Consider the following 55880-nt stretch of genomic DNA (forward strand, 5'->3'; position numbering starts at 1 on the left):
CGCAGACGCCCCTCCCCCGGACTTGAAGCGGAGGGCGGGCGACTTGCCGTGGCGTTCGGCCGCCCACTCGGTGAGGACGGCCAGGGTCTCGGGGCGCTCCGTCGGCTGCATGCGTACGACGCTAGGGACAGTGCGGCCCTTCGCGGGATGACGGGAAGCGTCAGTGGGGTTGGCCGGTGAGCTCAGCGGGGCCGGTCGGTGAGCTCACCGGGGTCGGCCGGTGAACTCAGCAGGTTCGGCCGGTGAGCTCGCCGTCGGCGGGGGCGTTCGAAATGGGGCCGTCGAGTTCGAGAGAGCGCCGGACGGGGGAAGGTCACCCCATGCCCAGCCGGACCATCACCGTTCACCACGTCCGCGCCATGCTGCACGGCGCCGAACGCCACGCTATCGACACCGTTCCGCTGCTCCGCACCGCCCAGATCCCCCCGCTCCTCCTCGGCGACGACCGGGCCCGCATCACCGAGGTCCAGTTCGCCCGCCTCTTCCGGGAGCTGTACCGCGCGACCGGCGACGAGTTCCTCGGCCTGGGCTCGGCGGTCAGCAGGCCCGGCACCTTCGCGATGATGTGCCACGCGTCCATCGGCTGCCGTGATCTCGGCGCCGCCCTGGAGCGGGGCGTGACCTTCTACGGGCTGTTTCCCGGCGGCCCCGACCTCACCCTTGAGCACCGCGACACGGGAAGCGCCGTCTTCGCCGTACGCAACGACCTCGAACACGACTACTTCCTCGCCGAGTGTCTCGTCATCATCTGGCACCGGCTGTGCAGCTGGCTCATCGGGCGCCGAATCCCGCTCAACTGGGCCGAGTTCGGGCATCCTCCGCCCCCGCACAAGGAAGAGTACGGCCTCCTCTTCGGCTGCCCGGTCCGCTTCGGCGCGGCGCGCACCGGGGCCGGGTTCGACGAGCACTGGCTGTCGGCCCCGCTGATCCGGGACGAGACAGCGCTCGACGGAATGCTGAACCGGGCGCCGTTCGATCTGCTCTCACGGCGCGAGTACGGGACGACGGTCGCCGAACAGGTGCGCCGCGCGCTCGCCCGCGCGCTACGGACCTCCCCCCGCCTCCCCTCCCTCGGTGAGATCGCCGCCCGTCTGGCGGTGAGCCCCGCGACGCTGCGTCGCCGCCTCGCCCAGGAGGGCACCTCCTACCAGCGGCTGAAGGACGCCGTACGGCGCGACGCGGCGATAGCGGGGCTCGCCGAGGGCGCGGAACCGATCGCCGAACTCGCCGCGCGGCTCGGGTTCTCCGAGGACACCGCCTTCCACCGGGCGTTCCGTCGGTGGACGGGGACGACGCCGGGTGCGTACCGCTACGAGAACAGGGAGCACCCGGAGGCACGCGAGATTCGCGGGACCCGGGAGAGCCGGGAGAGCCGGGAGAGCCGGAAGACCTGGGACACCCGGGCGAGCCGGGAGATCCGGGGTCAACAAAGCTGAGCGCTCCCGCCAGCGCCCGACCTACTCACCAGTCACTACGGTCGTCGCCTGCACACCCCAGCCGCTGAGCCACTCAGCCACTGAGCCACTCAGCCACTGAGCCGCTGAGGACAGCAGCGAGGACGCAGCGAGGACAGCACTGAGGACAGTTGGGAGAGCCGCATGCACGTACGTACCAGCGCAAGAGCCCTGGCCGTGGTGGCCGCGCTCGGCCTGTCGGTCGTCACCCCGGTGACCATGGCGACGGCGCGAGCCGCACCGGCGGAAACCGAAACCACAGCCGGAACCGCAGCCGGAACCGCAGCCCCCGGAGACGTCGTCGACTCCGCACCGAGCAGCTTCCACCCCCTGCCGGGCCAGCCGACCAACACCAAGGCCTGGAAGATCAACTACCGCTCGACGACGGCGAAGGGCGAACCGAACACCGTCTCCGGCACGGTCATCGTGCCGCAGGACGGCAGGAAGGGACCCCGCCCCCTCATCACGTACGCCGTCGGAACGATCGGCATGGGCGACCACTGTGCCCCGAGCGCGGGCTTCCCCAGAGGCACCACCATGGAAGCCAACCTCATCCAGCAACTGACCCTGCGCGGCTGGGCGGTGGCGGTGACGGACTACGAGGGTCTCGGCACCCCCGGCGACCACACCTACACCGTCGGCAAGGCCGAGGGACAGGCCATGCTCGACGCCGCCCGCGCCGCGATCCGCCTCCCGGCCGCGGGGCTCGGCCAGGACACGCCGGTCGGCATCATGGGCTACTCGCAGGGCGGCCAGGCAGCAGCCTTCGCGGCCGAGCTGCACGGTTCGTACGCCCCCGACCTGAAGGTGAAGGGCACGGCGGCCGGCGGGATCCCCGGCGACCTGATGAAGGTGGCGGACTTCAACGACGGCTCGTACGGTTCCGGCCTGGTCTTCATGGCGGCGATCGGCCAGAACGCGGCCTTCCCCGAACTGAACCTGGAGTCGTATCTCAACCCGGCGGGCAAGAAGCTGATCGGCACGCTGCGCGACAGCTGCGTAGCGGACGGCGCGGTGCTCGGCTCCTTCAAGAAGATCACCGACATGACGGTCAAGAACCCCCTCGACCAGCCGGACTGGCGGCAGCGCCTGCGCGAGTCGACCGTCGGCACCCGGGCTCCGGACGCGCCGGTGTACCAGTACCACGTGATCACCGATGAGCTGATCCCGTACGGCGTGGGCAAGCAGGTCCGCAAGGACTGGTGCGCGGAGGGCGCGAACGTGGAGTGGCACACGGTTCCGCTGGGCGAGCACGTCTCCGGGGTGATCACACAGTCACCACTGGCGGCGAACTGGCTCGCGGACCGCTTCGCGGGCAAACCGGCGAAGGACAACTGCTAGACCCCGAACGGACATTGACCACCCGCCTACCCTCCCTTGCCCGCCTGCCCGCCTGCCCGTCGTCCGATGGGCCCCGGAAGGGGGCAGGCGGGCAGGGCCCATCGGGTCAACCACCCCCATCCCCCCCATCCCTCCCATCCCTCCCCATCCGCTCCACCGGGATCCACAACTCCGCGTCCGCGTGTGTCCCGTCATCGGAGAGGCGGGTCCGCAGGATCTCGGGGCCCGGCCTGCTCCGGTACGGATTCGACGGGAACCACTGCGTGAACACGTCCCGCCACAGGTACTGAAGCGTCAGCGGAAACGGCCCCGCGCTCTCGAAGACGGCCCAGGCCCCGGCAGCGACCGGAAGCGCGACCATGTCATCAGGCACATCGTCCGCACGGGTCACCACCCCCTGGTAGTAGTCGAGTTCGGTCCCCTCGGCGCGGCTCTCGTCCAGCTGGTCACTCACCGAGACAAGCCCGTCCGGCTCCTGCCCATGCTCCGACAGGCTCTCGATGCGCCGCAGCGTCTGCCGTCCGATCCCCCGGATGAACTCGGCGATGTGCGGGTTCGCGCCCTCGTGGACGAGCGGGACGCGCGCCTTCCTGCCGACGACACGGAACGCGCCCTTCTCTACGATCTTGTACGTCATGCTGCTGCTCCCCTCGACGACGAGGCGGAAGGACATCCGTGGCTGGGACTGGAGCGTCGCGCCGCCCCGTCTGGCCTCGCCGGGACCGACCCCGTGCAGGCCTCGGAACGCCCGCGCGAACGCCTCACCGGAGGAGTAGCCGTAGCGCACGGCGATATCGAGCAGCGTCCGCTCGCCGCTGAGGACCTCGGCCCCCGCGACGGTCAGCCGCCTGCGCCGGATGTACTCCGACAGCGGGATCCCCGCCAGCCCGGAGAACATCCGCCGGAAGTGGTACTCCGACGTCACCGCGGTCCGCGCCAGCTCAGCCACGTCGATCCGCTGATCGAGATGCCCCTCGATGTGCTCCATGGCCTGGTTCAACCGCTCAAGCACCCCAGCCCCCCCTTCTCTCGCTCTCCCTCCCGCCCCCTCACGCTCCCTCACGCCAGGAAATCAGCACGGAGCCAGGGTGAGCAGCTCGGCCCGGGCCGTCGTGCCGATCCGGCGCTCCGTGACGCTCCGCGTCCGTCAGCCGCGAGGCTCCCCGTGCCACCGCCACGACGTGAGCCGGGCCCGCCCCGACCCCGGCAGCTCCCCGCGCCCGGTGGCCCAGAGCAGCGTCGGCCACGGCTCCTCGTCCGACTCCGGCGGGGCGTCCGGGAAGAGGCGGTGGAGGACGCGGGCGCACACGTCGGCGGGCGGGGTCCACTCCAACCCCAGCCCCTCGGCCAAGTCGTACGTGTGGACCAGGGTCTCCACGATCCCCATCGCCGCGAAGCCCTCCGGGTCCGAGGCGCCGAAGCCGTGGTGGGCGCGGATCGTCGGCGGTGTCGTACGCACCATGGCGATCAGCAGCGCGCCGCTCGCCTCCAGGACCTGGAGCAGTCCGGCGGGGCCCGCCGTTCGGTCCGCGTGGATGGCGTTCGAGGGGCCGCCGGGCCTGCGCGGCTCCCAGACGAAAGGCACCTCGGCGTCCAGGGGCGGTTGGCGCGGGCCGAGTTGGGCGGCGTACGCGAAGAGGTCGTCGCTGAGGTGTTCCACCGTCTCCCAGCAGTCCCACTCAAGACCTCCCGCCTTGCCCTCCCACGCCGTGGCAGGCGCCTCGCGGAGGGCGGTGAGGGCGAGTTGGACCGAGCGGTCGAGATCGTCGGCGGTGACGGGGCCCGGGGTGGCGGGGTCTTGTTCGGCTTGTCGGCGCATGCCGGGAACGGTAACGGCGCGAAGCCCGCGAACCCAACGGAACTCCGGCCGGGGTTCCGGCCGGTGGTTGGGGGGATGCAGAAAAGTCCCGCGCAAAAGGGGCATTACGCCCCCCTGGGTGGGACTTTTCTGCAATCGGGGCCCGTGGCTCAGGTGCGGACGGCGTCCCTTGGGAGCAGCCAGGCCGCCAGGGCCGTCGTCGCGCACAGGAGCAGGCCGACCGTGAGGAGCGCCGTCCGCATCCCGGGGACGGAGAAGCCCGTACCGCCGCCGTCTGCTGCCAGGAGCGCCCCGAACAGCGCCACCGCCATCGCGCCGCCCGTCTGCCGCAGCGCGTTGAGCAGGCCGGAGGCCGTGCCGGCGCGGTGGGCGGGGACGGCGTCCATCAGGAGGGCGGTCAGCGCGGGTACCGCGAACGCGCCGCCCATGCCGGTCGGGATGAGCAGGACGAGCACCAGCCAGTACGGGGTGTTCGCGGCGAGGGGCAGGAGTACGAACATGGCGAGGGCGAGTACCGCCTGGCCCGCCACGATGACCCGGCGGCGGCCGATCCGCTCCGCCATGCGGGGCGAGACGAGGTTCGTCGACGTGATGATGACGGCCAGGGGCACGAACATCAGGCCTGCCGCGATCGCGGACATCCCGCGCAGCTGCTGGAAGTAGAGGCCGAGCAGGAAGACAATCCCGTAGAAGCCCGCGTTGACGGCGAAGCCGATGGCGAGGGAGACGCTGACCTTACGCTCGCGCAGCAGGCCGAGCGGGACCATGGGCGCGCTGTGCCGCTTCTCGGCGGTGCGGAAGCCGAGGCCCGCCACGACGGCGAGGGCGGCGGCGCCGAGCACCGGCGCGCTCGTCCAGCCCAGATGCCCGCCCTCGATGACGGCGAACGCGAGGCCCGCGAGGGTGAGTACGGCGGTGACCTGGCCTGCGATGTCGATGGGCGCGGGGCGGCGGGGGGACGGGGCCGTGCGGGCGAGGAGGGCGAGGATCACGGCGCCGATGGGCAGGTTGAGGAGGAAGACGGCACGCCAGCCCGCCCCCTCGGTGAGTACGCCGCCGAGTACGGGCCCTGCGGCCATGGCGACGGAGCCGCCCACCGTCCACATCGCGATGGCGCGCGCCCGGCGGCGCGGGTCGTCGTACGCCTGCCGGATCAGCGCGAGCGAGGCGGGCATGACGATGGCCGCGGCCCCGCCCTGTGCCACGCGGGCGGCGATGAGCGTGCCGATGCCGGGGGCCAGGGCGCAGGCGAGCGAGGCGAGGGTGAAGAGTCCGACGCCCCACGCGTAGGCGCGCCGCGCTCCCGCCCGGTCGGCGAGGGCTCCCGCGGAGAGCATGAGGGCGGCGAACATCAACGTGTACGCGTCCACGACCCACTGCAGGCCCGCCATGCCGCCGTGCAGGGAGGTGCGGATGGCGGGCAGCGCGATGTTCACGGCCGACACGTCGACGGTGATGACGGTGAAGCCGAGGAGGGAGGCGAGGAGAGCGAGGGTGGGGGTGGGGGTGGGAGTGGGGGTGAGGGTGGGGGTGGGAGTGGGGGTGAGGGTGGGGGCAGGCGCGGGGGTCGGGGTGGGGGCCGGGGCAGAGGTGTGGCGGGTGGGGGGTTCGGGGCTGAGGGGGGCGGAGGCGGCGGGGGCGGTGTGGGTGGTGGCGGGGGCGACGACCGAGGGCGGCATGGGCGGTGGCTCCTGTGGGCGATCGGGTGGGTGGGCGGGCGGGTGGCCGGTCGATCCGTGGGCCGGTGGCCGGTCGTTTGGTCGCTCGGCCGGTGAGTCGGTGGGGCGATCAGTGGGGCGGTCGTTCGCCCTGTCGGTGGGCGGCGGCGCAGTCGGTCGGTCGGCCAGTGGTGCAGTCGGCCATTGGTGCAGTCGGCGGCGGGCGGTATGAGTGGGCCGGTGGGCGGGAGGAGAGGGCCGGTGGGCGGGAAGGCGGCGCACCTAGGACAGAAGGGCCGGTGCCCCGCCGGGAGGCCCACGGGAGGCCCCCCGGAATCAGAATCCGGCAAAGCCCGTCGCCCTGGCAGACCGCAGCGTTCCAGGCCCTGACACGGCCCCCCACGGAAGGCCGACGCCGGGGACAATGGAGAGATGGCAGCACCAGAGGGAACAGAGCTGGGCCGGTATCTCCGTGCCAGGCGCGCGCAGATCAGCCCCACCGACGCGGGCCTGCCGGTAGGGACCGGCCTGCGCCGCACCCCCGGCCTGCGCCGCGAGGAACTCGCCACCCTCGCCGGAGTCAGCGTCGACTACTACACGCGTATGGAGCGGGGCCGCGAGACGAACCCCTCCCCCTCGGTCATCGACGCCCTGGCCCGCGCCCTGCGCCTCTACGGCGACGCCCACGAGCGCCTGCACGAGCTGGCCGAGCTGGCCTCCGGCCGCCTCACGGAGCCGCACCCCACCGCCGGGGACACGGTCCGCCCGAGCGTGCAGCACATGCTGGACAACCTGAGCCCGCTGCCCGCGTACGTGGTCAGCCGCTACAGCTACATGCTGGCCGCGAATCCGGCCGGGCGCCGCCTCATGCCGGGCCTGTGGGACTGGCCCGCCGAGCAGCGCAACGTCACGCGCTATCTGTTCCTCCACCCCGTGGGGCGCGTGCTCTACCAGCCCTGGGAGGAGACCGTCGCCAAGTCCGTCGCGCATCTGCGCGCGGTCGCCGGCGCCGACGTGGACTCGCCCCGCCTTGCCGCGCTGGTCGGCGAACTCCTCCTCAAGTCACCCGACTTCGCCCGCCTCTGGGAGCGCTACGAAGTCAGCGAGCGCGGTGGCGGCATCAAGTCCTTCGACCATCCGAAGGTCGGCGCGATGACGTTGACGTACGAGGTGATGAAGCTGGCGCGGACGGACGGCCAGCGGCTCGTGGTCTACCAGGCCGAGCCGGGCAGCGCGGACGAGGACGCGATGCTGCGTCTCGGCCCGGCCTCCCGCACCGACCGCGCTAGCCGACCACTAGCCGACCGCTAGCCGACAGCAGCCGGAAGCGGGAAGCCGGAAGCCGGAAGCGGTAGCCGCTAGTCCTCCTCCGCCGAACCGCAGGAACTCCCGTCCTTCGGCATCTCCCCGTACAGCAGGAACCCGTCCACCTTGTCCCGCACGCACTTCGATCCGGAGTAACCGGTGTGCCCGTCACCCCTGTTGTCCAGGACGACGGCCGATGAGCCGAGCCGCTTCGCGGTCTCCTCGGTCCAGCGGTACGGCGTGGCCGGGTCGCCCCGCGTGCCGACGAGCAGGAGATCGGGGCTCTTCACGTCCCGTACCGTCTCGCGGATGTAGTCCGTACCGGCGGGCCGCCCGAAGCAGAAGAGCACCGGCATCAGCATCGACTTCCCGAAGATCGCGGACGTCGACTCGAACTCCTCCTGGAGCTTGGCGACTTCCTTCTCGATGCTGCCCTCGTCGGGCCGGTCCGGATCGTCCTGGCAGTTCACGGCCATGAGCGCGGCGGCCATGTTGTCGGCGGGAACGTCCCCGGGCGAGCGCGGAGCCTGCTCGGCCAGCGCCCCGCCCATCCTCAGCAGGGCCCTGGGGTCCCCGTCCGCGAGCAGCGCGCCGAGCGCCTGCGAAAGGGCGGGCCACGACTGCCTGCTGTAGAGCGCCTGCCCGAGTACGTCCACGACGTCCTGGCCGGTGAACTCCCCGCCGTCGGAGGACTGGAGGGGATACGCGTCCAGCCCCTTGATCAGCTCGGCCATGTGCTCACGCGCCGCGCGCGAGTCGGTGCCCAGAACGCAACCCGCGTTCTCCGTGCACCACTTGGTGAAGTTGTCGAGGGCGGTCTGCCGCCCCTCCGCGCTGACCAGGGCCTGCTCGGCGACGTCCTCGGTCAGCGTGTCCACGCCGTCGAGGACCATCCGCCCGACCTTCTTGGGGAACTGGGCGCTGTACACGGCGCCGAGCCGTGTCCCGTACGAGAAGCCCAGGTAGTTGAGCTTCTTGTCGCCGAGCACCTGCCGCATGACGTCCATGTCGCGGGAGACGTCGACGGTCCCGACGTGCGGAAGGATCGGCCCGGACTTCTTCTCGCACGCCTCGGATATCTTGCGCATCCGGTCGAGTACGGCGCCGGGGTCCTCGGAGTCCCCCTCCATCCCCTGCTCGTCGGCACCGGCGTCACCGCAGCTGACGGGCGAACTCTCGCCCACTCCACGGGGGTCGAAGGAGACCACGTCGTACCCCTTGCCGAGATACTCGAACTCCTTCTGCGCACTGAGCAGTCCGGAGACCCCGGCGCCGCCGGGCCCGCCGAAGTTCAGCAGGAGCGAGCCCCGGGGCTTGCCACTGGACTTGACGCGGACCATGGCCACCTTGACCGTGTCGCCCTTCGGCTTCCCGTAGTCGAGCGGAACAGTGATCCTGCCGCACTGGATGCTCTTGTCCTTGGGGACGGGAGTCGCGTCGGACTCGGATTCGAGGAGGCTCGCCCCGTCTCCTTCGCAGGCACTCCACTTGATCTTCTGCGTGTAGAAGCGCGAAAGGTCGGGCGAGGGGGAAGGAGAAGCCGCCGCGCTCGCGCCCGGCAGCCATATCCCTGTCCCCATGACGGCCAGCGTGGTCACGCCGGCGAGCGCACCAGCTCTGCGCACGGCAACCTCCCAGGATTCCCAGGGTCGGGTCTGCCCCTCGATCACCCTAAGCGCGGGGCAGCGGCCCCGCCCGTTCAGGTGACAGTGAGTGACAGTCGCTACCGTGCGTGGCCGTAAAGGTCCTCGATCTCCTGCGCGAAGTCCCGCTCGATGGCGTCCCGCTTCAGCTTCAGAGACGGGGTCAGATGGCCGCTCTCCTCCGTGAACTCCACGGGGAGGATGGCGAACCGCCGGATGGACTCGGCCCGCGACACGAGCTTGTTGGCCTCGTCCACGGCGCGCTGGAGGGTCTCGCGCAGTTCGGCGTCGTCCACGAGACCGGGGCCCGTGTGCACCTTCTTCTTCATACGGCACCAGTGCGCGATGCCGTCCGTCTCCAGCGTGAGCAGGGCGGTGATGTGGGAGCGGCCGTCGCCGACGACCATGCACTGGCCGACCAGCGGGTGGGCGCGCAGCCAGTCCTCCAGCGGGGCGGGCGCCACGTTCTTGCCGCCGGTGGTGATGAGGATGTCCTTCTTGCGGCCGGTGATGGACAGATACCCGTCGGCGTCGAGGGCGCCGATGTCCCCCGTCGCAAACCACTCCCCCTGCTCGGGCACCACACTCCGTGCCTGCCCGTCCCAGTACCCGCCGAAGACCTGTCCCCCGGCGAGCAGCACCTCGCCGTCGTCCGCGATCCGCACCCGCGAACCGGGCAGCGGCCAGCCCACCGTGCCGAGCCGTGGCTTGAGGGGCGGGGTCACGGTCGCCGCGGCCGTGGTCTCGGTGAGGCCGTACCCCTCGAAGATCTCGATGCCCGCCCCGGCGTAGAACGCGGAGAGGCGGCGTCCGAGCGGCGAGCCGCCGCAGATCGCGTACCGCACCTTGCCGCCGAGGGCCGCCCGGATCCGCCGGTAGACGAGCGGGTCGTACAGCGCGCGGGCCATCCGCAGCCCGAGTGCCGGGCCAGGTCCCGTGCCGTGCTGCCGCGCCTCGACCGCCTCGCCGTAGCGGACGGCGATGCGGGCCGCGCGGTCGAAGGAGGAGGCGCGGCCCATCTTCTCGGCGGTGGCGCGCCCCGTGTTGAAGACCTTCTCCAGTACGTACGGGATGGCGAGCAGGAAGGTGGGCCTGAAGCCCGCCAGGTCGCCGAGCAGGTCCTCGGTCTGAATGCTGGGCGCGTGCCCGAGCCGCACCCGCGCGCGCAGACAGCCGACGGCGACCATGCGCCCGAAGACATGGGACAGGGGCAGGAAGAGGAGCGTGGAGGCCGGTTCCTTGCTGATGGACTTGAAGACGGGGTGGAGCAGTTCGATCGCGTTGTCGACCTCGGCGAAGAAGTTGCCGTGGGTCAGGACGCAGCCCTTGGGGCGGCCGGTGGTGCCGGAGGTGTAGATGAGCGTGGCGACGGAACCGGGGCGCGACTCCTGGCGCCTCCGGTCGACTTCGGCGTCGGAGACGTCGCCCCGCCGGCCCAGCTCGGCGAGCCGCCGTACGTCCCCCTTCTCGAAGGACCACAGGTGCTCCAGGTCGGGCATCCGGTCCCGCTCGGGCCCGAGCGACGCGGCGAGCGCGACGGTCTCGACGGCGAGCGCGACGGCGCCGGAGTCCTGGAGTATCCAGCGGGTCTGATAGGCGGACGAGGTCGGATAGACGGGCACGGTGACGAGCCCGGCCGCCCAGCCCGCGAAGTCGAGCAGCGTCCATTCGTACGTCGTACGCGCCATGATCGCGAGCCGGTCCCCCGGGGCGAGCCCTTCGGCGATCAACCCCTTGGCGACGGCGAGGACTTCCTCGGCGAACTCGGCGGCCGTCACGTCCCGCCACCGCCCGTCGGCGTCCTTGCGGGAGAGCACGGCTTCGGCGGGGGCCTCACGGGCGTTGTCGAAGGGAATGTCGGCGAGGGACCCGCTGCGGACGGCGGGGGCGAACGGCGGCACGGAGACTTCGCGTACGGCGCCGTCGAGGTGACGCAGGTGGGGTTCCACGAGGGCGGGTCGGGGGGTGGGGGTGGGTGACATGGGTGGCGGCTCCTTGTCGGTGAGGGGGGCGGGGGAGGGAGATCAGCCCCTCCGGCGCTTGAGGAGCGGGGGCTGGCGCGGAGCCTCAGGGCCCCCCTGGGGTGCCTGGGGCCCCAGGGGTGTCTGAGGCCCCAGGGGTGTCTGAGGTGCCTTGTGCCCGCCCCGGGGGCCCGGGGACCGGGCGGCCTGCCCCCGGTTTCGGGAAGGGGCGGGCTCGGGGAGCCAGCGGCAATTCACTCCCGCTCCAGGATCGCCGTCACCCCCTGCCCACCCGCCGCGCAGATCGAGATCAGCCCGCGTCCGGGAGTACCGCGTTCGGCGAGCAGCTTGGCCAGGGTGGCGACGATACGCGCGCCGGTGGCGGCGAAGGGATGTCCCGTGGCGAGCGAGGATCCGGCGACGTTGAGCCGGTCCCGGTCCACGGTCCCGAGCCCCCGCTTCTCCCAGGCGGCGAGCGTGGCGAGCACCTGCGAGGCGAAGGCCTCATGGATCTCGACGAAGTCGAAGTCCGCGAGCCCGAGCCCCACCCGCTCCAGCATCCGCGGCACGGCGTACGCGGGCGCCATGAGCAGCCCGTCCTCACCCCCGACGACGTCACCCCTGATGAAGTCGACGGCGGCGGTCTCGTACGCGGTCAGGTAGGCCAGCGGTTCGAGGCCGCGCGCCCCGGCCCACTCCTCGCCTGCGAGCAGCGCGACGGCGGCGCCGTCCGTCAGCGGGGTCGAGTTCCCGGCGGTCATGGTGGGGTCGGCCCCCTCCGTCCCGAAGACGGGCTTCAGCTTGCCCAGCTTCTCGACGCTCGATCCCGGCCGCAGATTCTGGTCCCGCTCAAGTCCGCGGAACGGTACGACGAGCCCGTCCAGAAGCCCCCGGTCGTACGCGGCGGCCAGCCGCTGGTGGCTGGCCGCGGCCAGTTCGTCCTGGGCCTCGCGCGAGACGCCCCACGCCCGTGCGGTCACGGCGGCGTGCTCGCCCATCGAAAGCCCGGTACGGGGCTCGGCGTTGCGCGGGATGTCGGGCACGAGGTGTGCGGGCCGTACACGGGCGAGCGCCTTGACCCGCCCGCCTGCCGTCCTGGCGCGGCGCGCGGCGAGGAGGATCTTCCGCAGGGAGTCGTTGACGCCGAGCGGGGCGTCGCTCGCGGTGTCGGCCCCGCCCGCGACCGCCGACTCCGTCTGCCCCAGCGTGATCTTGTTGGCGGCGGCGATGACGGCTTGCAGCCCGGTGCCGCACGCCTGCTGGATGTCGTACGCGGGTGTGGTGGCCGCGAGTCGCGAGCCCAGGACGGTCTCGCGGGCGAGGTTGAAGTCCCGGCTGTGCTTGAGCACGGCGCCGGCGACGAACTCCCCCACGACGCCCGGCCCCTCAAGGCGGTACTGCTCGACGAGCCCGTCGAGCGCGGCGGTCAGCATCTCCTGGTTGGACGCGGTCGCGTACGGGCCGTCGGAGCGCGCGAACGGGATGCGGCTGCCGCCGATGACCGCCACGCGGCGGGTGGTGGGCGGTTTCATGTCTCGACCAACTCCTGACCCTTGAGTAACCTTACTCTGAAGTAAATTTACGACCGAGCTGGGAGTTGGACAATGGCCGACCGCTATCTGAACTTCACGGGCACCGCGCCCGGCCGCTTCCTCACCCGAAAGCTCGGCCTCCCCCAGCCGTCCGCGCTACGGCGCTGGACTCCGGAAAACCCGCACCTCGAAGGCGAGTTGCTGCACCTGACGGCAGGAGTGTCGGCGCACGAGGCGGAGGTGGCGTCGATCTTGACGCGCACACACCTGAAGCTCGCGAAAGTCCCCGCTTCCTCCCGCCCGGCGGCGGTGATACTGGACGCGACGGGCATAAGCGACACCCCCGCCCTGTCCGACGTGCACGCGGCGCTGCACCCCGTGGTGCGCTCGGTGGCGGACAACGGCCGCGTGGTGGTGCTCGGCGCACCAGTCTCGCCATCGGACCACCACCAGGCGGCGGCGCAGCAGGCCTTGGAGGGCTTCGTACGTTCCCTCGGCAAGGAGCTGGGGCGTGGCCGCACGGCGACGCTGGTCCGCATGCGCTCGGCGGCGGCCACGGAGTCGACGCTGCGTTTCCTTCTCTCACCGAGGTCGGCGTATGTCAGCGGACAGGTGATCGAGGTGGTCGGCGAGGCGGGGCCTGCCGCCTCCTGCGACTGGGACCGGCCCTTGTCCGGCCGTACGGCACTGGTCACGGGGGCGGCGCGAGGGATCGGCGAGGCGGTGGCGGAGGTCCTCGCGCGGGACGGCGCGCATGTGGTCGTACTCGATGTGCCGTCCGCGCAGGCGGATTTGGTACGGGTCGCGGACCGGCTCGGCGGTACGGCACTCCCGCTGGACATCACGGCCGACGACGCCGGAGATCGCATGGCGTCGGCGCTCGCCCCCGGCGGACTGGACATCCTCGTCCACAACGCGGGGATCACACGGGACCGCAAGCTGGCCAACATGCCCGCGGACCGCTGGAACCCGGTCATGGACGTCAACCTGACGAGCGTGCTGCGCACGACGGACGCGCTGCTCAAGTCCGGGACGCTGAACCGGGGCGGGAGCATCGTGGCCACCGCGTCGATCGCCGGGATCGCGGGGAACGTGGGACAGACGAACTACGCCGCCAGCAAGGCGGGGATCATCGGCCTGGTGCGTTCGCTCGCGCCGGGCGCGCTCGCGGAGTACGGGGTGACGGTGAACGCGGTGGCCCCCGGGTTCATCGAGACGAGGATGACGGCGGCGGTGCCTCTCTTCATCCGCGAGGCGGGTCGCAGGATGAACTCCCTGGCGCAGGGGGGTCTGCCGGTGGACGTGGCCGAGACCACGGCGTGGCTCTCCTCAGCGGCGTCCGGCGGGGTGAACGGGCAGGTCGTACGGGTCTGTGGCCAGAGCCTGCTCGGGTCGTAGCCCTCGCTGATACCGGCCTCCGCGGAGCCGCGTCCGCCCCTGGCCGAACGAGCTCTCCCACCCACCGGCTACCCCGCGTCCACCCCTGGCCGGACGAGCTCCCCGCCCGCCCACCGGCTAACCCGCGTCCACCCCTGCACGAACGAGCTCTCCCACCCACCCGCCCGATTACCCCGCGTCCACCCCTGCACGAACAAACTCTCCCGCCCACCCGCCCGATTACCCCACGTCCACCGGTGGGCGAAGAACAAGCAAGGGGCGATGAGCCCCACCCACCCGCAGTCGGCATCGAGACGCGAGGGGACGTGTCGGTATTTCCGCCCGGAGCACGGTAAGCAGCACTCCCCAGCCGGAGCAGGCGGCGCCCAGCAGCGGATGGCGAGGACGGATATACCGGCGCGGCCCCGCCCCCACAACGAACCCCCACCGCACCACGACATCCGCACGCAACACGGCTTCGCCCCCACAAACGAACCCACCCCGAAAGGCCCCCCATGCTGGCCCCCCTGCTACTCCGCGGCGCGATCCTCTCCCCCTTCAAGCGGCCCCACCCCGACGCCCCGCTCCCCGACTCCCAGCCCACCCTCACCGACGTCCGCCCCAGCGCCACCCACCTCGCCGCCTACTCCCGCCTCTGCGGCTACCGCACCCCCGAGCACACCCTCCCCCTCACCTACCCCCACATCCTCGGCTTCCCTCTGGCCATGCGGCTCATGACCACCCGCGCCTTCCCGCTCCCCCTGCTCGGCCTCGTCCACACGTCCATCGAGATCACCCAGCACCGCGCCCTGACAACCGCGGACAACCTCGAACTCTCCGTCCACGCTTCCCACTTGACCCCGCACCGCCGCGGAACCGAAGCCACCCTCGTCACCGACGCCCGCGTCGACGGCACCACCGTATGGACATCCAGCAGCACCTACCTGGCCCGGCATCGCACCAACGCACCGGGCGCCCCGGCCACCCCACGCGAAAGCACCCCGCTCCCCGCCCGAGCCGAATGGCGGCTGCCCCCAGACCTCGGCCGCCGCTACGGCGCCGTCTCAGGTGACCGCAACCCCATCCACCTGTACCCCCTCACCGCACGCCTCCTCGGCTTCCCCCGCGCCATCGCCCACGGCATGTGGACCGCGGCCCGCTGCCTGGCGCAGTACACGCGGCACGAGACCCCCGAAGCCGCCCACGTGCACGTCGATTTCAAGGCCCCCGTACTGCTCCCCGCCACAGTCACTTACGCGGCAGCCGACCATGCCTTCGAACTCCGCGGCGACACCGCGGCCACCAAGACCCACCTCAGCGGAACCTTCCACCAACGACCAAGGACCAAGGACTAAGGAACCCAGCGCCGCCCATCCATCAACTCCCCAAGCCCCGCCCACGCAAAGTTCATCAGCGTCGCCGCGGCCTCCTTCGCGGACACCGTCGCATCCCCGTTGGCCCAGCCTGCGAGCGACTCCGCCGCGCCCACCAACGCCTGCGCCAGGCCCGCGACTTCACGCTCGGCAAGCTCCGGCTTCCGGTGCGCCTCCCGTGCCGCCTCCGCGATCAGGGACGTGACGAACGCCACGATCTCCTCGCGCATCACGGCGACTTCGGCCGCGAACGGCTCCCCCTGCGTACGCGCCTGGTTGTGCAGGACCACCCATGCGTCGGGCTGCTCCGCGGTATGCGTGAAGAAGGCCCGCAGCCCTGCCCAGAGCTGCCGGTCGGCGGGGCCATCGCCGCTCACCCCGCCCCGCACCGCCGCGACCAACGCCGCGGCCTCCCGCCGGATGCACGCGGTGAACAGCTCTTCCTTGGAGTTCAAGTACAGATACACCAGCGGCTTCGAGACCCCCGCGACCTCCGCGATCTCGTCCATCGAAGCGGCCCGGTACCCCCGCTGCCCGAAGATCCGCACGGCGGCGTCCAGCATCTGCTGCTCCCGCACGGCCCGCGGCATCCGCTTCTGCCGCTTCCCCACGGCGCCACCGGCCTTCACATCGCCCACCCCCGCCACTCACCTTCCACACAACCCGCGCACAGAACGACCAGCCTACGGTCAGCCCCGAACAACAGACCACCGCGGACCGCGGACGTCAGGGCAACAGCTCCGCGACGAGCGCCCGCAGAAACCGCACCCCCCCTGCCCCGAACCCAAACAAGCGCGCCCCGCACCCGGAACGAATGAACGAATCCAGGTACGGGGCACGCTCGCTGCGAGCCGGGGGACGTCAGGCGGCGACAGGCACCGTCTGCGGCTCGTCGGTGGTGCCGTCGAAGTCGTCGAGCGGCGACGCCGACGCACTCTCGTAGGCCTCGCGGTCCAGGATCTTCTCGCGAGCGGCGACGATCACCGGGATGGCCGCTTGTCCGGCCACGTTCGTGGCGGTGCGCATCATGTCCAGGACCGGGTCGATGGCGAGCAGCAGGCCCACGCCCTCCATCGGGAGGCCAAGCGTCGACAGGGTCAGCGTCAGCATGACCGTGGCGCCGGTCAGACCGGCCGTCGCCGCCGAGCCCACGACCGAAACGAAGGCGATCAGGACGTACTCCTTGATGCCCATCTGCACGTCGAAGATCTGGGCGACGAAGATCGCGGCGATCGCCGGGTAGATCGCGGCGCAGCCGTCCATCTTCGTGGTGGCGCCGAACGGCACCGCGAAGGACGTGTACTCCTTCGGCACACCGAGGCGCTCGGTGACCTTCTGGGTGACCGGCATCGTGCCGACCGAGGAGCGCGAGACGAAGGCGAGCTGGATCGCGGGCCAGGCGCCCTTGAAGAACTGGAGCGGGTTGACCTTGGCGACCGTGGAGAGCAGCAGCGGGTAGACGCCGAACATCACCAGGGCGCAACCGACGTAGATGTCGGCGGTGAACGTCGCGTACTTGCTGATCAGGTCCCAGCCGTAGTCGGCGATGGCGAAGCCGATGAGGCCGATGGTGCCGATCGGCGAGAGCTTGATGACCCACCACAGGGCCTTCTGGAGCAGCGCGAGGACGGACTCGCTGAGCTCCAGGATCGGCTGGGCCTTCTCACCGATCTTCAGTACGGCGATACCGGCGACGGCCGCCATGAAGACGATCTGCAGCACGTTGAGCTCGGTGAACGGCGTGATGACGTCCGTCGGGATGATCCCGGTGAGGAAGTCGAGCCACGAGCCCGCGTGGTCCGGCTTGGCGCCGTCCTTCGGGGTGAGTCCTGTGCCGGCGCCCGGGTTCGTGATGAGCCCGATCGCGAGGCCGATGACGACCGCGATCAGCGACGTGATCATGAACCAGATCAGCGTCTGCGTGGCGAGGCGCGCGGCGTTGTTGACCTTACGCAGGTTGGTGATCGACACCAGGATGGCGAAGAAGACGAGCGGGGCGACCGCCAGCTTCAGCAGCCCGATGAAGGTGCTTCCCACCTTGTCCAGGGTGGTGACGAGCCAGGACACGTCCTGGCTGCGGGCCAGCCAGCCGAGCAGGACACCGAGGACCAGACCGCCGAGGATCTGCGCCCAGAACGGCAGCTTGAGGAATCTGGGTATCCGGGAGCCGGACTTCGGCTCGTCGGTCTCGGAGACCGGGGATACAGGGGAGTTCGCGGACACGGACACACTCCGGGTAATGGCGGGGGACATGAGGGAGCGGCGACCGCGAGGGGGTCAGACGGGACGGCCGAAACGGCGCCGCTGCAGTGCGGATGTCACTTGGTGCTTGTCGCTTGCGCTGTTCAGAGAGGCTCAGCGAGAACTCAGAGGCGGCGACGACAGGCCGCGGACACGCAGCGGCAGAGATCGACATGCAGGCGCGCCACGAGCGGAACGCTCATGAGGATGCGGGGCGCGGCTGCTGTCTTCATGACGAACACGTTAACACTTGAACTTTGAGAACATCAAAGGTGTTGTTTGAGGTAGACGAGGCCGATCGGAGGCGATAGCGCCTCCGGGACGCGAGAAACCCCGGTCCGGAGCGGCTGCTCCAGTACCGGGGTTGCGGTCTGTGTGACGAAGCTGACGAACGTGACGGAGCTGACGGAGCTGACGAAGCTGACGAAGCTGACGAAGCTGACGGAACTTACGATCCGCGCCTCAGCCTTACGACTGCGCGCGAGCCGCGTCGTCGGCGACGTCCTCCTGGGTGCGGTTCGCCTCCAGGTTGGCCTTGGTCCGCTCCACGCGCTCGACGACCTGGACCGACGCCCGGTCCCGCTCCTTGCGCAGCAGCACGAAGCTGAGGGGGGCGGAGATGACGAGGGCGAGCAGCAGCACCCAGAGGAGGTTGGAGTCCCCGAGGCCCTTCGGCAGGACCCCGGCGTAGACAAGTCCCCAGACCGCGAAAAAGCAGCCCACGAAGAGTCCGAGGCGCATCAGCGTGTAGCGGAGCATGTCAATCCACTCTTCCGTTCCGAAATGGGCCCGACTAGGACGAGCACCTCCAGTGAAGCATGGGAGGGGTCGCGTCCAGCAAGGGGGTGAGCCCTCCCGCGAACCGTCAGCCGAGCGGGAGCAGCATCGTGATGTCGTCGCGGTCGTCACCTGGGGCGACGCGGATCGCGCCGGGCACCCGTCCGACCTCCTTGTATCCGCAGGATTCGTAGAACCGGTCGACTCCCGTGCCACCCCGGCAGGTCAGCCGGATCGCCTCGATCCCGTCGATGCCGCGGGCGGCGTCCGCGGCGGCGGCCATCAGGTCGCGCCCGTATCCCTTGCCCTGGTGCTCGGGGTGCACCATCACCACGTACAGCCAGATCCAGTGCCGCATGAGGCGGTGCGTGTTGTACGCGAGGAAGGCGGTCGCGGCGACGGCGCCGTCCTCGTCGTGGCCGACGAGCAGCCTGGTGTGTCCTTCGCTCAGCTGGGCCAGCCGCTTCAGCCACTCGGGGCGTATGTCCTCGACCGTCACGGGCGGTACGAAGCCGACGGCTCCGCCGGCGTTGGACACGTCGGCCCAGAGTGCGAGGACGCCGTCGCGCAGGGCGGGGTCGATCTCCGGGTCCAGCCGGAAGGTAAGTGTCATAGAGCGAGATTAACCATTACGGACGCTACGCCTCAACCGTGTTTCGCATGCCGGACAACGGGACGAGCCCCGACCGAGGAGGCCGGGGCTCGTCCCGTTGTCCGTACGTCAGCCGGCCACGTCAGACCCGCATCGCCTGCGGAGTCTCCCGCAGCGCCAGATCAGGGCCCTCGTACTCACGGATCGACTCGTAGCGCGTGTTCCGCTCGACGGGACGGAAGCCCGCCTCGCGGATCAGGTCGAGCAGGTCGTCACGCGTCAGCTTGTTCGGCGTACCGAAGTTGTCCGCGTCATGCGTGATCTTGTACTCGACGACCGAGCCGTCCATGTCGTCCGCGCCGTGCTGCAGCGCGAGCTGCGTCGTCTGCAGGCCGTGCATGACCCAGAAGACCTTGACGTGCGGGACGTTGTCGAAGAGCAGCCGCGAGACCGCGAAGGTCTTCAGGGCCTCGGCGCCCGACGCCATGGTCGTCCGCGCCTGGAGGCGGTTCCTGACCTTGCCGTCCTTCATGTCCACGAAGTCGTGCTGGTAGCGGAGCGGGATGAAGACCTGGAAACCGCCGGTCTCGTCCTGGAGTTCACGCAGGCGCAGCACGTGGTCGACCCGGTGACGGGGCTCCTCGATGTGGCCGTACAGCATCGTGCTCGGGGTCTTCAGACCCTTCTCGTGCGCGAGCCGGTGGATGCGCGACCAGTCCTCCCAGTGGGTGCGGTGGTCGACGATGTGCTGGCGCACCTCCCAGTCGAAGATCTCCGCGCCGCCACCGGTCAGCGACTCGAGACCCGCCTCGATCAGCTCGTCCAGGATGTCGGAGGCCGACATCCCCGAGATCGTCTCGAAGTGGTGGATCTCCGTGGCCGTGAACGCCTTCAGGGAGACGCTCGGAAGCGCCTTCTTCAGCTCGCTCAGCGAGCGCGGGTAGTACCGCCACGGCAGGTTCGGGTGCAGGCCGTTGACGATGTGCAGCTCGGTGAGGTTCTCGCCCTCCATCGCCTTGGCGAGGCGGACGGCCTCCTCGATGCGCATCGTGTACGCGTCCTTCTCACCCGGCTTGCGCTGGAACGAGCAGTACGCGCACGAGGCGGTGCACACGTTCGTCATGTTGAGGTGACGGTTGACGTTGAAGTGCACGACGTCGCCGTTCTTGCGCGTGCGCACCTCGTGTGCGAGACCGCCGAGCCAGGCCAGATCGTCCGACTCGTAGAGGGCGATGCCGTCCTCGCGGGACAGCCGCTCACCGGCCCGGACCTTCTCCTCGAGCTCGCGCTTGAGTCCCGCGTCCATACCCCGGCCGCCTCTCCATGTCTACATGTCTGCGTAAATCACGCCTCGCTCACGGTACTCCCCCACCCTTCGGGCAGGAGGTGCCCCCATACGGCACTCCGCGCCCTGCCCCCTAGGACTCCTCGGGCAGCTCCCCGACCCGGTTCTCCCACTTCGTGGAGAGCACGATCGTCGTACGCGTCCTGGAGACGCCCTTCGTGCCGCTCAGTCTGCGGATCGTCTTCTCCAGACCGTCCACGTCACTGGCCCGCACCTTGAGCATGTACGAGTCGTCGCCCGCGATGAACCAGCAGTCCTCGATCTCGTGCAGGTCCTTCAGCCGCCGCGCCACGTCCTCGTGGTCCGCGGCGTCCGAGAGGGAGATGCCGATGAGGGCGATGACGCCCAGGCCGAGCGATGCGGAGTCCACCGTCGCGCGGTAGCCGGTGATGACGCCCGCCGCTTCGAGGCGGTTGATCCGGTCCGTGACGCTCGGTCCCGAGAGGCCGACGAGCCGGCCAAGTTCGGCGTACGAGGCCCTGCCGTTCTCGCGCAGGGCCTGGATGAGCTGCCTGTCCACGGCGTCCATAGGTGCGATGCCTTTCATTATTCAGCGATACCGCGAGTCTATGTGTAGAATCTAAGGCGCAACAGGGTCAACACCCTGTGAATCTTTCTCAATTTCAGCAGATCAACGACGATCCTTCAGGAGTGAGTCACCCGTGTACTCGATCGAGATGGCCTACGCCCGGATGCGCGAGCTGCAGGACCTGGCCAACCGCTCGCGTGCCCACAAGCCCACCGCGCCCAAGGGCGAGCGCCGCACGTCGCGCGCCGCCAAGAAGCGCTAGTCCCCCGGAGGGGCGGAGCCCGAACCGAGCTCTCCCTTCCAGCGGCGGTACAGCCGATGCGGCACCCCTGCCGCGTCCAGCGTCCGCCCGGCGACGAAGTCCACCAGATCCTGGATGTGCGTCGCCCCCGCGTAGAACGCCGGAGAGGCGGGCAGCACGACCGCGCCCGCCTCGTCCAGCGTCACCAAGTGCTTCAGCGTCTGCCCGTTGAGCGGTGTCTCGCGTACGCAGACGACCAGCCGCCGGCCTTCCTTGAGCGTCACGCTCGCCGACCGCTGCAGCAGATCCTTCGAGAGCCCGAGCGCGACCCCGGCCACGCACGCCGTGGACGCGGGCACGATCAGCATCCCCTTGGTCGCGTACGACCCCGACGAGGGACCGGCGGCCAGGTCCCCGGCCGCCCAGTACCGCACGTCGTCCACCGGAACGTCGAACGTCCCCGGCTTCCCGTCGGCACCGCGCTCCAGCCACTCCCGCAGATCCTCCTGCCAGTGCGCGTCCCGGAAGGCGATGCCCGTCTCGTCCAGGATCGTCAGGCGCGAGGCCCGCGAGACCACCAGGTCGACGCTCTCCCCCGCCGCGAGCAACGCCCGCAGCACGGCGGCGGCGTACGGGGTCCCTGAGGCCCCCGACACCCCCACGATCCAAGGCTGACGCTGCGTATCTCCTGGCTTCACGCTGTGAGCCTAGACGGTCAGACCGCGCACCAGCAGATCGAGCAGGGCACAGACGAACAGCGCGATGCCGATAAAGCCGTTGACCTGGAAGAAGGCGCGGTTGAGGCGCGAGAGGTCGTGCGGCTTCACGAGGGAGTGCTCGTAGAGGAACGCGCCCGCGACGATCGCGATGCCGACCCAGAGGAACGGGCCCGCGCCGGTGTCCGCGGCGTACCAGACGAAGAGCGCCGTGGTCACCAGGTGACAGCCGCGCGCACCCCGGATGGCGGCCGGGATGCCGAACCGCGCGGGTACCGACTTCACGCCGACCTCGCGGTCCGTCTCCACGTCCTGGCAGGCGTAGATCAGGTCGAAGCCGCCGATCCAGATGCCGACCGCGAGCCCGAGGATGACCGCCTGCCACGACCACTCGCCGGTGATCGCGATCCAGGCGCCGACAGGACCCATGGCCTGGGCGAGGCCGAGGATCGCCTGCGGGAAGTTCGTGAACCGCTTGCCGTAGGGATAGACCACCATCGGGATCACCGCGATGGGCGCGAGCGCCAGACAGAGCGGGTTGAGCAGGGCGGCGGCGCCCAGGAACACGACGAGCGCGATCAGCGCCCCGGTCCAGGCGGACTTCACCGAGACGGCGCCCGTGACGAGCTCGCGGTGCGCGGTCCTCGGGTTACGGGCGTCGATCTCCCGGTCGATGATCCGGTTCGCGGCCATGGCGAACGTCCGCAGGCCCACCATGCAGACGGTGACCAGGAGCAGCCGCCCCCAGTGGATGTTCTCGTCCAGCTGGAACATCGCGGTCAGCGCGGCGATGTAGGCGAAGGGCAGCGCGAAGACCGAGTGCTCGATCATGACGAGGCGCAGGAACGCCTTCACCTTGCCGGGCGGTGCGGGCTCCGGGCCGAAGAGTTCCGGGGTGGCTGAATCAGCACTCATCTCTAGAGCCCGCACTCCGGAGCATCCCCGCATGCGCGGGGAGGGCGCGAGCCCGCGCCACCTGTCGTCATTGTGGGTGCACACTTCACAGCCCGTACTCCTTCCAACGCTTCGTCACCCGTGCGTGTGTCTCCGGGTCGGACTCGACCATGTTCGGCCAGCCTCCGTCCCGCGTGTATCCCTCTTCTGGCAGCTTCTTCGTCGCGTCGATGCCCGCCTTGCCGCCCCAGAACTGCTGGTAGGAGGCGTGGTCGAGATGGTCGACGGGACCTTCGGCCACCGTCAGGTCGCGCGCGTAGTCGGTGTTGCCGAGCGCGCGCCAGGACACTTCGTGCAGGTCATGAACGTCGCAATCCTTGTCCACGACCACGATCAGTTTGGTCAGCGACATCATGTGGGCGCCCCAGATGGCGTGCATGACCTTCTGCGCGTGCTTCGGGTACTTCTTGTCGATCGAGACGATCGCGCAGTTGTGGAAGCCGCCGGACTCCGGCAGGTGGTAGTCCACGATGTCCGGGACGATCACCTTGAGCAGCGGCAGGAAGAAGCGCTCGGTGGCGCGGCCGAGCGGGCCGTCCTCCGTCGGCGGGCGGCCCACCACGATCGACTGGAGCAGCGGACGCTTCCGCATCGTCACGCAGTCGATCCTCAGGGCGGGGAACGGCTCCTGCGGCGTGTAGAAGCCGGTGTGGTCGCCGAAGGGACCCTCCGGCAGCATCTCGCCCGGCTCCAGCCAGCCCTCGATGACGACCTCGGCGTGCGCCGGGACCTGGAGCGGGACCGTCTTGCAGTCCACCATCTCCACGCGCTTGCCCTGGATGAACCCGGCCAGCATGTACTCGTCCATGTCACCGGGCAGCGGCGCCGTGGAGGCGTACGTGACGGCGGGCGGACAGCCGAAGGCGATCGCGACCGGCAGCTTCTCGCCCCTGCGGGCGGCCACCTGGTAGTGGTTGCGGCTGTCCTTGTGGATCTGCCAGTGCATGCCGATGGTGCGCTTGTCGTGGCGCTGGAGGCGGTACAGGCCGAGGTTGCGCACCCCGGTGTCCGGGTCCTTGGTGTGCGTCAGGCCCAGGTTGAAGAAGGAGCCGCCGTCCTCGGGCCAGGTGAAGAGCGCGGGCAGCCGCTCCAGGTCGACGTCGTCGCCGGTGAGGACGACCTCCTGCACGGGCGCGTTGTCGGACTTCACCTTCTTCGGCGGTACGTGCGTCATCGCGCCGAGCTTCCCGAAGGCCTCGCGCACACCGACGAAGCCGTGCGGCAGCTCCGGCTTGAGGAGACCGCCGATCTTCTCGCTGATCTCGCTGTACGACTTCAGGCCGAGCGCCTTCAGGAGGCGCCGGTCCGTCCCGTACACATTCATCGCAAGGGGCATCGCCGAGCCCTTGACGTTCTCGAAGAGGAGCGCGGGGCCGCCGGACTTCTGCACCCGGTCGGTGATCTCGCCGACCTCCAGGTACGGATCGACCTCGGCCTTGATGCGCTTGAGATCGCCCTCGCGCTCCAGTGCACGGAGCAGGGAGCGAAGATCGTCATAAGCCATGCGTTCCAGTATCGGTCACCGGCTACCCTGGCCCCATCACCGGGGGGACGCACGCTCCCCGCCGCCACCGCTTGGGGGATCGCGCCACCATGCTCAGGTATCTGCCGTTCCTTCTTGTCCTGGCCGTCTGGATCTACGCCTTCATCGATGTCCTGAACACTCCGGAGAAGGAGGTCAGGCATCTGCCGAAGGTGGCCTGGGTCTTCATCGTGCTGCTCTTCGGCGAGGTCCTGCTCGGCCCGGTCGCCTGGTTCGTCACGGGCAAGGTGCGCAAGGCACCTGCCGGTGGGAGTGGCCCGCGCGCCGGGCGCGGCGGACAGTGGGTGGCGCCGGACGACAATCCCGAGTTCCTGAAGTCCCTCAGGGACGAGGACCCGGATGACAAGAACGACGACAAGAAGCGGGACAAGGGCACGGAAGGCTGATGATGGAACTGCGGCTGCTCGTCACCTTCGAAAAAGTCGCGTCCGTACTCAGCTTCACGCAGGCCGCCGCCGAGCTGAAGTACGCCCAGTCAAGCGTCACCAGCCAGATCCGCTCCCTCGAGTCCTCGCTCGGCACCGAACTCTTCGACCGGCTCGGCAGCCGCATCCGCCTGACGGAGGCCGGTGAGCGCCTGCTCCCCTACGCCCGGCAGATCATCGAGCTGACGGACGAGGCGCGGTCCGCCGTCGTCGACGCCGATGAGCCGACGGGCGCGATCGCGGTCGGCACGATGGAGTCGCTGACCTCCTACCGCCTGCCCCCGCTGCTCGAACTCTTCCACCACCGCTACCCCAGGGTGCAGCTCTCCCTGCGCCCCACGCTGGGCGACGAGACCCGGCACGCGCTGCGGCAGGGGACGTACGACGTCGGGTTCCTGATGGAGCGGGAGACCGAGCACCCGGGGCTTGAGACCGAGGTCCTCGCCGAGGAGCCGCTGGTCCTGGTCTGCGCGCCGACGCATCCGCTGGCCGGGCACGGGGCGGACTCGCTCGGCACGGGTGATCTGGCGGCGGTGCAGCTGGTCGGGACGGAGCCGGGCTGCCCCTACCGGGATCTGTTCGAGGACGAGCTGCGGGCGCGGAACGGCGGCCCGCCGCCCTTCATGGAGTTCGGCACGATCGAGGCCACCAAGCGAGGTGTCGCCGGCGGCCTCGGGGTGGCGCTCCTTCCGCGGATGGCGGTGCGGGACGAGCTGACTTCGGGGGTGCTCGTCGCGTTGCCGTGGGAGCCGCCGTTCGTGCTGTACACGCAGCTCGCGTGGCGGTCGGGGAAGCGGCTGCCCGCTCATGTGCGGCTCTTCATCGAGCAGTCGGTACGGCTGGTGCGGGAGCAGGCAGCGGAGTCAGCGAACCCGTGACCACCTTCGGCGACCTGGCCCGGTTGACCTTGAGGCTCGCGAGGACGATCAGCGGGACGCCGAGGGCCTGGACGAGCCCGATGTGGTGCCCGTAGACGGCCCAGTCGGCGACCATCGCGACCGCCGGGTACGTGAAGGCGAGTACGGCGATCTTGGCGGTGGGCAGCTTCGCGTACGCCGCGTACATCAGGACGTACATCAGGCCGGTGTGGATGACGCCGAGCCCGACGAGCCAGCCCCATCCGGCGCCCGTTCCGCTCATCGCTCCGAAGTCGGAGAAGGGCAGCAGCAGCGGGATGCCGACGAGGACCTGGATCAGGGCGATGAGGTGGGGGCGTACGCCGGTGATGCGCTTGGTGACGAGCGTGGAGAGGCCGTAGAGCAGCGCGGCGATGAGCGCGAAGCCGATGCCGGTGAGCGAGCCGAGGTCGCCGGGGCGTACCCCGGAGACGAGGACGAGGCCGGCGAAAGCGGTGGCCAGCCACATGAGTTGATGCCTGGTCAGTCGCTCGCGGAAGATGACCGCGCTGAGCAGCACGAGCAGGAACGGCTGCGTGTGGTAGACGACGGTCGCGAGCGAGATCGAGGTGGCCTCGTACGCCTTGAAGAGGAACACCCAGTTGAAAACGATGAACGCGCCGCCGAGCGCGGCGAGTCCGAGCTTCTTCGGGGTGATGCCGTGGTCGCGGAAGTAGCCGCGGGCGAAGGCGTAGGCACCCAGGGCGAGCGCGCCGAAGAGCACCCGGAAGAACACGACGTTGAACGCCGACGCGCCGGATTCGACGACGAAGACACCGAGGGTGCCGGAGAGCATCATCGCGGCGGTGAGCTGGGCCGTGCCCTTGTTCTCTGCGGTCATGGAGGTCATGCCCAAGAAGCTACGAGTGGACGTGCGCCCTGGTCCACGAGCCAGTGGGGCACCCTGCCGATGGGGTCATCGGCAGGGGCGATGACCCCGGTCGTGGCGGACTAGTCGGGCCGCAGGGCCAGCGCGAGCAGCCCGGGGAAGCGTGCGTCGAACTCCTCCCGGCGGAGCCTGTTGACGCGGCGCGGCCCCTCGTCCCGCTGCTCGACGAGGCCCGCTCCCCTCAGCACCCCGAAGTGATGACTCAGTGCCGCCTTGCCGACGGGCACGTCGAAGCTGCCGCAGGAGCGGGTCCAGTCGCAGGACGACGCCAACTCCCGCACGAGTTCGATGCGTACGGGATCGGCGAGCGCGGTGAGCGCGGTCAGTACGGGCACCTCGTCCGGATGGACGTGCACCGGCGCCGCGCGGTGGTGAGTGTTCGCCACGGACGACCCTTCCCTTCCCTCACTCGACCCCTTGCAGAGTGTTCGATGAAAACCATACACTCCGGGTGTTCGCTTTCCATTGAACACTCGGACCACTCGAAGGGTGCCGGTCATGTCCACCATGCGCGCGATCCAGTTCCAGGAGTACGGCGGCCCCGAGGTCCTCAAGGCCGTCGACACCGGCACCCCCGAGCCGGGCCCCGGCCAGATCACCGTCGACGTCGCCTACACCGGAGTGAACTTCGCCGACCTCAAGGCCCGCGGCGAGGGCTACCGCGTGCCCTCGCTCCCCTACGTTCCCGGCCTCGAAGTCTCCGGTCATGTGCGGGCGATCGGCGCGGGCGCCGAGGGGTTCGAGGTCGGCCAGGAGGTCGCCGCGCTCACCGAGGGCGGCGCCTACGCGGAGGTCGCGGTCGCCGACGCCACGACGGTGTTCGCCCTGCCGGGCGGCGTGGACCTGCGCACGGCCGCCACCCTGCCCACGGTCCTGCCCACCGCGCACGCGCTGCTCCACGAAGTGGGCAGGCTGCGCGCGGGCGAGAGCGTCCTCGTACAGGGCGCGGCGGGCGGAATCGGCACGGTCGTGGGCCAGTTGGCGAAGGCGGGCGGCGCGGGCGCGGTCTACGGCGTGGTGTCGAGCGAGGCGAAGGCGAAGTACGCCCTGGAGCACGGGTACGACGAGGTCTTCGTCGGGGACGGCTTCGCCGCCGAGGCCCGCGCGGCCACCGGCGGACGTGGGGTGGACCTCGTCCTTGACCCGGTCGGCGGCGACACCTTGCGCGACGGACTCACCGCGCTCGCCGTCTTCGGGCGGCTCGTCTCCTTCGGCAACGCGAGCTCGGCGGAGCCTTGGCGGGTGGGTCAGCCCGAGCTGTACGGGACGGCGCTCGGCGTCTTCGGCTTCTCGATCCTCTCCCTCGCCAAGTCGGCACCGCAGGCCCTGCGGGACATCGCCGCACGGGCCTTCGCGAAGGTGGCCGACGGGACGGTGGAGCTGCCGGTCACGGCGGAGTTCGCGCTGGCGGACGCTTCCGAGGCCCATCGCTTGATGGGCGCGCGCACGAGCACGGGGAAGCTGCTGCTGCGGGTGGCGGGCTGATCGCTCAGGGGTGCCGTACGACGAAGGCCGGTTCCCGTGACCTGGGTCATGGGAACCGGCCTTCAGGCCGCGATGGCGTTAGGGGGGGGTCAGACGCCCGCGTACGAGTGCTTGCCGGTGACGAAGATGTTCACGCCGTAGTAGTTGAACAGCCAGCAGCCGAAGGCGATCAGGGCCAGGTAGGCGGCCTTGCGGCCCTTCCAGCCCGCCGTCGCGCGCGCGTGCAGGTAGCAGGCGAAGGCGACCCAGGTGATGAAGGACCAGACCTCCTTGGGGTCCCAGCCCCAGTAGCGGCCCCACGCGTCGCCGGCCCAGATCGCGCCCGCGATGATCGTGAACGTCCACAGCGGGAAGACCGCGGCGTTCACGCGGTAGCCGAACTTGTCGAGCGAGGCCGCGGCGGGCAGCCGCTCCATGACGGACGTGGCGAACCTGCCGGGCTGTCCGCCGCGCTCCAGCTTCGCCTCGTAGCTGTCCCGGAAGAGGTAGAGCACCGTGGCGACGCCACCGACGTAGAAGCACGCGCCGCAGAAGATCGCGGTGGAGACGTGGATCCACAGCCAGTACGAGTGCAGGGCGGGGACCAGCTGGTCGCTGGCGGTGTACAGGACGGTGACGGCGAGTCCGAGATCGAGGAGGACCGTGGTGACCAGCGGAAGGCCGAGCCAGTTGACGTTCTTCTTCAGCGCCATGAGCACGAGGTACACGCCGACGGCCATCGTGGAGAACGTCAGGTTGAACTCGTACATGTTGCCCCACGGCGCCCGCTGCACCGAGAGGGCGCGGGTGAGCACACCGCCGAACTCGACGAGGAACCCGAGCACGGTGAGGGACACGGCGATACGGCCGTAGAGGTCCCCCTTCTCGTCACCGGCCGCGGCGCCGGGTCCGTCCGGCACGTCGCGGCGTCCCGCGGCGGAGCGGGTGACGACCTTGGGGGCGGTCTGCGGCCGGTCGAGGACGGCGGTGCCGCCCTTCACCTTGGCGGTGACCGCGGGCGCCTTGACGGCGGCGTCGGTCCTCGCGGTGATCGCGGATGCCGTGCGGGCGACCTTGCTTCGGCTGCCGAGGATCCACTCCGCCATGTGCGCGAAGAAGGCAAGGAGATAGACGGCCATCGCGGAGTAGATCAGCACATTGCTGATGCTCGCGAGGTTCTCGTTCGGTTCGGCGGCGAGGGTGGTGGCGAGATTCACTTCTCAGCCCCTTCGGCAGGAACAACTTGGGGGGTGGAATCGGCATGTTCGAAACCGGCATGCCCGGCTTGGTCTGCTTCGGGCGCGCTCGGCGCCTTCTCATGGAGGTGCGCGGCGAGGCCGCCGAGTTCTTCGGGCAGCTTGGCGGACTCGCTGCGGCCGAGCCCGGCCATCTCGACGACGGTGACGCCGTCGGCGCCCCGGACGGCCCGCACCCACACGCGGCGGCGCTGGATGAACAGCGATCCGGCGAGGCCGACGATGGCGGAGATCGCTCCGACAAGGGCCCACATGCTGCCGGGCTGCTGAGAGACCTGGAAGGTCGCCCAGCGCTTGATGTCCTTGTCGAAGGTGATCGAGCCCGCGCCGTTCGGCAGCTTCATCGTCTCGCCGGGCCGCATCCGCTGTTTGAGCAGTTCGCCCTTGGAGTCCTTGAACTTGTCCATCTTGCTGGTGTCCAGCTGATAGACGTTCTGCGGAAGGCCGGAGTCCACACCGAGGCTCCCGTGGTACGCGGACAGCGCGAGCACGGGATTGTCCAGGGCGGGGAACTGGGAGAACATCTGGCCGTGGCCCTCGCCCGCGAACGTCGGCACGAAGAAGGCGTTGAAGCCGAGCTGTTCCTTCTTGCCGCTCTTGTCGCGGTAGCCGTCGAGGACCTTGACGGCGCCGGTGGCCGTGCCGTTGGAGTCGATCGGCAGGAGCGGCACGGACTGGGTGCTGACGACCTTGCCCTTTCCGTCGCGCACGGTGACGGTCGGCGCGTAGCCGTGGCCGATGAGGTAGACCTTCGAGCCGTCGACCTCAAGCGGCTTGTTGACCTCGATGGCCTTCTTCTTCTCGGGGCCGTCGACACCCTCGCTGTAGGTGACGTTCGCCCGGTAGGTGCGGGCCGTGCCCTTCTCGGGGCCCTTCCGCTCGAACGTCGAGTCGAAGCTGTCCAGCTTGAAGCTGAACGGTTCCAGGTCATCGGTGTTGAAGAGGTTGCCGGACTTGAAGTTGTCGTACTGGGTGAGGGTGTTGGAGAACCCGTCCCCCTGGACGATGAGCTTGCCGCCCTCGGACTTGAACAGGGCGCCGACGGCGAAGGCCACCAGGAGCACGATCAGCGAGATGTGGAAGAAGAGGTTGCCCGCCTCACGCAGGTAGCCCTTCTCCGCGGCGACGGACGCCCCCGCACCGCCCTTGGTCGTGAGGTCCGCGCGGAACCGACGGCCCTTGAGCAGGCCGAGGGCGGCCTCGTGGACCTGCTCGGGCTCGGCCCCGGTGCGCCACGTGGTGTAGGCGGGCAGCCGGTCGAGCCGTTTGGGCGCGCCCGGCGGGCGACCGCGCAGCTGGCCGACGAACTGCCAGGTGCGGGGCACGATGCAGCCGATGAGGGAGACGAAGAGAAGGATGTAGATCGCCGAGAACCACACGGAGCTGTAGACGTCGAACAGCTGGAACTTCTCGTAGAGCGGCCCGAGCGTGGTGTGGGCCTTCTTGAAGTCGGCGACCTTCAGCTCGTCGATGCTGGTCTGCGGGATCAGCGAGCCCGGGATCGCGCCGAGCGAGAGCAGCAGGAGGAGGAGCAGCGCGACCCGCATCGAGGTCAGCTGCCGCCACATCCAGCGCACCCAGCCGAAGGCCTCACGGCCCGCCCAGGCCAGCCAGCCCGCGGCACCGGGTGCGCGCTTTCCGCCGAAGGATCCGGGCATCGCCCGGTCCACGGGGGCGGTGGAGAGCTGGGAGCCCGCGGCGCCGAGCTCGTTCTGCTCTTCAGGGGTTTCGGTCTTGCTCATGGATCAGATCCCCACCGTGTAGCCGTTGGACCAGACCTGCATCTGCTGCAAGATGCTGTCCCAGACGCCGGTGACAAGCAGCAGTCCGGTCGCGATCATCATGATGCCGCCGATGCGCATGACCCAGACGTAATGCTTCTTGACCCAGCTGAACGCGCCGAGCGCCTTGCGGAAGGCGATCGCCGCGAGGATGAACGGGACTCCGAGTCCCAGGCAGTACGCGACGCTCAGTATGGCGCCGCGGCCCGCGCTCGCCTGATCGAGGGCCAGCGCGTTGACGGACGTGAGTGTCGGCCCGACGCAGGGCGCCCAGCCGACGGCGAACAGCGCGCCGAGTACCGGAGCGCCCGCGAGCCCGGCGGCGGGCTTCTTGTGGAAGCGGAACTCGCGCTGCGACAGCCACGGCATGAGCCCCATGAAGAAGATGCCGAGGACGATCATCAGCGCGCCGAGCACCTTGGTGATGACGTCCTGGTACTGCTGCAGGTTCTGCCCGGCGTAGCCGAAGAGCGCGCCCGTGGAGACGAAGACGGCGGTGAAGCCGAGCACGAAGAGCCCGGCCCCGGCGGTCATCCGCCCCCGCTTGGCCTCCGCGAGATCCGTGCCGCCGACCCCGGTGACGTAGGACAGATAGCCGGGCACGAGCGGCAGTACGCACGGCGAGAAGAAGGAGACGAGGCCGCCGAGCAGTGCGACGGGGAGCGCGAGGAGGAGCGCGCCGTTCATGACGGTCTGGTTCGCTTCGCCGACGGCGGCGATGGTCTGGTGCGCTTGGCCGACGGCGGCGATGCTCTGGTGCGCTTCGCCGACGGCGGCGAGAGTGGACATCACGGGGAGATCACTTCTCCGCGATCAGCGGGTCGATCATCTTGCGCAGGTTCTTCTCGCTGAGCGCCTGCTGCGAGCGGGCCGCGATCTTGCCCTCCCGGTCCAGGACGATCGTGGAGGGGATGTACTTCGGGTTCATCGTGCCCTTGGGGAAGCGCAGCATCAGCTTGCCCATCGGATCGTGCAGGCTCGGGTAGGAGATCTTCCACTCCTTCTCGAACGCGAGCGCCGGATCCTTCTGCGGGTCGCGGGTGTTGATCCCGACGAACTGCACGCTCTTGTACTTGGCGTCCCTGGAGACCTTCGAGAAGTTCGGCGCCTCGGCCCGGCAGGGCGAGCACCAGGAGCCCCAGACGTTCAGGACGACGATCTTGCCCTTGTAGGTGTCGACGTCGAGGTGCTTGCCCGTGAGGGTCTCCCCTTCGAGCTTCGGCCCGTCCTGGCGCTCGCCCTTGTCGGCGGTGGCGATGCCGTCGGAGCCGGTGACGAAGTTGGTGTTCCCGGAGCCGCCGGACGTGCCGCCCGAACTGCACGCCGACAGGGTCAGCGCGGCGACCGCGGCCCCAGCGCCCAGAAGGACGGTGCGGCTGCGGCTACGGCTGCGGTTCGTGCTGTGTGGGGCGCGGCAGGCGGCACTCATGTGAAAAGTTTCGCATGTCTGTTTCGGGGATCTTCCGCACCCCCCGGGGTTGCGGAAAGTCCCATTTCAGACGGCCTTTCCGAGTCCCTTCCAGCCGGCTGCGGGCGCCTGGCCGACCTCAAGACCTTGCAGGTCGGCGAGGACCTTCGGGTCCTGGACGTCGAGCCAGTCGACGAACTGCCTGAACGAGACGAGGCGTACGTCCTTCTTCCCCGCGATGTGCTTCAGGGCCTCCTCGACGGCGTCCATGTAGATGCCGCCGTTCCACTCCTCGAAGTGGTTGCCGATGAAGAACGGCGCGCGGTTGGACTCGTGGGCCCGCTTGAATCCGGCTATGTAGGACTCGGCGGCCTGCTTGCGCCAGCCCGGGTAGTTGGCCGGCGGCGCCTTCGTGGAGTTCTTCGACTGGTTGGCCAGGATGTTGTAGTCCATGGACAGGACCTCGAAGGTGTGGCCCGGGAACGGCATCGCCTGCAGCGGCAGGTCCCAGACGCCCATCTTCTTCTGGGGCCAGCGCTGACGGCCGCCGGGCGACGAGGCGTCGTAACGCCAGCCGAGCTTCTTCGCCGTCGGCAGCAGGTTGTCCTGTCCGAGGAGGCAGGGGGTGCGGCCGCCGACGAGTTCCTTGTCGTAGTCGAAAGGCAGCGACGGCAGATCGGTCCAGCCCGTATTCGTGCGCCATTCCTTGACGAACGAGATGGCCTGGTCGATTTCGCTCTGCCATTGTGCGGACGTCCAGTTGGCGACCGTGCCGCTGCCCGTGCAGAAGTGCCCGTTGAAGTGCGTGCCGATCTCATGGCCTTCGAGCCAGGCCTGCCGGACGTACTTCAGCGTCTCCTTGATGTGACCGTCGGTGAGATAACCGATGTCGGAGGCGCCGACTCCGTTGTTCGGCGGCTTGTAGAGACGCTTCTTGGATTCAGGGAGGAGATAGAGCCCGGAGAGGAAGAACGTCATCTTCGCGTCGTGGTCCTCGGCCAGCTTCAGGAAGCGCGGGAAGAGGCCGTTGCCGACCTCGCCCGCGCCGTCCCAGGAGAAGACGACGAACTGCGGGGGCGTCTCGCCGGGCTCCAGGGGCACGGGCTTGGCCGGCTGCTTCGGCTGCTTCCCCGTGTACGAGGTCGAACCGTCGCCGATCGGCTTCGCCGGACGCTTGCCCGCGCCCTTGCCCTTGTCCTGACCCGCGGAACCGCCCGAGCCACCGCTGCCGCCCGTGCCGCAGCCCGCGAGTCCCAAAGCAGCCGCGGACCCGACTCCGAGACCGAGCATTCCCCTGCGACTGATGTCGCGCATTCCATCCCCATTCGTCGTGCTCATCGTCCATGCACGATGGACGCCCCCTTAGAGGGCATGACGAACAATGGGGTTCCTGGCAACAGGCACATATTTAGCGCCTGTCACCAAGAGTGGACATTCAGTGGACATTCAGTCGCCGGGCAATTACTCGACGTCGACGACGAATCGGCCGACAGTGAGTCGACGACGAATCGAAGGCGCGCCCCGGACGGGATCGGGTTATGCGCCGAACGCCTTGGCCTTCCCCTTCACCGGCTTGGCGCCCGCGAGGAGATGCGCGGGGACGAGATCCCGCGCCGGTTCGGTGTACCCCACCGACACGATCTTGTCGCCGCGGTACGTGAACGATGTCAGCGAGGCGAGCGTGCACTGCCGCTTGCGCGGGTCGTGCCACAGGCGCCGCTTCTCCACGAAGCTCCGCACGATCCAGATCGGCAGCTGATGACTGACGCACACCGCTTCGTGCCCGCGGGCCGCGTCCTTCGCCGCGTCCAGGGCGCCCATCATCCGCACGACCTGCTCCACGTACGGCTCGCCCCAGGACGGCTTGAAGGGGTTGACCAGGTGCTTCCAGTTCTCCGGGTTCTTCAGGGCGCCGTCGCCGACGCCGAAGGTCTTGCCCTCGAAGACGTTGCCCGCCTCGATGAGCCGCCCGTCCGACGCCAGTTCGAGCCCGTACTCCTTGGCGATCGGCGTCGCCGTCTCCTGCGCGCGGTCGAGCGGCGATGCCACGACGTGCGTGATGTCACGCGGCGCGAGGTGCTCGGCGACCCGGTCGGCCATCTGCCTGCCGAGCTCGGAGAGGTGGTAGTCGGGAAGGCGCCCGTAGAGGATGCCCTCCGGGTTCTCCACCTCGCCGTGGCGCATCAGGTGGACGACGGTGAGCTCGCTGTCCGCACTCATGCGGTGGCCTCCGTGGATTCAGTGGCTTCGGCGGCGGCGCGCGCGGCACTCGGCAGGGCCGCGGCGATCCGCTCGATGGCCCGCTCGTCATGGGCGGTGGACACGAACCAGGACTCGAAGGCGGACGGCGGCAGATACACGCCCTGCGACAGCATCGAGTGGAAGAACGCGGTGAAGCGGAACGACTCCTGCGTCTTCGCGTCGTCGTAATCGCGCACTTCACGGTCGGTGAAGAAGACGGAGAACATGTTCGACGCGTTCTGCAGCCGGTGCGCGACGCCCTCCTTGGAGAGCGCCTCGGTGACCAGGCCGCGCAGCTGCTCCGAGACGGCGTCGACCTTCGCGTACGCCGCGTCGTCGAGCAGCCGCAGCTGCGCGAGGCCCGCGGCCGTCGCCACCGGGTTCCCGGACAGCGTGCCCGCCTGGTAGACGGGGCCGGTCGGGGCGAGGTGCTCCATGACGTCCGCACGGCCACCGAAAGCGGCGGCCGGGAAGCCGCCGCCCATGACCTTGCCGAAGGTCATCAGATCGGGCCGCACACCGTCGACGCCGAACCAGCCCGCCTTCGACGTACGGAAGCCGGTCATCACCTCGTCCGAGATGTACAGCGCGCCGTTCTCCCGGCACAGGTCGGCGAGCCCCTGGTTGAAGCCCTCAAGCGGCGGAACGATGCCCATGTTGCCCGGCGACGCCTCGGTGATGACGCACGCGACCTCACCGGCGTTCGCGGCGAACGCGGCACGCACGGCGTCGAGGTCGTTGTACGGGACGACGATCGTGTCGCCCGCCTGGGCGCCGGTGACGCCCGGGGTGTCGGGGAGCCCGAAGGTGGCGAGACCGGAGCCTGCCGCGGCGAGCAGCGCGTCCACGTGACCGTGGTAGCACCCGGCGAACTTGATGATCTTCGCGCGGCCGGTGAACCCGCGCGCGAGACGGATCGCGGACATCGTCGCCTCGGTGCCGCTGGACACGAGCCGCACCTGCTCGACGGGCGCGATGCGCGCGACGATCTCCTCGGCGAGCGCGACCTCGCCCTCGCCGGGCGTGCCGAAGGACGTGCCGCGGGCGACGGCCTCCTGGACGGCCGCGATCACATCGGGGTGGGAGTGGCCGAGGATCATCGGCCCCCACGAGCAGACGAGGTCGACGTACTCACGGCCGTCGGCGTCCGTCAGGTACGGACCGGTACCGGACACCATGAAGCGGGGCGTACCGCCCACAGCGCGGAAAGCGCGCACGGGAGAGTTCACACCGCCGGGTGTCACGGCCGCCGCACGGTCGAAGAGAGTCTGCGAAACTGGGGCGCTATACGGGAAGCTCACATGAACCATGGTGTCAGAGGCTTCGGACATCCTGCGGACAGGTGTTTCACTCCACGTTTTAGCCGGTGACCGTGGGGGAGGTCACTGACACGATGATCGGGTTGCGCGGCGGGGGCCGCTAGGCCTAGAAAAGCAGGGGCGGGCGCCCTGGGAAAAGCAGTCGGGTGGAGATATGCATCGCGGTGGCGGACTGGGCGAGGGGACCGACGGCCTGGGTCCGCGGCGTGCCCGGCGGATCGGCAAGCACCGGCGCGAGGCGGAAGCGGCCGAGGCGGCGGCTCTGGCACGGGGCGAGACGGAGCAGGACCGGGCGGGAACCAGGAGTGGCCGGGTGGGCGGGGTGACCTACAAGTACTTCGGAGCCCCGGACGGCGCGACCGCCGCCCGAGTGCCCATCTCGATGCGCCCTGAAGAGCTCGGCGGTGACGAGCTCGGCATGAACGGCATGTTCACGAAGATCAAGCCGGAGACGGTGGCCGCGATGGTCCTGACCGGCATCGAGGGCATACCCCTGTCCAAGGTGCCCCCGCTCGAACTGGTCGTCCTGCACCCCGACTACGCCGTGGTGAAGCTCCCCATGACGGTCGTCGATCCGCTGCGCGGCATCGGCGAGGAGTCGGTCGGCGCCGCGGCGTTCATCTGGTCCACGGTCCCCGACCGCGGCGGCCCGCGCGACGCGTTCAACGTCTACCAACTGCTGCACGAATGGCAGGACTTCAGCCACCGGCTGCATGACGCGGGGCATCAGGCGTACTGCCTGGTGTGGCCGTGACCCGAAGCCCCGCGTACGGATCTACTGCGGCCGCAGCGCCGCCAGTTGCTGCTCGAAGGGGATCAGCTCCTCGATCAGCCCCTCGTCCGGCACCGGCGCGGGCCGCATGAGTCCGGCCAGTTCGGCCGCGCCCCTCTCGACGCGCTCGTCCAGGCCGTCCGCGCCCCAGTCCTCGGACGCCGCGTACACGGCCGTCGGTACGACCACCGCCCGCAGATAGGCGAACAGCGGGCGCATCGCGTGTTCCAGGACCAGTGAATGCCGTGCGGTGCCGCCGGTCGCCGCGATCAGGACCGGCGTACCGGCGATCGCGTCCTTGTCCAGAACGGTCAGCACGTCGAAGAACGACTTGAACAGTCCGCTGTACGACGCGGAGAAGACCGGCGTGACGACGATCAGGCCGTCCGCGCTCTTCACCGCTTGTGCCGCCGCGCTCAGCTCGGGACCCAGGAATCCGGTGACGTAGTTGTGCGCGATCTCCACGGCCAGGTCGCGGAGTTCGACGACCTGGATCTCCACGTCGGTGTGGCGTCCGGTGGCCGCCGCGAGACGGTCGGCGAGGAGACGGGTGGAGGAGGGGACGCTCAGCCCCGCGGAGACGACGACGAGCTTCATGCGGTGACTCCCTTCTCGCTCTGGAGGGCCGACACGCGTGCGGCGTGGGTGGGTGCGTCCGGGACTGTCGCCGGGCGGTTCTTGGCGAACTCCTCGCGCAGGACCGGGACGACCTCCTCGCCGAGGATGTCCAGCTGCTCCAGGACGGTCTTGAGGGGCAGGCCCGCGTGGTCCATCAGGAACAGCTGCCGCTGGTAGTCGCCGACGCTGTCGCGGAAGGTCAGCGTCCGGTCGATCACCTGCTGCGGGGAGCCGACGGTCAGCGGCGTCTGTGACGTGAACTCCTCAAGCGAGGGCCCGTGCCCGTAGACGGGCGCGTTGTCGAAGTACGGCCTGAACTCCTTCACCGCGTCCTGGGAGTTCTTCCGCATGAACACCTGGCCGCCGAGCCCGACGATCGCCTGCTCCTCGGTGCCGTGCCCGTAGTGCGCGAACCGGCGGCGGTAGAGGTCGACCATCTTCTTGGTGTGCTCCTGCGGCCAGAAGATGTTGTTGTGGAAGAAGCCGTCTCCGTAGTACGCGGCCTGTTCGGCGATCTCCGGGGAGCGGATGGAGCCGTGCCAGACGAAGGGCGCGACGCCGTCGAGCGGGCGGGGCGTCGAGGTGAACGACTGCAGGGGCGTACGGAACTTGCCCTCCCAGGTCACGACGTCCTCGCGCCACAGACGGTGGAGGAGTGCGTAGTTCTCGACGGCGAGGTTGATGCCCTCCCGGATGTCCTTGCCGAACCACGGGTACACCGGGCCCGTGTTGCCACGGCCCATCATCACGTCGGCCCGGCCGCCGGCCAGGTGCTGGAGCATGGCGAAGTCCTCGGCGATCTTCACCGGGTCGTTCGTCGTGATGAGGGTGGTGGAGGTGGAGAGGATCAGGTTCTCGGTGCGGGCGGCGATGTAGCCGAGCATCGTGGTGGGAGAGGAGGGGACGAACGGCGGGTTGTGGTGCTCGCCGGTCGCGAAGACGTCGAGCCCGACCTCCTCGGCCTTCAGCGCGATGGCCACCATGGCCTTGATGCGCTCGTGCTCGGTGGGGGTGCGGCCCGTGGTGGGGTCCGGCGTCACGTCGCCGACGCTGAAGATCCCGAACTGCATGCCGGATCCGGACTGCATGACTGACTCACTCTCCGCAGGTTGTTGACGCTTCAACTATACCTACGGAACGGTGGAGTGCCAGGGGGTATTCCCCGGGTGGCTTCGGGCCTGATCTCGGGCCTGATCTTCGGGCCTGATCTCGGGCCTGATCTTCGGGCCTGATCTCGGGCCTGATCTTCGGGCCTGATCTCGGGCCTGATCTTCGGGCCTGATCTCGGGCCTGATCTTCGGGCGTGGCCTTCGGGCGTGGCCTTCGGGCCAGACCTTCGGGCCTGGCCGCGGAGGGATCCGACGGGACGGGCGGACAGGGTCGACAGGGTCCTCTACGGCGTCCAGCGGGGGTCGCGCCCCGTCTCGGCCAGGAGCCGCTCCAGCTCACCGGCCCCCTCGGGCACGGCGACCGGCTCCCCGAAGACGCCCATCTTCCGGGCCGTCGGGCCCAGGCCCGCGACCGATTCCCGCAGTACGGCGACCACGCCACTGCTCTCGGGGGCGGCCTCGTACTTCTGACCCGTCGCGCGGGCCAGATCCCAGGCGTGCACCGTCAGGTCGAGCAGCACCATGCAGGCGACGGTCCTCGCGGGCATGTCCATCGCGCCCGTGGTGCCCTCTTCGGCGCCGGGCGCGGACCAGGCGGCGACCAGCTTTCCGGCCTCGTCGGCGAAAAGGTCGCGCCAGTCGGGGTTCCCGGCCACGAGATCAGGAGCTTCGGCACCGAACTCGGAGTTCTGCTTGGCGGCCAGCGCCTGGAACTGGACGATCACCTGAAGGAGGTGGTTGACCAGGGCCTTCACGTCGTATTCGACACAGGGTGTGGGGGCGGCGAGGCGGTCGTCGGGGATGGCGCGGACCACCGGGACGGCGTGGGCCGTGGCCACCTTCAGGAGATCGGCGATGCTGTTCCCGGTCACATCATTCGTGTCAGTCGTGTCAGTCATGACGTGACGGTAAGGCGGCGGAGGCTCCCGCGGCTTGAAGAAACGCGACACGGGTGACACCCCGGCATACGATCCAGCCATGGCCGACGCCTCCGCCCCGCGCAGCGACACCAAGGGCATCGTCGACGCCGCCGGACTCTTCGCCCGCGTACGCTTCCGCCGCCTCGCGCCGGGCACCGCCTCCCTACGTCCCTACGTGGAGCAGTACTGGCTGATCGACTGGGACCTGACCGAGCCGTACGCCTCGCACATCGTGCCGCACCCGTCCGTGAACGTCGTCTTCCAGACACTCCACGGGCAGGAGCCCTTCGCCGAGGTCGCGGGGGTCGGGCTCGGCCTCTTCACGCAGAAGCTGGAGGGACGGGGGCGGGCGTGCGGGGTGAAGTTCCGGCCGGGCGGATTCCGGCCGTTCGCCCCGTCGGAGCCGGTGTCCGCGTGGACGGGGCGGCGGCTGCTGCCGCTGGACGTGGTCTTCGGGGAGGTCCCCGAGGGTGCGCTCGACGCGGTGCTCTCCCCCGACGAGGAGCACGCGCGCGTGGCGGCGCTCGACTCCTTCCTGCTGAGCGTCGGGCCCGCGCCCGATCCACAGGCGGACCTCGCCATGGCCCTCGCCGAACGCATCCGCGCGGACCGCGGGATCCGCCGGGTCGGCCCCTTCGCGGCGGCGGAGGGCATGTCGGTACGGGCGCTGCAACGGCTCTTCTCGGCGTACGTGGGCGTAGGCCCGAAGTGGCTGATCCTGCGCCACCGGATCCACGAGGCGCTGGACCGGGCGCAGAGGGACACGGAGGTGGACTGGGCGGACCTGGCCGCGACGCTGGGCTACGCCGACCAGGCCCACCTGATCAGGGACTTCACGGCGACGGTGGGGGTGCCCCCTACGGCCTACTCTCCGCGCTGAGGCTCAGGGCTGGCTCAGGGCTGATGAGGCTCAGGACTGGCTCAGGACTGGCTCAGGGCTGGCTCAGGACTGGCTCAGGGCTGGCTCAGGGCTGAGGCTTAGGTCGACGCTCAGGCCGCACTCAGGTCCACGCTCCAGTCGTTGCACCGCATCCAGTGCCCCTTCGGATACTCGAAGTCGTGCTCGCCCCCCGGCGTGAACCCGGCTTTCCGGCACACCCCGTTGGAAGCCGCGTGGTCCGCCGAGGGGAAGGCGTGCAGTTGCCGGTGCCGATCGGCGGCCCGAGCCTCCCGCACCACAAGGCGCGCGGCCGTCGCCGCGATGCCCCGCCCCTGGAACCAGGGCAACACGCTCCACCCCGTCTCCCACGCGGGCTCTCCCCGCCAGATCGTCTCCCAGTACCCGATGGCCCCGACGGCGTCACCGTCGAGCACTATCCGGAACATGCGCCCCCGCTCCTCAAGGTCCAGATAGCGGCGATGCCGGGACACCAACTGCTCGTGCGTCTCGGGGCCGCCCAGGTGCGCGGTCATCTCGGCGGAGTTGCAGGCGACCAACAGCTCGAAGTCGTCCTCCGACCAGGGAACCAGACTCGGACCGACCAGCGGCGATCTCTCCATGCCCGCCACGGTACGGCGAGGGTCTGACAACGGGCCCGGGGAAGGGCGGGAGAACCGCCCGGGGCCCGCCGCCTCCGGCACCCGCCCGGGTCCGTGCCACGATCTACGCATGCTCGCCGTCGCCCGCTCCGTAGCCCTCTTCGTCGTAGCCGCACTCTTCGAGATCGGCGGCGCCTGGCTCGTCTGGCAAGGCGTGCGCGAACACAAGGGCTGGGCCTGGATCGGCGCGGGCGTCATCGCCCTCGGCATCTACGGCTTCGTGGCCACGCTCCAGCCCGACGCCGAGTTCGGCCGCATCCTCGCCGCGTACGGCGGGGTCTTCGTCGCCGGCTCGATCGCCTGGGGCATGGTCGCCGACGGCTACCGGCCGGACCGCTGGGACGTGACAGGGGCGCTGATCTGCCTCGCCGGAATGGCGGTCATCATGTACGCGCCACGAACTCGCTAGGCAGGCGACCTATCCTGGCGGAACAGGCCAGGAACGTACGCACGTCCAAGGAGCAACCATGACCGCCGCGCCCGCCGCCACCCGCATCGCGATCGTCACCGGCGCGAGCAGCGGCATCGGCGCCGCCACCGCGCGCGGACTCGCGGCCGCCGGCTACCGCGTCGTCCTCACCGCCCGCCGCAAGGACCGCATCGAGGCCCTCGCCGCCGAGATCACGGCCGCCGGACACGACGCGATGGCGTACGCGCTCGACATCACCGACCGCACGGCCGTGGACGAGTTCGCCACCGCCTTCCGCAAGGTCGCCGTCCTGGTCAACAACGCGGGCGGCGCGCTCGGCGCCGACACCATCGCCACCGGCGACCCCGACGACTGGCGCCAGATGTACGAGACGAACGTCATCGGCACCCTGAACGTCACCCAGGCCCTGCTCCCCGCGCTCACCGAGAGCGGCGACGGCACCGTCGTGGTCCTCTCCTCCACGGCCGGGCACGGCACGTACGAGGGCGGCGGCGGCTACGTGGCCGCCAAGCACGCCGAGCACGTCCTCGCCGAGACCCTGCGCCTGGAGATCGTCGGCACCCCGGTCCGCGTCATCGAGGTCGCCCCCGGCATGGTCAAGACGGAGGAGTTCGCCACGACCCGCTTCGGCGGCGACACGGAGAAGGCCGCGAAGGTCTACGCGGGCGTGGCCGCCCCCCTCACGGCCGACGACGTGGCGGACACGATCACCTGGGCGGTGACCCGCCCGCCCCACGTGAACATCGACCTCCTGGTGGTCCGCCCCCGCGCCCAGGCCTCGAACACGAAGGTCCACAGGGAACTCTGACGCCGGAGCCCGCAGGCGGGAATGAGGTGCTCCCGCGCGGGCAGGGGGTGCTTGCGCGGCAGTTCGCCGGGCACGGTCGTGCCAGTCACGCCGTCGATGGGCGCTCGCGCCGAAGGAGAAGCGGCCTATGACACAGGGCGAACCTGCCACCAAGAACCCGGACAAAGGCTATGTAGCGCTTCTTGGCTGGAGTCTCAATGCGGTGGAAGCCCTCGATCGATTCGACCGGCGATACGTCGTCGTGGCCCCGGAGTGGGCCGAAAAGTACTGCGTCGAGCACGACATCCCCTACGTGCCATGGGATTTCGAACGGCTCAACGACCGCTCCGTGGAGATCGCCGAGACCCTCCGGGACGAGGGTGTCGACGTCGCGATCCCGCTGTACGAGGAAACGGTCGAATGGGCAGGGGCGATCAACTCCGTCCTCCTCGGCAACCCGCGGCTGTACGGCCAGGCCCTGCTGCTGCGGGACAAGGCGCTGATGAAGCGCCGCGCGCAACTCGGCGGCATCCGGGTCGGAATCTTCGAGGAAGCCCACGACCGGGACGACGTGACCCGCTTCCTCAAGCGCGTCAACCAGACCCTGCTCAAGCTGGACGGCGACCCGAACGACCCGATCCATCTCAAGGCGTTCGACAAGGCAGGCTGCCTCGGGCACCGCGTCATCCGCACCCCGGACGAGGTCGACACGATTCCGGACGAGGAATTCCCGGTCCTCATGGAATCCCATCTCGACGGCTGGGAGTTCGCGGTCGAGGCGTGGGTACACAACGGGAAGATCAAGTTCCTCAACATCTCCGAATACGTCACGCTCGGATATTCGGTGTTCGTGCCCGCGACCCCGGAACTGGAGCGTTACCGCCCGCAGATCACGGCGCAGATCGAGAAGCTCATCAAGACGTTCGACATCGAGTTCGGCTTCGTGCACCCGGAGTATTTCGTCACCAGCGACGGCGAGATGTACTTCGGCGAGGTCGCCTACCGGCCGCCGGGCTTCAAGGTGTTCGAGCTGCTTGAACGGGCATACGGCTTCAACGCCTACCATGCGCTGGTGCTGGCGTTCGACCCGAAGACGACCGAGGAGGAGATCGATGCCTTCTTCCCGCGCGAGGTCGTCGACGCGTCCGGGGTCGCCGGCTGCTTCGGTGTCTACCCGCGCCGCCGCGTCGTCAGCGAGCTCGAGATCCCGGAGGAGACCGAGGACGACGACTACTACGAGTCGCACGACCTCTCGACGCCGCTCGAGGAGACTGTCACCAAGAGGACCGCGTTCGGCACCCACTGGGGCCTGGTGTACTTCTTCGGTGATGACCCCTACCGGATGCGCGACCTGTTGAAGAGGCAGGAAGAGCTCGACTTCTACGTCTGACGACACCGTGGACGCAGGAGGCCAACCCGAGGGAAACCCTTTGAAACCGACCGTCGACGTCAGCAGTGAGGCCACGACGCTGGACAAGCGCGTGTCCTCGCTCGACGACGCCATCCAGGCCATGGCCGAAACCCGCGACTTCGGCAAGCACACGAAGCTGCGGCGGGTCCTGGAAGCATTGCGACGGGTGCTCACGCAGCCGGGCGGCGCCGCGGCGGTCCAGGCCAGGGCGCGGGCCATCGAGGAGGCCGGGCTCTTCCTGGGGACGGACTGGGCGTCACCGGAGATCCTTCTCCCGGCGCTGGTCAGCGGGAGCCTGCACAGCTCGGACGCGGACACCGTCGTCATGGAGGCGACCAGCGAGCTGCGGATGCTCGCCATCGCCCGCGGCGACTTCGCGCACCCGACGCTGCCCGCCGATGACGCCCGCCAGTTCCTGTCCCAGGTACTGGCGACCAACCTGGAGCTGCTGTTCAGCTCGCCCGGCGAGGCGGAGCGAGTCCAGCAGGGCCGGACCGCACAGCTCGTCCGGGACCTGTTCCGCCACCTCGCCGACGAGATCGGTTTCGACAGCGTCCTGGACGACCTGGTCGACGAGATCTGGCGGATCCTGCGCCAGCGTCCGATCCAGGTCGATGCGGTGCAGTCCCTGATCACCCGGATCTCGGTCTACCGCAGCGACCCGGACGTCGCTCTCGGCGTGTCGTCGGGGCAGGGCATCGACCGGCTCATCACCGGCCTGTTCGGGACCACCGAGGCGTGCCGGGACGACCCGGGCATCGACGTCTTCCGCTCCCGGCTCGAGGCGATGGACTCCGGCGGCCTTCAGTACGAGGCGGCGGGGTTCGCGCGGGCGATGCACGACACCGGCCTGGTCTCCCCGTACCACGCGGAGCTGCTCCGGTTCCTCCTGCGCGAGAGCGACTACCTCGTCGGTGAGGCGCTCGGCCTCTCCGACACCGGCCGGAACTGCCTGCTGCGCTTCAGCCAACTGGTGCACCGGCTGATCGAGGTGGCCGTCCACCCGCAGACCGCGCAGAGCGTCTACGGGCTCGCGCTGCTGCTCGACCGCGGCATCCTCTACGAGCCGCCGGTGGTGCCCGCGCTGTGGCGCCAGCTGTCGCTTGAGCTCTCCCCGGTCGCGCGGGAGCGGCTGACGACGGTTTTCGGCGACGTACCGGGGCCGCGGGCGCGGCTTGTCGCGGGAGTGCTCTCGATGCTGGGCCAGCCGCTCGGCGTCGGTCAGGGCGACAACCCCACCTGCCAGTCGGCCCGCGCCCTTTCGATGTGGTCCTACAACGACCCGGACTATCTGCTGCAGATGGTGGTCTGGGCGGCCCGCGACGACGAGATCCTCATGCACTTCGAGGGTCAGCCGATCTCGTCGAAGGACAGCGTGTCCGGAGTGGCGAGCACCCTGCCGATGGACCTGGACCCCGTGTCGCTGCTCGTGGTGCCCCACCTCGACCGGATCTACGCCGAGATGGGGCGGCACTGCGCCGCGCGGCCGGGGGACCCGCACCGGTGGATCAACCCCGAGTTCCACGGCTGGTGGGCGTGCCGCGGATTTCACATCAACGTCGACGTCGCGACCGGGAACCTGGTCGACCTCGACGAGTTCCTGCGGCAGTTCCACGCCGGCTACCACCCCTCCTACAACGGCGGGCAGCCGCTGATCCATCCGCAGCCGGCCGGCGTCGCCGTCACCGACAGCGCGGCCCGCTACGTCGGCTGGCACGCGATCACGATCCTGCGGGCCGCGCCGGATCCGCAGGACGTCATGCGGGTGTACTTCTTCAACCCGAACAACGACAGCGGCCAGGACTGGGGCGACGGCGTCGTCGTCTCCACCGCGGGCAACGGCGAGCGGTTCGGCGAGGCCTCACTGCCGTTCGACCAGTTCGCCTCGCGGCTCTACATCTTCCACGCCGACCCGCTGGAGCACGGCGAACCGGAGCGGGTGCCCGCCGAGGACGTCGCGCGGATCATCGGCTACATCGAGCGCAGCTGGGGCAACGACCGGCTGCCCGCCGGGACGCTGCAAGCCCTCGAAAGGCCCTCGGCCCTGTGAGCCCGGTACCCCGGATGTAGATCGTGACCGCCGTGTCCGGGCGGGTTCCCGGTTCGGTGCGGAACAGCGGGTTCAGCCCTCGCGGAACAGCAGGTCCAGCCCTCGCGGAACAGCGGGTCCAGCCCTCGCGGAACAGCGGGTTCAGCCCTTGACGCAGACGACCTGCTTCAGCTTCGCGACGACCTCGACAAGGTCACGCTGATGCTCCATGACCTGCTCGATCGGCTTGTACGCTCCGGGGATCTCGTCCACGACGCCGGAGTCCTTACGGCACTCGACGCCCTGCGTCTGCTCCTCCAGGTCCCGCACCGAGAAGCGCTTCTTCGCCGCGTTACGGCTCATCCGCCGACCCGCGCCGTGCGAGGCCGAGTTGAAGGCCTTCTCGTTGCCGAGGCCCTTCACGATGTACGAGCCCGCGCCCATGGATCCCGGGATGATCCCGTAGTCACCGCTGCCGGCACGGATCGCGCCCTTTCTGGTGACCAGCAGGTCCATGCCCTCGTACCGCTCCTCGCTCACGTAGTTGTGATGGCAGCTGATCTCCGCTTCGAACAACGGCTTCGCCTTCTTGAACTCCTTGCGGACCACGTCCTTCAGGAGCGCCATCATGATCGAGCGGTTGTACTTGGCGTACTCCTGGGCCCAGAAGAGGTCGTTCCGGTATGCCGCCATCTGTGGGGTGTCCGAGACGAACACCGCAAGATCACGGTCCACCAGGTCCTGATTGAACGGGAGTTTCCGCGCGACGCCGATGTGATGGTCCGCGAGCTCCTTGCCGATGTTCCTGGACCCGGAATGCAGCATGAGCCATACCGAATCGGACGCATCCACGCAGACCTCTATGAAGTGGTTGCCCGATCCGAGCGTACCCATCTGCTTCGCCGCCCGCTCATGACGGAACTTGACCGCGTCGGCGATCCCGTCGAAGCGCGACCAGAAGTCACCCCACGCGGACGTCCCGAACCCGTGCAGCCGCCCCGGATCGACGGCATCGTCATGCATCCCCCGCCCCACCGGAATGGCCTGCTCGATCTTCGAGCGAAGCCGCGACAGATCCCCCGGCAGGTCGTTCGCCGTCAGGGACGTCTTCACCGCCGACATGCCGCAGCCGATGTCGACCCCCACCGCCGCGGGGCACACCGCACCCTTCATGGCGATCACCGAACCGACCGTCGCGCCCTTGCCGTAGTGGACGTCCGGCATGACGGCCAGACCCTTGATCCAGGGCAGGGTCGCCACGTTCTGGAGCTGCTGGAGTGCCACGTCCTCGACCGAGGCCGGGTCCGTCCACATGCGGATCGGTACCTTTGCCCCTGGGACCTCCACGTACGACATAACGCCCTCATTCCCCCGTAGTTGAACAGAAGTTCTCAAAGTCTCTTAGCGCAAATACCGGATCCAAGATCCACGAAAGGGACGACGGACCGGCGTCCACGGCATTGCGTGCGATACACATTGTGTCCACCGGTCGCCCACCAGCGGCAACCGAATATCCCCGGCCAGAAGGAGCCCACACGGTGCAGCGGAAGGCCTACGTACCGGGCGTCGCAGTCCTCCTCACGGCGCTGCTCGCCGGCTGCACGGGCGGGGGTGCGCTCGGCGGCGAGCCGGACGACTCGAAGCCCGGCGACACCGGCGGCACGACCGCGGCAGCCGAGCCCGGCAAGTACCGCACGCTCCGCGAGCCCTGCAGCCAGGTCGACTCCGACTCGCTCGACTCGATGCTGCCCGGCATCAAGGAGATGCGGGACGCGAGTCAGCAGGAGAAGGCGTACGAGGGCGTGCCGACCGTCACGTACGACACCGACCGGCGCGTGGGCTGCCGCTGGAAGGTGGAGTCCTCGGACGCCACCCACCATCTGCTCGTCGACTTCGAGCGCGTCGTCTCGTACGACACCTCCGTGAGCGACGACACCCGCGCGACGGAGGTCTACTCCTCGAAGGCGCAGAAGGCCGATCTGTCCGAGCCTTCCGGCACCGCGACCTCCGAAGAGGGGAACGCCACGGAGACCGCGCCAGGCACGGATGAGTCCGGCAAGGGGGACGAAAAGGGCACCGGCAAGGGGAAGGGCAAGGGTGACGCGGGCGACAGTGACGCCCCCAGCGGCTCCCCGCAGACCACCGTCACGCCCCCCGGCCTCGAGCCCCGCACCCTCGACGACCTGGGCGACGAGGCCTTCCTCGACGACGCGCTGACCACGTCCGCGTCCGCGACCCGGCACCGCACGGTGACTGTGGTGTTCCGCACGTCGAACGTCATCGTGACCGTCGAGTACGACGAGCAGCCGGGGCGTCGCACAGACATCCCCGGCAGCAAGGAAATGCAGGACAAGGCGCAGGAACTGGCCGGAAAGCTGGCCGACAAGTTCAGCGATTAGGGATGGTTTCGGCGGGTGCCCGACCCTCCGGAAGCGGAGCCGTCCGCGTCGGGCACGGCGTACCGTGGCCCATCGAACCGACGACAGCCGTCTTGAGCGACTTGAGTGAAGGAACCATGCACCGACCAGCACAGCGACTCACCCGCATACTCACCTGCGCAGCCGCCGTACCGGTGATCCTCATTGCCTCCGGCTGCTCCTCCGACTCCGACTCGGGCTCGGACGGGGCCAAGAAGGACTCGGGCACGAAGGCTTCCGCCTCGGCCTCGGGCAAGGGCAAGGACAAGGCCGCGAGCGTGGAGAAGGCGGCGTTCAGCAAGCTGCCCGAGCCCTGCGACGTCCTGTCGAAGAAGTCGCTCGGCGACCTCGTCCCGAAGGCCAAGGACAAGTCGGGCAAGGCGGGCACGTCCGACGACACGTCCGCGCGCGGCACCTGCTCCTGGGACAGCCTGGAGAACAACGGCGTCGACGGCTCGCAGTTCCGCTGGCTGCGCGTCTCGCTGATGCGCTTCGACTCGGACGCGTCCCTCGGCAGCGGCGCCAAGCGCGCGCAGAACAGCTTCGCCAAGCAGGTCGCGGACGCGCAGGCGACGGACGGCGCGAAGAGCGTCAAGACGGAGCCGGTGCCGGGGATGGGCGACCAGACGACGGTCGTGCACTACGACCTGAAGAAGGACAAGGAGAACTTCAAGCAGCAGACGGTCGTGACGCGCGTGGAGAACGCCGTCGTCACGATCGACTACAACGGCGCGGGCCTCGCGGGCGACAAGGCGCCGAGCTCGAAGGACCTGTCCAAGTCCGCCGAGAAGGCCGCGAAGGAGGCCTCGGAAGCGGTCGTCTCCGCGAACAAGGCGGGCGGCACCTCCTCCTCCCCCTCGAAGGGCTCGGACGACCCGAAGAAGTCGGACGCCCCCAAGAAGCCGGACGACTCGAAGAAGTCGGACGACTCCAAGTCGGACTCCAAGTCCAGCGACAAGCCCAAGAGCTGACGCCGGGCGGATAGACCGCGGTACGCACCCACGCGTGCAACTCGCCGCGCAGTCAAGGCAGTTGTGGAGCCCGGCCCCTCTGGTGGCCGGGCTCCAGCCGTACCGGCACACCGTGTTCCGCATGCGTGTGCCAGGCTGTCGCTCGCAACAGACCGAACAGGGAGGGGTTCGCGGGTGGCCGCGATGCAGCTGACACGCACGCACCGAATACTCATCGGGGTGGTCGTCGCCGGTGCGGTCGTCATCGCCGGCATCGGTTTCGCGGGGTCGTACGCGGCCGTGCGCGAGCTCGCCGAGCAGAAGGGCTTCGGCGGCTTCTCGGCGGTCTTCCCGATCGGCATCGACGCGGGTATCTGCGTCCTGCTCGCCCTCGACCTGCTGTTGACGTGGATCCGCATCCCGTTCCCGCTGCTCCGCCAGACGGCGTGGCTGCTTACGGCGGCGACCATCGCCTTCAACGGCGCCGCGGCCTGGCCCGACCCGCTGGGCGTGGGCATGCACGCCGTCATCCCGATCCTGTTCGTGGTCGCCGTCGAGGCCGCGCGGCACGCGGTGGGCCGGATCGCGGACATCACGGCCGACAAGCACATGGAAGGCGTACGCCTCACCCGCTGGCTCCTGTCCCCCGTGCCCACGTTCAAGCTGTGGCGGCGGATGAAGCTGTGGGAGCTGCGTTCGTACGAGCAGGTCATCAAGCTGGAGCAGGACCGCCTCATCTACCAGGCCCGCCTCCAGGCCCGCTTCGGCCGCTCCTGGCGCCGCAAGGCCCCGGTCGAGTCGCTGATGCCGCTGCGCCTGGCGCGCTTCGGTGTGCCGCTCGCGGAGACCGCGCCCGCGGGGCTCGCGGCGGCGGGGATCGAGCCCGCGCTGCTTCCGCCCGCGCCGGTGCCGGTAGCGGCGCCCACGGAGTCGCAGCAGCCGGAGCTGGCGGCGGCGCCTGTGCGGGCGTCTGTGCCGCCGCAGGCCGGGCAGGAGCAGGCGCAGGGCCAAGCGCAGGAGCAGGCGCAGGGCCAAGCGCAGGAGCAGGCGCAGGAGCAGGCGCCCCAGTCGGAGCAGCAGCAGCCCGAGCCCGGCCCCGAGGGGGCGCACGTGAGCCCGTGGTTCGCGGCTCAGCAGCCTTCATACGTTCCTGAGGAGCCGCACGACCAGTGGTACGCGGACCAGCAGGCGTACGCGGATCAGCAGGCCTATGCCGACCAGCAGGCCTATCTGGAGCAGCAGCAGGCGTACTTCGACGAGCACGGGAACCCCGCGGCTGCTCCCCCCGAGTCCGATTTCCAGGTCCCGGCGGGGCCCGGCCGCACTCGCCCGCTCGGCGGTCAGCACCTGATTCCCGGCCCGCGTGAGGAGCAGGCTCCCGAGGACGCGGTGCGGAACGAGGCGCGGGACGCGGTGCGGGACGCGGTGCGGGACGAGGCGCGGGGGAACGCGCCGGAGGAGCTGGGGCCGCTGCCCGACGCGTCCGGTCTTCCGGACGACGTCTCGCGCGAGGACGCGTACTTCGCCGCGTTCCGCAAGTACGTGAGCGAGCTCGGGGACTATCCCAACGCCCGCCAGTTCGGCCTGTACTTGATGGACCTGTACGGCGTCACCGGCCAGGCGGGCGGCCCTCCCGCGGAGAGCACGCTGCGCCCGTACCTGCGTGACTTCCGGGGGCGTTACCAGGAGGACCTGGACTCGGAGTACAGCGCCTAGCGGATGCGGACCCGCCCACCCACCCGATTACCCGGGGTGCTCGGGCGGGTGGGCGGGGAAAACTCCGCCGCGAAGCGGCGGTCCAGTCCGCGGCACGCAAAAGGGGCGCCGCCCAGAAAATGGACGGCGCCCCCAGCCGCGTAACCGCTACGCGCCAAGCAGCTTGCGTACCCGCTCCGCGCCCACGGCGAGCAACAGCGTGGGCAGGCGCGGGCCCGTCTCCCGGGTCACGAGGAGGCGGTACAGGAGGGCGAAGAACGAACGCTGGGCGACCTTGATCTCCGGGGGGAGTTCCTTCGCCGTCGCGTCCGGGGAGAACCCGGCCTGCACCTTCGGCACGCCGTACACCAGGTGCGTAAGACCGTCGAGGGACCAGTGCGAGTCCAGGCCCTCCAGGAGCAGCCGCAGCGACTCACGGCCCTCGTCGTCCAGCGAGGACAGCAGCTCCGCGTCCGGCTCGGCCCGCACGATCGTGCGCGCGTCGGCCGGGACCTGGGTGGTGATCCAGTTCTCGGCCCGGTCGAGACGGGGCCGCGCCTCGTCCAGGGACGAGATCGGGTCGGAGGGGTCCAGGTCGCGCAGGATGCGCAGCGTCTGGTCCTGCGCGCCCGCCGTGATGTCCGCGACGGACGCGAGCGTCCGGTACGGCAGCGGACGCGGCGTCTTGGGCAGCTCACCGGCGGCGGTCCGCACCGCACGCGAGTGCGCGGCGGCGTCGGCGGGCAGCACGGAGCCGTCGGCGACCTTCGCGTCCAGCTTGTCCCACTCGTCGTAGAGCCGCTGGATCTCCTGGTCGAAGGCGATCTTGAAGGACTGGTTCGGCTTGCGGCGGGCGTAGAGCCAGCGGAGCAGCGGCGCCTCCATGATCTTCAGCGCGTCGGCCGGGGTCGGCACGCCGCCCTTGGAGGACGACATCTTCGCCATCCCGGAGATGCCGACGAACGCGTACATCGGACCGATCGGCTGCACGCCGTCGAAGATCTCGCGGACGATCTGCCCGCCGACCACGAAGGACGACCCGGGAGACGAGTGGTCCACGCCGCTCGGCTCGAAGATGACGCCCTCGAACGCCCAGCGCATGGGCCAGTCGACCTTCCAGACCAGCTTGCCGCGGTTGAACTCGTTGAGGTGGACCGTCTCGGTGTGACCGCAGTCCGCGCACACGTACGAAAGCTCGGTGCTCTCGTCGTCGTACGACGTGACGGTGGTCAGGTCCTTCTCGCACGCGCCGCAGTACGGCTTGTACGGGAAGTACCCGCTGCCGCCACCGCTGCCGTCGTCCTCGCTCGCGGCGCCCGACCCCTCGGCGGCCTCCAGCTCGGCCTCGTCGACGGGCTTCTGCGACTGCTTCTTGCCGGGCGTCTTCTTGGTCCGGTACTGGTCGAGGATCGCGTCGATGTCACCGCGGTGCTTCATCGCGTGCAGGACCTGCTCGCGGTAGACACCGGAGTTGTACTGCGCGGTCTGGCTGATCCCGTCGTACTCCACGCCGAGCTCGTCGAGCGCCTCGGTCATGGCCGCCTTGAAGTGCTCGGCCCAGTTCGCGTACGCGGAACCGGCCGGGGCGGGCACGGAGGTCAGGGGCTTGCCGATGTGCTCGGCCCAGGACTCGTCGACGCCGGGGACGCCGGCCGGGACCTTGCGGTACCGGTCGTAGTCGTCCCAGGAGATCAGGTGCCTGACCTCGTGCCCGCGCCGCCGGATCTCGTCCGCGACCAGGTGCGGGGTCATGACCTCGCGGAGATTGCCCAGGTGGATCGGGCCCGAGGGGGAGAGCCCGGAGGCGACGACGACCGGTTTGCCCGGGGCACGACGCTCCGACTCGGAGATGACCTCGTCCGCATAACGGGAGACCCAGTCGGTGGTATCGGTGCTCTGAGCCACGATCGGCACGCCTCTCTTCTTCTGATCTTCTTCTACGTGAGTACCGCTTGACGGACCCATTCTCCCAGCTCCACCCGCAACCGCGAAAACCGCTTTTCCTTGCGTGGGATACTTACCGGGTCTATCTGCACCTCGAGGAGAACGGCATCCACTCCATGGCCTCGGTCACGTCCCTCACCGCCTCCGTCCACCAGCGCCTCGCGGACGCCCTCTCGGCTGCCCTGCCGGAGGCCGGTTCCGCCGACCCGCTGCTGCGACGAAGCGACCGGGCCGACTACCAGGCCAACGGGATCCTGGCCCTCGCCAAGAAGGCGAAGGCGAACCCGCGCGAGCTCGCGACGAAGGTCGTGGACGCTCTCCCCGCCGACGACGGCATGATCAAGGACGTCGAGGTCTCGGGCCCCGGCTTCCTGAACGTCACGGTCACCGACAAGGCGATCACCGAGAACCTCGCCGCGCGCGCCGCCGACGGCGAGCGGCTCGGCGTGCCGTTCGCGGAGAAGGCCGGCACGACGGTCATCGACTGGGCCCAGCCGAACGTGGCCAAGGAGATGCACGTCGGCCACCTCCGGAACTCGGTGATCGGCAATTCCGTCGTCAAGATCCTTGAGTTCACGGGCGAGAAGGTGGTCAGCCGCCACCACATCGGCGACTGGGGCACCCAGTTCGGCATGCTCGTGCAGTACCTGATCGAGCACCCGGACGCGCTGGGCCACGAGACCGCGGACGGCTCCGACGACACCGCGGTGGGCGAAGAGGCGATGTCCGGCCTCAACCGCGTCTACAAGGCGTCCAAGGTGCTCTTCGACTCCGACGAGGACTTCAAGACGCGGGCCCGGCGCCGGGTGGTGGACCTCCAGGCGGGCGACCCCGAGACGCTCGCGATCTGGCAGCGGTTCGTGGACGAGTCGAAGGTCTACTTCTACTCCGTCTTCAACAAGCTGGACGTGCAGATCCGCGACGAGGACATCGTCGGCGAGTCCGGCTACAACGACATGCTGGCGGAGACCTGCCGCATCCTTGAGGAGTCCGGTGTCGCCGTCCGGTCGAACGGCGCGCTGTGCGTGTTCTTCGACGACGTGAAGGGCCCGGACGGCACCCCGTCCCCGCTGATCGTCCAGAAGTCCGACGGCGGCTTCGGGTACGCGGCGACGGACCTCTCCGCGATCCGCGACCGCGTCTTCAACATCAAGGCGGACACGCTTCTCTACGTCGTCGACGCGCGGCAGTCCCTGCACTTCAAGATGGTCTTCGAGACGGCTCGCAGGGCGGGCTGGCTGACGGACGGCGTCAAGGCGGTGCAGCTCGGCTTCGGCACGGTGCTCGGCAAGGACGGCAAGCCGTTCAAGACGCGTGAGGGCGAGACCGTCCGCCTGATCGACCTTCTCGACGAGGCGATCGAGCGGGCGTCGGCCATCGTCCGCGAGAAGGCCCAGGACCTCTCCGAGGAGGAGATCGCCGAGCGCGGCGCCCAGGTGGGCATCGGCGCGGTGAAGTACGCGGACCTGTCGACGTCGGCGGTGCGCGACTACAAGTTCGACCTGGACCAGATGGTGTCGATGAACGGCGACACGTCGGTGTACCTCCAGTACGCGTACGCCCGTATCCAGTCGATCCTGCGCAAGGCGGGCGACGTACGGCCGCAGGCGCACCCGGAGCTCGAACTGTCCGCCGCCGAGCGGGCCCTGGGCCTGCACGTCGACCAGTTCGCGGAGACGGTCGCCGAGGTCGCCGGGGAGTACGCGCCGCACAAGCTGGCCGCGTACCTCTACCAACTGGCCTCGTTCTACACGACGTTCTACGACAAGTGCCCGGTCCTGAAGGCGGACACCCCGGCCCAGGTCGAGAACCGTCTGTTCCTCTGCGACATCACGGCCCGCACGCTGCACCAGGGCATGGCCCTCCTTGGCATCAGGACCCCTGAGCGCCTCTGAGCCCCGTCAGGGGCTTCAGGGGCGCGGGGAACCGCGCGACCAGCCACATACGGCCCGCAGACCTCAACCCACCAGCGCACCCCGAAGCCTCCGCAGGCCCTCGGCGATCTCGTCGGGGGCCTGCGTCACGAAACACATCCGCAGGGTCGCGGGGTCAGGCTCCGCCGCGTAGAACGGCGCCCCGGGCACGTACGCCACGTCATGCTTGACGACGCCCGGAAGCAGCGCGGCGCTGTCGTACCCCTCAGGCAGCGTCGCCCAGACGAACATGCCCCCCTCGGGCCGAATCCAGCTGGACCCCTCAGGCAACGCATCCGCGAGGCCCAGCAGCATCGCGTCACGCCGCTCGCGATACGCCCCCGCGACGCGGGCCACGTGCGCGTCCAGGTCGTTGTCCGCCAAGTACCGCGCGGCGGCGAGCTGATTGACGGTGGGCGTGTGCAGGTCCGCGGCCTGCTTGGCCACCGCACACGCCCGCAGCAGCGCCGCGGGCCCCCGCAGCCAGCCGAGCCGCAGACCCGGCGCCATCACCTTCGAGAAGCTGCCGAGCAGGGCGGTGCGGTCCTCTGCCCCCGGGTACTCAGCGATCCACGGCACCCGCTCGCCCTCGAACCGCAGCTCCCCGTACGGGTCGTCCTCGATGATCCACAGCCCGCGCCGCGCGGCCACGGCGGCGATCTCCGCGCGCCGCCCCGCGGGCAGTGTGCGGCCGGTCGGGTTCTGGAAGGTGGGGACGGTGTAGAGCAGCTTCGGCCGGTACGCGGCGACGAGTTCGTCCAGCGCGGCGGGGTCGATGCCCGCCGCGTCGCACGGCACGGGCACCACACGGGCGCCCGCGAAGGCGAAGGCCTGAAGTGCCGCCAGGTAGCAGGGGCTCTCGACGAGAACGGCGTCGCCGGGCTCGACGAGCGCCGTCGCGAGCAGCGAGAGCGCCTGCTGCGAGCCGGTGGTGACGAGCACGTCGTCCGCGTCGGTGGGCAGCCCGCGTGCCGCTGTCCGGGCGGCGACGGCGGCACGGAGGGCGGGCTCGCCCTCCGTCGTGGAGTACTGCAGCGCCGTGCCGGGCGTCGACGTCAGGACCGCCTGGAACGCGGCGGCGACGCCCGCCGCGTCGAACAGCTCGGGCGCCGGAAGCCCGCCCGCGAAGTTGATGACCTCGGGGCGCGCGGTGACCGCGAGGATTTCCCGTACGGGCGAGCCCCCGACGGCGGCGGCGCGGGCCGCGAACGCGGGTACCGGGGCCGGTGCTTGGGCCTGAGCCTGGGCCTGCTCTTCTTCCCCGGC

General features: G+C 69.7%; 51 protein-coding genes (2 of these 51 cut by a window edge). 19 read left to right on the forward strand and 32 right to left on the reverse strand.

Annotation, left to right across the window (positions count from 1 at the left end; all coding sequences use genetic code 11):
- Window positions 1-111 carry the beginning of an AMP-dependent synthetase/ligase gene (locus ACFVXC_RS32535; RefSeq protein ID WP_389912632.1) on the reverse strand. It extends 1848 nt beyond the left edge of the window, so only the first 111 of its 1959 coding nucleotides appear in the window; the start codon lies at window positions 109-111; the stop codon falls past the left edge of the window.
- Window positions 112-320: 209 nt separating this feature from the next.
- Here ACFVXC_RS32535 and ACFVXC_RS32540 point away from each other — a divergent pair, with 209 nt between their 5' ends.
- The gene (locus ACFVXC_RS32540; RefSeq protein ID WP_389912635.1) at window positions 321-1436 is read left to right on the forward strand and encodes an AraC family transcriptional regulator; all 1116 of its coding nucleotides are present in this window, start codon (window positions 321-323) and stop codon (window positions 1434-1436) included.
- A gap of 162 nt (window positions 1437-1598) precedes the next feature.
- Complete coding sequence (locus ACFVXC_RS32545; RefSeq protein WP_389912638.1) at window positions 1599-2795, forward strand: lipase family protein; 1197 nt, start codon at window positions 1599-1601, stop codon at window positions 2793-2795.
- Between the two features lie 106 nt (window positions 2796-2901).
- On the opposite strand, the gene ACFVXC_RS32550 is transcribed toward ACFVXC_RS32545, so the two are convergent.
- From ACFVXC_RS32550 to ACFVXC_RS32560, 3 genes are all read right to left on the reverse strand, one after another.
- Window positions 2902-3807: a GyrI-like domain-containing protein gene (locus ACFVXC_RS32550; RefSeq protein WP_389912641.1), complete on the reverse strand. Its 906-nt coding sequence runs from the start codon at window positions 3805-3807 to the stop codon at window positions 2902-2904.
- A gap of 135 nt (window positions 3808-3942) precedes the next feature.
- A complete protein-coding gene (locus tag ACFVXC_RS32555) occupies window positions 3943-4614 on the reverse strand; it encodes a hypothetical protein (protein ID WP_389912644.1) in 672 nt (223 codons plus the stop codon).
- Between the two features lie 149 nt (window positions 4615-4763).
- Complete coding sequence (locus ACFVXC_RS32560) at window positions 4764-6293, reverse strand: MFS transporter (protein WP_389912647.1); 1530 nt, start codon at window positions 6291-6293, stop codon at window positions 4764-4766.
- 411 nt (window positions 6294-6704) lie between these two features.
- On the opposite strand from ACFVXC_RS32560, the gene ACFVXC_RS32565 reads away from it, so the two are divergent.
- Window positions 6705-7583, forward strand: coding sequence for a helix-turn-helix domain-containing protein (locus ACFVXC_RS32565; RefSeq protein WP_389912649.1), 879 nt, complete (start codon window positions 6705-6707; stop codon window positions 7581-7583).
- A gap of 47 nt (window positions 7584-7630) precedes the next feature.
- On the opposite strand, the gene ACFVXC_RS32570 is transcribed toward ACFVXC_RS32565, so the two are convergent.
- From ACFVXC_RS32570 to ACFVXC_RS32580, 3 genes are all read right to left on the reverse strand, one after another.
- Window positions 7631-9202: an alpha/beta hydrolase gene (locus tag ACFVXC_RS32570; RefSeq protein WP_389912652.1), complete on the reverse strand. Its 1572-nt coding sequence runs from the start codon at window positions 9200-9202 to the stop codon at window positions 7631-7633.
- A 98-nt stretch (window positions 9203-9300) separates the two neighbouring features.
- A complete protein-coding gene (locus ACFVXC_RS32575) occupies window positions 9301-11202 on the reverse strand; it encodes an AMP-dependent synthetase/ligase (protein ID WP_389912655.1) in 1902 nt (633 codons plus the stop codon).
- Window positions 11203-11435: 233 nt separating this feature from the next.
- The gene (locus ACFVXC_RS32580; RefSeq protein ID WP_389912658.1) at window positions 11436-12713 is read right to left on the reverse strand and encodes an acetyl-CoA C-acetyltransferase; all 1278 of its coding nucleotides are present in this window, start codon (window positions 12711-12713) and stop codon (window positions 11436-11438) included.
- Between the two features lie 72 nt (window positions 12714-12785).
- Between ACFVXC_RS32580 and ACFVXC_RS32585 the strand changes: the two genes are divergently transcribed.
- Window positions 12786-14111, forward strand: coding sequence for a 3-oxoacyl-ACP reductase (locus ACFVXC_RS32585; protein WP_389912660.1), 1326 nt, complete (start codon window positions 12786-12788; stop codon window positions 14109-14111).
- Between the two features lie 494 nt (window positions 14112-14605).
- On the forward strand, window positions 14606-15445 hold the full coding sequence (locus ACFVXC_RS32590) for a MaoC family dehydratase (protein ID WP_389912663.1): 840 nt from the start codon (window positions 14606-14608) through the stop codon (window positions 15443-15445).
- Here ACFVXC_RS32590 and ACFVXC_RS32595 read toward each other — a convergent pair.
- From ACFVXC_RS32595 to ACFVXC_RS32620, 6 genes are all read right to left on the reverse strand, one after another.
- Window positions 15442-16053, reverse strand: a complete 612-nt coding sequence (locus tag ACFVXC_RS32595; protein WP_389912821.1) for a TetR/AcrR family transcriptional regulator — start codon at window positions 16051-16053, stop codon at window positions 15442-15444. The genes ACFVXC_RS32590 and ACFVXC_RS32595 overlap by 4 nt on opposite strands.
- 271 nt (window positions 16054-16324) lie before the next feature.
- Window positions 16325-17716, reverse strand: coding sequence for a dicarboxylate/amino acid:cation symporter (locus ACFVXC_RS32600; protein ID WP_389912666.1), 1392 nt, complete (start codon window positions 17714-17716; stop codon window positions 16325-16327).
- Window positions 17717-18172: 456 nt separating this feature from the next.
- Entirely contained in the window at window positions 18173-18463 is a 291-nt protein-coding gene (locus ACFVXC_RS32605; protein ID WP_389912668.1) for a DUF4229 domain-containing protein, read from the reverse strand.
- A gap of 106 nt (window positions 18464-18569) precedes the next feature.
- Entirely contained in the window at window positions 18570-19094 is a 525-nt protein-coding gene (locus tag ACFVXC_RS32610; RefSeq protein WP_389912671.1) for a GNAT family N-acetyltransferase, read from the reverse strand.
- 121 nt (window positions 19095-19215) lie between these two features.
- Entirely contained in the window at window positions 19216-20379 is a 1164-nt protein-coding gene (mqnE, locus tag ACFVXC_RS32615; protein WP_389912674.1) for an aminofutalosine synthase MqnE, read from the reverse strand.
- A 112-nt stretch (window positions 20380-20491) separates the two neighbouring features.
- The gene (locus tag ACFVXC_RS32620; RefSeq protein WP_383269287.1) at window positions 20492-20947 is read right to left on the reverse strand and encodes an Lrp/AsnC family transcriptional regulator; all 456 of its coding nucleotides are present in this window, start codon (window positions 20945-20947) and stop codon (window positions 20492-20494) included.
- Between the two features lie 133 nt (window positions 20948-21080).
- Here ACFVXC_RS32620 and ACFVXC_RS32625 point away from each other — a divergent pair, with 133 nt between their 5' ends.
- The gene (locus ACFVXC_RS32625) at window positions 21081-21209 is read left to right on the forward strand and encodes a hypothetical protein (RefSeq protein ID WP_389912677.1); all 129 of its coding nucleotides are present in this window, start codon (window positions 21081-21083) and stop codon (window positions 21207-21209) included.
- Here the strand turns inward: ACFVXC_RS32625 and ACFVXC_RS32630 are convergent.
- The 3 genes from ACFVXC_RS32630 to ACFVXC_RS32640 all read right to left on the reverse strand — a co-directional run bounded on the left by ACFVXC_RS32630 (window position 21206) and on the right by ACFVXC_RS32640 (window position 24362).
- Window positions 21206-21886: a UbiX family flavin prenyltransferase gene (locus ACFVXC_RS32630; RefSeq protein ID WP_389912680.1), complete on the reverse strand. Its 681-nt coding sequence runs from the start codon at window positions 21884-21886 to the stop codon at window positions 21206-21208. The genes ACFVXC_RS32625 and ACFVXC_RS32630 overlap by 4 nt on opposite strands.
- Before the next feature lie 9 nt (window positions 21887-21895).
- Window positions 21896-22819: a menaquinone biosynthesis prenyltransferase MqnP gene (gene mqnP / locus ACFVXC_RS32635; protein ID WP_389912683.1), complete on the reverse strand. Its 924-nt coding sequence runs from the start codon at window positions 22817-22819 to the stop codon at window positions 21896-21898.
- 85 nt (window positions 22820-22904) lie between these two features.
- Complete coding sequence (locus tag ACFVXC_RS32640) at window positions 22905-24362, reverse strand: menaquinone biosynthesis decarboxylase (RefSeq protein WP_389912686.1); 1458 nt, start codon at window positions 24360-24362, stop codon at window positions 22905-22907.
- 89 nt (window positions 24363-24451) lie between these two features.
- Between ACFVXC_RS32640 and ACFVXC_RS32645 the strand changes: the two genes are divergently transcribed.
- Together ACFVXC_RS32645 and ACFVXC_RS32650 are read left to right on the forward strand one after the other, a co-directional pair.
- Complete coding sequence (locus ACFVXC_RS32645; RefSeq protein ID WP_389912689.1) at window positions 24452-24787, forward strand: PLDc N-terminal domain-containing protein; 336 nt, start codon at window positions 24452-24454, stop codon at window positions 24785-24787.
- Window positions 24788-24789: 2 nt separating this feature from the next.
- On the forward strand, window positions 24790-25704 hold the full coding sequence (locus ACFVXC_RS32650) for a LysR family transcriptional regulator (protein WP_389912824.1): 915 nt from the start codon (window positions 24790-24792) through the stop codon (window positions 25702-25704).
- Here ACFVXC_RS32650 and ACFVXC_RS32655 read toward each other — a convergent pair.
- Both ACFVXC_RS32655 and ACFVXC_RS32660 read right to left on the reverse strand, forming a co-directional pair.
- A complete protein-coding gene (locus tag ACFVXC_RS32655) occupies window positions 25646-26563 on the reverse strand; it encodes a DMT family transporter (protein ID WP_389912827.1) in 918 nt (305 codons plus the stop codon). The genes ACFVXC_RS32650 and ACFVXC_RS32655 overlap by 59 nt on opposite strands.
- A gap of 110 nt (window positions 26564-26673) precedes the next feature.
- Window positions 26674-26997 (reverse strand): ArsR/SmtB family transcription factor, encoded by a 324-nt coding sequence (locus ACFVXC_RS32660; protein ID WP_389912692.1) that lies wholly within the window; start codon window positions 26995-26997, stop codon window positions 26674-26676.
- Between the two features lie 121 nt (window positions 26998-27118).
- Here ACFVXC_RS32660 and ACFVXC_RS32665 point away from each other — a divergent pair, with 121 nt between their 5' ends.
- Window positions 27119-28096: a zinc-binding alcohol dehydrogenase family protein gene (locus ACFVXC_RS32665; protein ID WP_389912830.1), complete on the forward strand. Its 978-nt coding sequence runs from the start codon at window positions 27119-27121 to the stop codon at window positions 28094-28096.
- A gap of 89 nt (window positions 28097-28185) precedes the next feature.
- Here ACFVXC_RS32665 and ccsB read toward each other — a convergent pair whose 3' ends face one another.
- The 7 genes from ccsB to hemL all read right to left on the reverse strand — a co-directional run bounded on the left by ccsB (window position 28186) and on the right by hemL (window position 36071).
- Window positions 28186-29292 carry a c-type cytochrome biogenesis protein CcsB gene (gene ccsB, locus ACFVXC_RS32670; RefSeq protein ID WP_389912695.1) on the reverse strand — a complete coding sequence of 369 codons (1107 nt, stop codon included), beginning with the start codon at window positions 29290-29292 and terminating at the stop codon, window positions 28186-28188.
- The gene (locus ACFVXC_RS32675) at window positions 29289-31073 is read right to left on the reverse strand and encodes a cytochrome c biogenesis protein ResB (RefSeq protein ID WP_389912698.1); all 1785 of its coding nucleotides are present in this window, start codon (window positions 31071-31073) and stop codon (window positions 29289-29291) included. The genes ccsB and ACFVXC_RS32675 overlap by 4 nt, the downstream gene beginning before the upstream one ends.
- A 3-nt stretch (window positions 31074-31076) precedes the next feature.
- Window positions 31077-31799 carry a cytochrome c biogenesis CcdA family protein gene (locus tag ACFVXC_RS32680; protein WP_389912833.1) on the reverse strand — a complete coding sequence of 241 codons (723 nt, stop codon included), beginning with the start codon at window positions 31797-31799 and terminating at the stop codon, window positions 31077-31079.
- 112 nt (window positions 31800-31911) lie between these two features.
- Window positions 31912-32541: a TlpA family protein disulfide reductase gene (locus ACFVXC_RS32685; protein WP_389912701.1), complete on the reverse strand. Its 630-nt coding sequence runs from the start codon at window positions 32539-32541 to the stop codon at window positions 31912-31914.
- A 66-nt stretch (window positions 32542-32607) separates the two neighbouring features.
- The gene (locus ACFVXC_RS32690) at window positions 32608-33834 is read right to left on the reverse strand and encodes a hypothetical protein (protein ID WP_389912704.1); all 1227 of its coding nucleotides are present in this window, start codon (window positions 33832-33834) and stop codon (window positions 32608-32610) included.
- A 222-nt stretch (window positions 33835-34056) separates the two neighbouring features.
- On the reverse strand, window positions 34057-34740 hold the full coding sequence (locus ACFVXC_RS32695) for a histidine phosphatase family protein (protein WP_389912707.1): 684 nt from the start codon (window positions 34738-34740) through the stop codon (window positions 34057-34059).
- Window positions 34737-36071, reverse strand: a complete 1335-nt coding sequence (gene hemL / locus ACFVXC_RS32700) for a glutamate-1-semialdehyde 2,1-aminomutase (protein ID WP_389912710.1) — start codon at window positions 36069-36071, stop codon at window positions 34737-34739. The genes ACFVXC_RS32695 and hemL overlap by 4 nt, the downstream gene beginning before the upstream one ends.
- A gap of 322 nt (window positions 36072-36393) precedes the next feature.
- On the opposite strand from hemL, the gene ACFVXC_RS32705 reads away from it, so the two are divergent.
- Entirely contained in the window at window positions 36394-36834 is a 441-nt protein-coding gene (locus tag ACFVXC_RS32705; protein WP_371750165.1) for a hypothetical protein, read from the forward strand.
- Between the two features lie 21 nt (window positions 36835-36855).
- Here the strand turns inward: ACFVXC_RS32705 and ACFVXC_RS32710 are convergent, their stop codons facing one another.
- The 3 genes from ACFVXC_RS32710 to ACFVXC_RS32720 all read right to left on the reverse strand — a co-directional run bounded on the left by ACFVXC_RS32710 (window position 36856) and on the right by ACFVXC_RS32720 (window position 39478).
- On the reverse strand, window positions 36856-37449 hold the full coding sequence (locus ACFVXC_RS32710; RefSeq protein ID WP_389912713.1) for an FMN reductase: 594 nt from the start codon (window positions 37447-37449) through the stop codon (window positions 36856-36858).
- The gene (locus ACFVXC_RS32715) at window positions 37446-38540 is read right to left on the reverse strand and encodes an LLM class flavin-dependent oxidoreductase (protein ID WP_389912836.1); all 1095 of its coding nucleotides are present in this window, start codon (window positions 38538-38540) and stop codon (window positions 37446-37448) included. The genes ACFVXC_RS32710 and ACFVXC_RS32715 overlap by 4 nt, the downstream gene beginning before the upstream one ends.
- A 323-nt stretch (window positions 38541-38863) precedes the next feature.
- A complete protein-coding gene (locus tag ACFVXC_RS32720; protein ID WP_389912716.1) occupies window positions 38864-39478 on the reverse strand; it encodes a TIGR03086 family metal-binding protein in 615 nt (204 codons plus the stop codon).
- 79 nt (window positions 39479-39557) lie between these two features.
- Here ACFVXC_RS32720 and ACFVXC_RS32725 point away from each other — a divergent pair, with 79 nt between their 5' ends.
- Entirely contained in the window at window positions 39558-40379 is an 822-nt protein-coding gene (locus ACFVXC_RS32725; protein ID WP_389912718.1) for a DUF6597 domain-containing transcriptional factor, read from the forward strand.
- A gap of 110 nt (window positions 40380-40489) precedes the next feature.
- On the opposite strand, the gene ACFVXC_RS32730 is transcribed toward ACFVXC_RS32725, so the two are convergent.
- A complete protein-coding gene (locus tag ACFVXC_RS32730) occupies window positions 40490-40999 on the reverse strand; it encodes a GNAT family N-acetyltransferase (protein ID WP_389912721.1) in 510 nt (169 codons plus the stop codon).
- A gap of 109 nt (window positions 41000-41108) precedes the next feature.
- On the opposite strand from ACFVXC_RS32730, the gene ACFVXC_RS32735 reads away from it, so the two are divergent.
- From ACFVXC_RS32735 to ACFVXC_RS32750, 4 genes are all read left to right on the forward strand, one after another.
- Window positions 41109-41447, forward strand: a complete 339-nt coding sequence (locus ACFVXC_RS32735) for a YnfA family protein (RefSeq protein WP_389912724.1) — start codon at window positions 41109-41111, stop codon at window positions 41445-41447.
- A gap of 58 nt (window positions 41448-41505) precedes the next feature.
- A complete protein-coding gene (locus ACFVXC_RS32740; protein WP_389912726.1) occupies window positions 41506-42276 on the forward strand; it encodes an SDR family NAD(P)-dependent oxidoreductase in 771 nt (256 codons plus the stop codon).
- Between the two features lie 127 nt (window positions 42277-42403).
- The gene (locus tag ACFVXC_RS32745) at window positions 42404-43645 is read left to right on the forward strand and encodes an acetyl-CoA carboxylase biotin carboxylase subunit family protein (RefSeq protein WP_389912728.1); all 1242 of its coding nucleotides are present in this window, start codon (window positions 42404-42406) and stop codon (window positions 43643-43645) included.
- A gap of 40 nt (window positions 43646-43685) precedes the next feature.
- Window positions 43686-45716 (forward strand): hypothetical protein, encoded by a 2031-nt coding sequence (locus ACFVXC_RS32750; RefSeq protein WP_389912730.1) that lies wholly within the window; start codon window positions 43686-43688, stop codon window positions 45714-45716.
- A gap of 141 nt (window positions 45717-45857) precedes the next feature.
- Here ACFVXC_RS32750 and ACFVXC_RS32755 read toward each other — a convergent pair whose 3' ends face one another.
- Window positions 45858-47051, reverse strand: coding sequence for an RtcB family protein (locus ACFVXC_RS32755; protein WP_389912733.1), 1194 nt, complete (start codon window positions 47049-47051; stop codon window positions 45858-45860).
- A gap of 182 nt (window positions 47052-47233) precedes the next feature.
- On the opposite strand from ACFVXC_RS32755, the gene ACFVXC_RS32760 reads away from it, so the two are divergent.
- The 3 genes from ACFVXC_RS32760 to ACFVXC_RS32770 all read left to right on the forward strand — a co-directional run bounded on the left by ACFVXC_RS32760 (window position 47234) and on the right by ACFVXC_RS32770 (window position 50778).
- Window positions 47234-48094, forward strand: a complete 861-nt coding sequence (locus ACFVXC_RS32760; protein ID WP_389912736.1) for a DUF3558 domain-containing protein — start codon at window positions 47234-47236, stop codon at window positions 48092-48094.
- A 116-nt stretch (window positions 48095-48210) separates the two neighbouring features.
- Window positions 48211-49083: a DUF3558 domain-containing protein gene (locus ACFVXC_RS32765; protein WP_389912739.1), complete on the forward strand. Its 873-nt coding sequence runs from the start codon at window positions 48211-48213 to the stop codon at window positions 49081-49083.
- 174 nt (window positions 49084-49257) lie between these two features.
- On the forward strand, window positions 49258-50778 hold the full coding sequence (locus ACFVXC_RS32770) for a DUF2637 domain-containing protein (RefSeq protein WP_389912742.1): 1521 nt from the start codon (window positions 49258-49260) through the stop codon (window positions 50776-50778).
- Between the two features lie 147 nt (window positions 50779-50925).
- Here ACFVXC_RS32770 and lysS read toward each other — a convergent pair whose 3' ends face one another.
- Window positions 50926-52671, reverse strand: coding sequence for a lysine--tRNA ligase (lysS, locus tag ACFVXC_RS32775; RefSeq protein ID WP_389912744.1), 1746 nt, complete (start codon window positions 52669-52671; stop codon window positions 50926-50928).
- 146 nt (window positions 52672-52817) lie between these two features.
- Between lysS and argS the strand changes: the two genes are divergently transcribed.
- Window positions 52818-54596, forward strand: a complete 1779-nt coding sequence (gene argS / locus ACFVXC_RS32780) for an arginine--tRNA ligase (protein ID WP_389912746.1) — start codon at window positions 52818-52820, stop codon at window positions 54594-54596.
- Between the two features lie 63 nt (window positions 54597-54659).
- Here argS and ACFVXC_RS32785 read toward each other — a convergent pair whose 3' ends face one another.
- Window positions 54660-55880: the 3' portion of a PLP-dependent aminotransferase family protein gene (locus tag ACFVXC_RS32785; RefSeq protein ID WP_389912748.1), read on the reverse strand. Its footprint extends 30 nt past the window's final position; the window shows 1221 of its 1251 coding nt (coding positions 31-1251); its start codon lies off the right edge, out of view; it ends in the stop codon at window positions 54660-54662.

The sequence above is a fragment of the Streptomyces sp. NPDC058257 genome (assembly GCF_042881845.1).
Classification (GTDB): domain Bacteria; phylum Actinomycetota; class Actinomycetes; order Streptomycetales; family Streptomycetaceae; genus Streptomyces.

Excerpts from the sequence above, each read along its gene's own strand:
- ACFVXC_RS32740 (WP_389912726.1), top strand. The coding sequence starts at position 41,506 with ATGACCGCCGCGCCCGCCGCCACCCGCATCGCGATCGTCACCGGCGCG.
- ACFVXC_RS32595 (WP_389912821.1), bottom strand. The coding sequence starts at position 16,053 with ATGCCGCGGGCCGTGCGGGAGCAGCAGATGCTGGACGCCGCCGTGCGG.
- ACFVXC_RS32620 (WP_383269287.1), bottom strand. The coding sequence starts at position 20,947 with ATGGACGCCGTGGACAGGCAGCTCATCCAGGCCCTGCGCGAGAACGGC.
- ACFVXC_RS32580 (WP_389912658.1), bottom strand. The coding sequence starts at position 12,713 with ATGAAACCGCCCACCACCCGCCGCGTGGCGGTCATCGGCGGCAGCCGC.
- mqnE (WP_389912674.1), bottom strand. The coding sequence starts at position 20,379 with ATGGACGCGGGACTCAAGCGCGAGCTCGAGGAGAAGGTCCGGGCCGGT.
- ACFVXC_RS32685 (WP_389912701.1), bottom strand. The coding sequence starts at position 32,541 with ATGAGTGCCGCCTGCCGCGCCCCACACAGCACGAACCGCAGCCGTAGC.
- ACFVXC_RS32710 (WP_389912713.1), bottom strand. The coding sequence starts at position 37,449 with ATGAAGCTCGTCGTCGTCTCCGCGGGGCTGAGCGTCCCCTCCTCCACC.
- ACFVXC_RS32680 (WP_389912833.1), bottom strand. The coding sequence starts at position 31,799 with ATGAACGGCGCGCTCCTCCTCGCGCTCCCCGTCGCACTGCTCGGCGGC.
- ACFVXC_RS32735 (WP_389912724.1), top strand. The coding sequence starts at position 41,109 with ATGCTCGCCGTCGCCCGCTCCGTAGCCCTCTTCGTCGTAGCCGCACTC.
- ACFVXC_RS32730 (WP_389912721.1), bottom strand. The coding sequence starts at position 40,999 with ATGGAGAGATCGCCGCTGGTCGGTCCGAGTCTGGTTCCCTGGTCGGAG.
- ACFVXC_RS32695 (WP_389912707.1), bottom strand. The coding sequence starts at position 34,740 with ATGAGTGCGGACAGCGAGCTCACCGTCGTCCACCTGATGCGCCACGGC.
- ACFVXC_RS32675 (WP_389912698.1), bottom strand. The coding sequence starts at position 31,073 with ATGAGCAAGACCGAAACCCCTGAAGAGCAGAACGAGCTCGGCGCCGCG.
- ACFVXC_RS32600 (WP_389912666.1), bottom strand. The coding sequence starts at position 17,716 with ATGTCCCCCGCCATTACCCGGAGTGTGTCCGTGTCCGCGAACTCCCCT.
- ACFVXC_RS32745 (WP_389912728.1), top strand. The coding sequence starts at position 42,404 with ATGACACAGGGCGAACCTGCCACCAAGAACCCGGACAAAGGCTATGTA.
- ACFVXC_RS32545 (WP_389912638.1), top strand. The coding sequence starts at position 1,599 with ATGCACGTACGTACCAGCGCAAGAGCCCTGGCCGTGGTGGCCGCGCTC.
- ACFVXC_RS32555 (WP_389912644.1), bottom strand. The coding sequence starts at position 4,614 with ATGCGCCGACAAGCCGAACAAGACCCCGCCACCCCGGGCCCCGTCACC.
- ACFVXC_RS32690 (WP_389912704.1), bottom strand. The coding sequence starts at position 33,834 with ATGCGCGACATCAGTCGCAGGGGAATGCTCGGTCTCGGAGTCGGGTCC.
- mqnP (WP_389912683.1), bottom strand. The coding sequence starts at position 22,819 with ATGAGTGCTGATTCAGCCACCCCGGAACTCTTCGGCCCGGAGCCCGCA.
- ACFVXC_RS32605 (WP_389912668.1), bottom strand. The coding sequence starts at position 18,463 with ATGCTCCGCTACACGCTGATGCGCCTCGGACTCTTCGTGGGCTGCTTT.
- ACFVXC_RS32720 (WP_389912716.1), bottom strand. The coding sequence starts at position 39,478 with ATGACTGACACGACTGACACGAATGATGTGACCGGGAACAGCATCGCC.
- ACFVXC_RS32640 (WP_389912686.1), bottom strand. The coding sequence starts at position 24,362 with ATGGCTTATGACGATCTTCGCTCCCTGCTCCGTGCACTGGAGCGCGAG.
- ACFVXC_RS32665 (WP_389912830.1), top strand. The coding sequence starts at position 27,119 with ATGCGCGCGATCCAGTTCCAGGAGTACGGCGGCCCCGAGGTCCTCAAG.
- ACFVXC_RS32725 (WP_389912718.1), top strand. The coding sequence starts at position 39,558 with ATGGCCGACGCCTCCGCCCCGCGCAGCGACACCAAGGGCATCGTCGAC.
- ACFVXC_RS32585 (WP_389912660.1), top strand. The coding sequence starts at position 12,786 with ATGGCCGACCGCTATCTGAACTTCACGGGCACCGCGCCCGGCCGCTTC.
- ACFVXC_RS32650 (WP_389912824.1), top strand. The coding sequence starts at position 24,790 with ATGGAACTGCGGCTGCTCGTCACCTTCGAAAAAGTCGCGTCCGTACTC.
- ACFVXC_RS32560 (WP_389912647.1), bottom strand. The coding sequence starts at position 6,293 with ATGCCGCCCTCGGTCGTCGCCCCCGCCACCACCCACACCGCCCCCGCC.
- ACFVXC_RS32655 (WP_389912827.1), bottom strand. The coding sequence starts at position 26,563 with ATGACCGCAGAGAACAAGGGCACGGCCCAGCTCACCGCCGCGATGATG.
- ACFVXC_RS32575 (WP_389912655.1), bottom strand. The coding sequence starts at position 11,202 with ATGTCACCCACCCCCACCCCCCGACCCGCCCTCGTGGAACCCCACCTG.
- ACFVXC_RS32765 (WP_389912739.1), top strand. The coding sequence starts at position 48,211 with ATGCACCGACCAGCACAGCGACTCACCCGCATACTCACCTGCGCAGCC.
- argS (WP_389912746.1), top strand. The coding sequence starts at position 52,818 with ATGGCCTCGGTCACGTCCCTCACCGCCTCCGTCCACCAGCGCCTCGCG.
- ACFVXC_RS32590 (WP_389912663.1), top strand. The coding sequence starts at position 14,606 with ATGCTGGCCCCCCTGCTACTCCGCGGCGCGATCCTCTCCCCCTTCAAG.
- ACFVXC_RS32610 (WP_389912671.1), bottom strand. The coding sequence starts at position 19,094 with ATGACACTTACCTTCCGGCTGGACCCGGAGATCGACCCCGCCCTGCGC.
- ACFVXC_RS32755 (WP_389912733.1), bottom strand. The coding sequence starts at position 47,051 with ATGTCGTACGTGGAGGTCCCAGGGGCAAAGGTACCGATCCGCATGTGG.
- ACFVXC_RS32715 (WP_389912836.1), bottom strand. The coding sequence starts at position 38,540 with ATGCAGTTCGGGATCTTCAGCGTCGGCGACGTGACGCCGGACCCCACC.
- ACFVXC_RS32645 (WP_389912689.1), top strand. The coding sequence starts at position 24,452 with ATGCTCAGGTATCTGCCGTTCCTTCTTGTCCTGGCCGTCTGGATCTAC.
- ACFVXC_RS32565 (WP_389912649.1), top strand. The coding sequence starts at position 6,705 with ATGGCAGCACCAGAGGGAACAGAGCTGGGCCGGTATCTCCGTGCCAGG.
- ACFVXC_RS32540 (WP_389912635.1), top strand. The coding sequence starts at position 321 with ATGCCCAGCCGGACCATCACCGTTCACCACGTCCGCGCCATGCTGCAC.
- hemL (WP_389912710.1), bottom strand. The coding sequence starts at position 36,071 with ATGGTTCATGTGAGCTTCCCGTATAGCGCCCCAGTTTCGCAGACTCTC.